49 protein-coding genes and 1 other RNA gene (1 of these 50 running past the window's edge) are annotated in these 55,395 nt (G+C 28.7%); 14 read left to right on the top strand and 36 right to left on the bottom strand.

The annotated features are described in order from the left end of the window. From ACKTTQ_RS18855 to ACKTTQ_RS18900, 10 genes are all read right to left on the bottom strand, one after another. Positions 1-521 carry the 5' portion of a YqgE/AlgH family protein gene (locus ACKTTQ_RS18855; protein ID WP_093871884.1) on the bottom strand. It extends 37 nt beyond the left edge of the window, so the window shows 521 of its 558 coding nt (coding positions 1-521); its start codon is at positions 519-521; its stop codon lies off the left edge, out of view. A gap of 72 nt (positions 522-593) precedes the next feature. After that, entirely contained in the window at positions 594-1,343 is a 750-nt protein-coding gene (locus tag ACKTTQ_RS18860) for a LytR/AlgR family response regulator transcription factor (protein ID WP_113785469.1), read from the bottom strand. A gap of 1 nt (position 1,344) precedes the next feature. Beyond that, positions 1,345-3,342 carry a sensor histidine kinase gene (locus ACKTTQ_RS18865; RefSeq protein ID WP_408050116.1) on the bottom strand — a complete coding sequence of 666 codons (1,998 nt, stop codon included), beginning with the start codon at positions 3,340-3,342 and terminating at the stop codon, positions 1,345-1,347. Positions 3,343-3,417: 75 nt separating this feature from the next. Then, positions 3,418-4,506: a hypothetical protein gene (locus ACKTTQ_RS18870; protein WP_408050117.1), complete on the bottom strand. Its 1,089-nt coding sequence runs from the start codon at positions 4,504-4,506 to the stop codon at positions 3,418-3,420. Between the two features lie 3 nt (positions 4,507-4,509). Next, complete coding sequence (locus ACKTTQ_RS18875; RefSeq protein WP_408050118.1) at positions 4,510-4,725, bottom strand: hypothetical protein; 216 nt, start codon at positions 4,723-4,725, stop codon at positions 4,510-4,512. A 160-nt stretch (positions 4,726-4,885) separates the two neighbouring features. Further along, on the bottom strand, positions 4,886-7,081 hold the full coding sequence (locus ACKTTQ_RS18880) for a PepSY domain-containing protein (RefSeq protein ID WP_408050119.1): 2,196 nt from the start codon (positions 7,079-7,081) through the stop codon (positions 4,886-4,888). A gap of 11 nt (positions 7,082-7,092) precedes the next feature. Next, the gene (locus ACKTTQ_RS18885; RefSeq protein ID WP_299136417.1) at positions 7,093-7,584 is read right to left on the bottom strand and encodes a DUF2271 domain-containing protein; all 492 of its coding nucleotides are present in this window, start codon (positions 7,582-7,584) and stop codon (positions 7,093-7,095) included. Between the two features lie 2 nt (positions 7,585-7,586). Further along, a complete protein-coding gene (locus tag ACKTTQ_RS18890; protein ID WP_408050120.1) occupies positions 7,587-9,080 on the bottom strand; it encodes an ankyrin repeat domain-containing protein in 1,494 nt (497 codons plus the stop codon). Positions 9,081-9,090: 10 nt separating this feature from the next. After that, on the bottom strand, positions 9,091-11,514 hold the full coding sequence (locus ACKTTQ_RS18895) for a TonB-dependent siderophore receptor (protein ID WP_408050121.1): 2,424 nt from the start codon (positions 11,512-11,514) through the stop codon (positions 9,091-9,093). A gap of 36 nt (positions 11,515-11,550) precedes the next feature. After that, the gene (locus ACKTTQ_RS18900) at positions 11,551-12,456 is read right to left on the bottom strand and encodes a DUF6607 family protein (protein WP_113785475.1); all 906 of its coding nucleotides are present in this window, start codon (positions 12,454-12,456) and stop codon (positions 11,551-11,553) included. 97 nt (positions 12,457-12,553) lie between these two features. On the opposite strand from ACKTTQ_RS18900, the gene ACKTTQ_RS18905 reads away from it, so the two are divergent. The 3 genes from ACKTTQ_RS18905 (at position 12,554) to ACKTTQ_RS18915 (ending at position 15,909) form a co-directional block, all read left to right on the top strand. Continuing rightward, positions 12,554-14,638: a TonB-dependent receptor plug domain-containing protein gene (locus tag ACKTTQ_RS18905; RefSeq protein WP_408050122.1), complete on the top strand. Its 2,085-nt coding sequence runs from the start codon at positions 12,554-12,556 to the stop codon at positions 14,636-14,638. A gap of 21 nt (positions 14,639-14,659) precedes the next feature. After that, positions 14,660-15,274: an HmuY family protein gene (locus ACKTTQ_RS18910; protein WP_408050123.1), complete on the top strand. Its 615-nt coding sequence runs from the start codon at positions 14,660-14,662 to the stop codon at positions 15,272-15,274. A gap of 170 nt (positions 15,275-15,444) precedes the next feature. After that, positions 15,445-15,909 carry a hypothetical protein gene (locus ACKTTQ_RS18915; protein ID WP_408050124.1) on the top strand — a complete coding sequence of 155 codons (465 nt, stop codon included), beginning with the start codon at positions 15,445-15,447 and terminating at the stop codon, positions 15,907-15,909. 49 nt (positions 15,910-15,958) lie between these two features. Here the strand turns inward: ACKTTQ_RS18915 and uvrA are convergent, their stop codons facing one another. From uvrA to ACKTTQ_RS18955, 8 genes are all read right to left on the bottom strand, one after another. Beyond that, entirely contained in the window at positions 15,959-18,748 is a 2,790-nt protein-coding gene (gene uvrA, locus ACKTTQ_RS18920) for an excinuclease ABC subunit UvrA (protein ID WP_408050125.1), read from the bottom strand. 146 nt (positions 18,749-18,894) lie between these two features. After that, positions 18,895-19,596, bottom strand: coding sequence for a hypothetical protein (locus ACKTTQ_RS18925; RefSeq protein WP_093871872.1), 702 nt, complete (start codon positions 19,594-19,596; stop codon positions 18,895-18,897). 377 nt (positions 19,597-19,973) lie between these two features. After that, a complete protein-coding gene (locus ACKTTQ_RS18930) occupies positions 19,974-20,837 on the bottom strand; it encodes a glycoside hydrolase family 18 protein (protein ID WP_408050126.1) in 864 nt (287 codons plus the stop codon). Positions 20,838-21,203: 366 nt separating this feature from the next. Next, on the bottom strand, positions 21,204-22,274 hold the full coding sequence (locus ACKTTQ_RS18935; RefSeq protein ID WP_408050127.1) for a linear amide C-N hydrolase: 1,071 nt from the start codon (positions 22,272-22,274) through the stop codon (positions 21,204-21,206). Between the two features lie 76 nt (positions 22,275-22,350). Beyond that, entirely contained in the window at positions 22,351-22,797 is a 447-nt protein-coding gene (locus tag ACKTTQ_RS18940; RefSeq protein WP_408050128.1) for a hypothetical protein, read from the bottom strand. A 257-nt stretch (positions 22,798-23,054) separates the two neighbouring features. After that, positions 23,055-23,801 carry a LytR/AlgR family response regulator transcription factor gene (locus ACKTTQ_RS18945; RefSeq protein ID WP_093871869.1) on the bottom strand — a complete coding sequence of 249 codons (747 nt, stop codon included), beginning with the start codon at positions 23,799-23,801 and terminating at the stop codon, positions 23,055-23,057. A gap of 2 nt (positions 23,802-23,803) precedes the next feature. Then, positions 23,804-25,528, bottom strand: coding sequence for a tetratricopeptide repeat-containing sensor histidine kinase (locus ACKTTQ_RS18950; RefSeq protein ID WP_408050129.1), 1,725 nt, complete (start codon positions 25,526-25,528; stop codon positions 23,804-23,806). A gap of 21 nt (positions 25,529-25,549) precedes the next feature. Further along, a complete protein-coding gene (locus ACKTTQ_RS18955; protein WP_147239349.1) occupies positions 25,550-26,050 on the bottom strand; it encodes a hypothetical protein in 501 nt (166 codons plus the stop codon). Between the two features lie 298 nt (positions 26,051-26,348). Between ACKTTQ_RS18955 and ACKTTQ_RS18960 the strand changes: the two genes are divergently transcribed. After that, on the top strand, positions 26,349-26,933 hold the full coding sequence (locus ACKTTQ_RS18960) for an RNA polymerase sigma factor (protein ID WP_093871867.1): 585 nt from the start codon (positions 26,349-26,351) through the stop codon (positions 26,931-26,933). Positions 26,934-27,291: 358 nt separating this feature from the next. On the opposite strand, the gene ACKTTQ_RS18965 is transcribed toward ACKTTQ_RS18960, so the two are convergent. Then, a complete protein-coding gene (locus ACKTTQ_RS18965) occupies positions 27,292-28,164 on the bottom strand; it encodes a M57 family metalloprotease (protein WP_093871866.1) in 873 nt (290 codons plus the stop codon). 140 nt (positions 28,165-28,304) lie between these two features. Then, positions 28,305-28,940, bottom strand: a complete 636-nt coding sequence (locus ACKTTQ_RS18970) for an endonuclease III domain-containing protein (protein WP_093871865.1) — start codon at positions 28,938-28,940, stop codon at positions 28,305-28,307. 123 nt (positions 28,941-29,063) lie between these two features. Here ACKTTQ_RS18970 and bcp point away from each other — a divergent pair, with 123 nt between their 5' ends. Then, positions 29,064-29,519, top strand: a complete 456-nt coding sequence (gene bcp / locus ACKTTQ_RS18975; RefSeq protein WP_093871864.1) for a thioredoxin-dependent thiol peroxidase — start codon at positions 29,064-29,066, stop codon at positions 29,517-29,519. On the opposite strand, the gene ACKTTQ_RS18980 is transcribed toward bcp, so the two are convergent. Continuing rightward, positions 29,516-30,139, bottom strand: coding sequence for a response regulator transcription factor (locus ACKTTQ_RS18980; protein WP_408050130.1), 624 nt, complete (start codon positions 30,137-30,139; stop codon positions 29,516-29,518). The genes bcp and ACKTTQ_RS18980 overlap by 4 nt on opposite strands. Then, positions 30,126-31,940 carry a sensor histidine kinase gene (locus ACKTTQ_RS18985; RefSeq protein ID WP_408050131.1) on the bottom strand — a complete coding sequence of 605 codons (1,815 nt, stop codon included), beginning with the start codon at positions 31,938-31,940 and terminating at the stop codon, positions 30,126-30,128. The genes ACKTTQ_RS18980 and ACKTTQ_RS18985 overlap by 14 nt, the downstream gene beginning before the upstream one ends. A 165-nt stretch (positions 31,941-32,105) precedes the next feature. Between ACKTTQ_RS18985 and ACKTTQ_RS18990 the strand changes: the two genes are divergently transcribed. Both ACKTTQ_RS18990 and ACKTTQ_RS18995 read left to right on the top strand, forming a co-directional pair. Then, positions 32,106-33,134 carry a lipid A-modifier LpxR family protein gene (locus ACKTTQ_RS18990; protein ID WP_093871861.1) on the top strand — a complete coding sequence of 343 codons (1,029 nt, stop codon included), beginning with the start codon at positions 32,106-32,108 and terminating at the stop codon, positions 33,132-33,134. A gap of 11 nt (positions 33,135-33,145) precedes the next feature. After that, positions 33,146-33,415: a response regulator transcription factor gene (locus tag ACKTTQ_RS18995; RefSeq protein WP_093871860.1), complete on the top strand. Its 270-nt coding sequence runs from the start codon at positions 33,146-33,148 to the stop codon at positions 33,413-33,415. Between the two features lie 3 nt (positions 33,416-33,418). On the opposite strand, the gene ACKTTQ_RS19000 is transcribed toward ACKTTQ_RS18995, so the two are convergent. The 5 genes from ACKTTQ_RS19000 to ACKTTQ_RS19020 all read right to left on the bottom strand — a co-directional run bounded on the left by ACKTTQ_RS19000 (position 33,419) and on the right by ACKTTQ_RS19020 (position 38,571). Continuing rightward, entirely contained in the window at positions 33,419-34,315 is an 897-nt protein-coding gene (locus tag ACKTTQ_RS19000; protein WP_093871859.1) for a sterol desaturase family protein, read from the bottom strand. Between the two features lie 76 nt (positions 34,316-34,391). Further along, positions 34,392-35,030 carry an alpha/beta hydrolase gene (locus ACKTTQ_RS19005; protein WP_408050132.1) on the bottom strand — a complete coding sequence of 213 codons (639 nt, stop codon included), beginning with the start codon at positions 35,028-35,030 and terminating at the stop codon, positions 34,392-34,394. A 3-nt stretch (positions 35,031-35,033) separates the two neighbouring features. Next, positions 35,034-35,363, bottom strand: coding sequence for a hypothetical protein (locus ACKTTQ_RS19010; RefSeq protein WP_113785492.1), 330 nt, complete (start codon positions 35,361-35,363; stop codon positions 35,034-35,036). Positions 35,364-35,365: 2 nt separating this feature from the next. Beyond that, positions 35,366-36,625: a dihydroorotase gene (locus ACKTTQ_RS19015; RefSeq protein ID WP_408050133.1), complete on the bottom strand. Its 1,260-nt coding sequence runs from the start codon at positions 36,623-36,625 to the stop codon at positions 35,366-35,368. Continuing rightward, positions 36,622-38,571, bottom strand: coding sequence for a BatA domain-containing protein (locus ACKTTQ_RS19020; protein WP_408050134.1), 1,950 nt, complete (start codon positions 38,569-38,571; stop codon positions 36,622-36,624). The genes ACKTTQ_RS19015 and ACKTTQ_RS19020 overlap by 4 nt, the downstream gene beginning before the upstream one ends. Before the next feature lie 122 nt (positions 38,572-38,693). Here ACKTTQ_RS19020 and ACKTTQ_RS19025 point away from each other — a divergent pair, with 122 nt between their 5' ends. The 3 genes from ACKTTQ_RS19025 (at position 38,694) to rlmF (ending at position 41,935) form a co-directional block, all read left to right on the top strand. Continuing rightward, a complete protein-coding gene (locus ACKTTQ_RS19025; RefSeq protein WP_255405265.1) occupies positions 38,694-39,359 on the top strand; it encodes a methyltransferase domain-containing protein in 666 nt (221 codons plus the stop codon). Continuing rightward, entirely contained in the window at positions 39,360-40,952 is a 1,593-nt protein-coding gene (bshC, locus tag ACKTTQ_RS19030) for a bacillithiol biosynthesis cysteine-adding enzyme BshC (protein ID WP_299136442.1), read from the top strand. It begins immediately after the preceding gene. 137 nt (positions 40,953-41,089) lie between these two features. Further along, positions 41,090-41,935, top strand: coding sequence for a 23S rRNA (adenine(1618)-N(6))-methyltransferase RlmF (rlmF, locus tag ACKTTQ_RS19035; protein WP_317047317.1), 846 nt, complete (start codon positions 41,090-41,092; stop codon positions 41,933-41,935). A 35-nt stretch (positions 41,936-41,970) separates the two neighbouring features. On the opposite strand, the gene ACKTTQ_RS19040 is transcribed toward rlmF, so the two are convergent. Together ACKTTQ_RS19040 and ACKTTQ_RS19045 are read right to left on the bottom strand one after the other, a co-directional pair. Further along, the gene (locus ACKTTQ_RS19040; RefSeq protein WP_093871852.1) at positions 41,971-44,415 is read right to left on the bottom strand and encodes a TonB-dependent receptor; all 2,445 of its coding nucleotides are present in this window, start codon (positions 44,413-44,415) and stop codon (positions 41,971-41,973) included. 12 nt (positions 44,416-44,427) lie between these two features. Then, a complete protein-coding gene (locus ACKTTQ_RS19045) occupies positions 44,428-46,119 on the bottom strand; it encodes a M23 family metallopeptidase (protein ID WP_408050135.1) in 1,692 nt (563 codons plus the stop codon). Between the two features lie 148 nt (positions 46,120-46,267). On the opposite strand from ACKTTQ_RS19045, the gene ACKTTQ_RS19050 reads away from it, so the two are divergent. The 4 genes from ACKTTQ_RS19050 to rny all read left to right on the top strand — a co-directional run bounded on the left by ACKTTQ_RS19050 (position 46,268) and on the right by rny (position 48,634). Next, positions 46,268-46,558 carry a hypothetical protein gene (locus tag ACKTTQ_RS19050; RefSeq protein WP_093871850.1) on the top strand — a complete coding sequence of 97 codons (291 nt, stop codon included), beginning with the start codon at positions 46,268-46,270 and terminating at the stop codon, positions 46,556-46,558. 11 nt (positions 46,559-46,569) lie between these two features. After that, positions 46,570-46,857, top strand: a complete 288-nt coding sequence (locus ACKTTQ_RS19055; protein WP_093872084.1) for a cell division protein ZapA — start codon at positions 46,570-46,572, stop codon at positions 46,855-46,857. A 54-nt stretch (positions 46,858-46,911) separates the two neighbouring features. Next, a non-coding RNA gene (ssrS, locus tag ACKTTQ_RS19060) (6S RNA) lies at positions 46,912-47,020 on the top strand. Positions 47,021-47,068: 48 nt separating this feature from the next. Continuing rightward, positions 47,069-48,634 carry a ribonuclease Y gene (gene rny / locus ACKTTQ_RS19065; RefSeq protein ID WP_093871849.1) on the top strand — a complete coding sequence of 522 codons (1,566 nt, stop codon included), beginning with the start codon at positions 47,069-47,071 and terminating at the stop codon, positions 48,632-48,634. A 57-nt stretch (positions 48,635-48,691) separates the two neighbouring features. Here rny and ACKTTQ_RS19070 read toward each other — a convergent pair whose 3' ends face one another. The 7 genes from ACKTTQ_RS19070 to ACKTTQ_RS19100 form a co-directional block, all read right to left on the bottom strand. Further along, on the bottom strand, positions 48,692-49,420 hold the full coding sequence (locus tag ACKTTQ_RS19070; RefSeq protein WP_299136445.1) for a hypothetical protein: 729 nt from the start codon (positions 49,418-49,420) through the stop codon (positions 48,692-48,694). 232 nt (positions 49,421-49,652) lie between these two features. Further along, positions 49,653-50,810: a gliding motility-associated C-terminal domain-containing protein gene (locus tag ACKTTQ_RS19075; protein WP_408050136.1), complete on the bottom strand. Its 1,158-nt coding sequence runs from the start codon at positions 50,808-50,810 to the stop codon at positions 49,653-49,655. 234 nt (positions 50,811-51,044) lie between these two features. Next, a complete protein-coding gene (locus tag ACKTTQ_RS19080; protein ID WP_408050137.1) occupies positions 51,045-51,953 on the bottom strand; it encodes a hypothetical protein in 909 nt (302 codons plus the stop codon). Further along, positions 51,950-52,819, bottom strand: coding sequence for a hypothetical protein (locus tag ACKTTQ_RS19085; RefSeq protein WP_408050138.1), 870 nt, complete (start codon positions 52,817-52,819; stop codon positions 51,950-51,952). The genes ACKTTQ_RS19080 and ACKTTQ_RS19085 overlap by 4 nt, the downstream gene beginning before the upstream one ends. Before the next feature lie 2 nt (positions 52,820-52,821). Next, entirely contained in the window at positions 52,822-53,538 is a 717-nt protein-coding gene (locus ACKTTQ_RS19090) for a hypothetical protein (RefSeq protein WP_408050139.1), read from the bottom strand. Continuing rightward, positions 53,535-54,245: a hypothetical protein gene (locus ACKTTQ_RS19095; RefSeq protein WP_299136466.1), complete on the bottom strand. Its 711-nt coding sequence runs from the start codon at positions 54,243-54,245 to the stop codon at positions 53,535-53,537. Before ACKTTQ_RS19095 ends, ACKTTQ_RS19090 begins: the two co-directional genes overlap by 4 nt. A gap of 93 nt (positions 54,246-54,338) precedes the next feature. Further along, positions 54,339-55,395 (bottom strand): hypothetical protein (locus ACKTTQ_RS19100; RefSeq protein WP_408050140.1); only part of this gene is annotated, 1,057 nt, incomplete at its 5' end.

Consider the following 55,395-nt stretch of genomic DNA (forward strand, 5'->3'; position numbering starts at 1 on the left):
ATTTTATATTCACCTCCTTTTTTTAGAAGCTGATCTTTCCAAAAGGTTTTGTTGTTAATTGCTAATATGTTAGGATATTTATTTTTAGAAATAAACCAAGAATTCGTGTTTAATTCATCATCTAATTGAGTAGGTTCCCATCCAGAATATCCTAAGAAAAAACGAATGTCACTAGGCTTTACTTTATGGTTATTAAGGTGTTCTTTTAAGTAATTAAAGTTACCTCCCCAATATATACCATCAGTTACTTCTACGCTATTAGGTAACAATTCAGGAATCTTATGAATAAAATATAAGTTATCCTGTTCAACAGGGCCACCTTGGTATACGGTGAAATCACAATTAATATCTGGAACTAAATCACTAAGAGTATAATGTAAAGGTCTGTTTAAAATAAAACCAACAGAACTCGTCTCTGAATGCTCAGTGAGTAATACAATAGCTCTTTTAAAAGAATTGTCATTTAAAATAGAAGGTTCAGCTATTAATAATCTTCCTTTTTGAGGTTTTAATACATCCATAGACTTGTATTTGGAATACCAATATAAGTAAAAATTAATAAAATTTTAACATAATTAATAAAATAAGTTAACTTATAGCTTTTGAAGTGCTTCAATAACTTCTGTTCGTTTACGAACTGATACAGGTACTGTTTTATTATTTTGTAACACAATGTATCCTCCGTCAGATTTTATAAATTCTTTTACGTACTGTAAATTAATAAGATGGCTTTGGTGAACTCTTATAAAACCATATTCTTTAAGAATGTCTGAAAAATATTTTAATGTTTTTCCTACCAATATTTTTTGATGATCAGCCATATAAAATTCTGTATAATTATTATCTGACTTACAATGCATAATATCATCTAAATTAACCACTATAATTTTATCTGATGAATGTAGAGAGATTTTTTTAGGTCGTTGGTTAGGGTGTGATATTGATTCTTGTAAAACTGTTAATTGTTCTTTATTTGGAATAATTTGAAGTTTTGCTTTTTCAATTGCATTGGTTAAATCATCAGTTGAATAAGGTTTTAAAACATAATCAATAGCAGCAAACTTAAAGGCTTTTATAGCATATTCATCACTAGCAGTAACAAAAATTACTTTTGAGGTTAAATTTGGGTGAATTTCTAGGATATCAAAACCAGTACCATCTCCCAACATAATATCTAAAAATAAAATATCGGGCTGTTTTTTTCTGAGTAATTTAGAAGCTTCAACTACACTTTTTGCTGTTCCTATAATTTCTATTTCTGGATGTTTCAATTCTAAATCATTTTGCAACATCTCTAGAGCAGAAGATATATCATCAATAAGAATAGCAGTGAGTTTATTCATTTTAAAAATCAGTTTTTAAAGGTATTTTAAACCAAACTTTTGTTCCTTTTACAGTATCGTTTTCTATTATTTCATCAATTTTTATAGAAATATTAGAAGTCAAGTTCTTAATACGTTCTTTAGTAACTTTAATGGCTAAAGAAGCATGGTCATTTGTTTTTTTATTCTTTTTTGATTGATGAACGCCTATACCGTTATCAATAATTTCACAATGTAAGTAATTTTTAATATCATAAAACTTAATTGTTATTTTTCCTTCGCTAATATTTTTTATACCATGTTTAATGCTGTTTTCAATAAAAGGTTGAATAAGCATAGGTGGTATTAGAACTTCTTCAGCATCAAATGAAAGTTTCGTTTCTATACCATAAGTAAAGGTACTACTGCTCATTTGTTGTTCTAATGAAATGTAGTTTTTTAAAGTAGCTATTTCTTCTGATAAATTAACTTCTTCTTTTCTTGAGGTATTTAGTATAGAACGTAATAGATTTGAGAATTTACTAATTGTAGTATTTAAATCGTCAAGCTTTCCTGAATTACCCAAAGCTTTTATTCCGTTAAGCACATTAAAAATAAAATGAGGATTCATTTGAAGTTGTAAAGCCTTTTGCTCAAGAGAAAGTAGGTGATTTTCTATTTCTAGTTTCATGATTTTCTCTTTGTTTATCCTTCTTATTTTTTTGATGTATTTATAGGTAATATAAGAACTTAGTAGTAGTAGTAATGAAATAGCTAGCCATTGAAACCAATTTTTTTTATAAAAAGGTTTGTCTATATAAAACTGAAAATGAATAGGTTTACTTTCTTGTTTATTTGCTGTCTTTGATTGAACAGAGAAGGTATAATTACCTGCTTTTAAATTAGCAAGGTTTACAGAGTTATTGTTGGACCAAGGACTAAAATCACCATTTAATTTATAACGATAATAAACTTTTTTAGGATTGTTTATATCAATTGATTTATAAGTAAAAGCTAAATGGTTTTTTCCAGGAGGTATTTGTAAAATTCCTTTATAACTGTTAAAGTTAATACTATCAATAGTTTTATATACTACTTCAATATCTTCGAAAGAAATTAAAGGAATAGGGTTTTCTTCTTGAAGTTTGTTTTCTTGTTTATAAACTCCTTTGTTACTGGTTCCAATCCAAATATTACGTTGGTTGTCTTGAAAAATAGTAGAAATAGCATTGGTTTCAAGAGTGTTGTATTTGTTTATTTTTCTGATAAAAGAGAAGTCTAAATCTAAAACTTCTATACCATTACTATTTGAGTATATCCAAAATTGATTACTAATCTTTTTAACTCCTTTTATGTTTTTTGTAGTTGAATGTATTGTTTTAATAGTGTCGTTTATAATTACTTTTAAACCGCTATTAAATGTACTAGCAATTATTTGTTTATTATGAATAATAAGAGCTGTGTAATTAGCTAAATCTATTCTTTTAAGAAGCTTAGGGTTTAATAAATCGTCAATTTTCCATAAAGCTTTTTGAGTGGCTACCCAATAAAACTCTCCATCGAATTGAATATCATTAATTGGGGTTAAATCTATTTGAAAATTAGTACGTAGAGGAGATAAGAAATCGTCTCGTAAACGATAAATACCCTTTTTAGTACCTAAAAAAACTTGATCTTTAATTTTTGAAATACAGTTAATTTTTTTGCTTTCAAAAATTTGAAATTTAGTATGTTTTTTAATAAAAAAGTTATTTGACGAACCTATTAAAAGGCTATCCTTATTAGGAGCTAGTTTAGTTATGTAATTAGTTTCTAAACCTTCTTTTCTTGAAAAAGTAATGTAGTTATTTCCGTCAAATTGTGTAATCCCTTTATTGGAAGCAAACCAGATGTAGCCAAGATTATCTTGTACTATATCGGTAATAGTATTACTAGGTAAGCCATCTTTAATGGTATAGTTTTTAAAAGTATTGTTTTGAGCAATTAATGATGTAGCTTTTAATAAAAAGAAAAAATAAATAATGTATTTTAAAAACTTCATATAACAAACTTACTTAAATTAACCGTTACTATTAAAAATAATATTCTCTTTCTAATAGTAACGGTTGTTAAACTTCTACTTCATAGCATACAAACGTTTGTTTGTAGTATCTGGTTTTACATGCTCTAAATCACCATAAGGTTTTGTGATAGGTTTTAAAACACATAGTACGGTAGACATTCCTTTTAAAGTAAGTTTACTATTCTTTACTTTCCAAGTCCATCTAAATTTCTCAACAGGAATGTTTAATTCACGTACTTTATTGGCTAAATCTTCATCATTAGCAATCCAATCCATTACCTCTTCTTCCATAGTAAATGATGGGATATCATTATCAGAATTATGATAATCCAATTCAAGTTTTATAGGAACATTGTATTGTAAGGTATATGGTTCTCCTACGTAGCGTTCTTTTTCATTAGTTAATGCGGCAAACCATTCTACTTCTTTTTCATTTGGATATTTTCTAGCAATTTCTTTAGATAAATCTACTTTACCTGGTGAATTAGCTGTAGGGTAAAAAACATAAAAAGGTTCTGCTAAATAATGGTTTGTAAATTCTCCGCCAAAAATATTATAGTAAGGTGAAGCTATTATTTGTGGCGTTTTATCAGTGATAAAAGTACTTTTTAAGTTGTTTATTAATGCAGTATTTTTTGCCAACTGGTTTGCATGAAATATAATTTTAGTGTCATTTGTAATTACATTTTTCAATGTTGGTATATTTCCTTCATTAATGGATTCTTGCAATGATTCAGAAGTGATTTTTTTACCATTTACTACCGTCTCTAAATTCATTCCTAACCACGGATTTGTTTTATTTACAATATGTACTTCTCCGTATGGGTTTGAAGTTGCGTTTGTATTTAACCATTCAATAATTTCTTCTAAAGAATATGCGTCTTCTATAATTTGGAAATTTTTATCTTTAAAAAATGTTCTTGCACCCGTATAAAAATTATCATCTTTTTTATCGTATCCTGTAATAAATACGATAGGACTTCTGTGAACTACTTTTTCTTCTTTTTTTATAATATTTGTAGCAGTCTTTTCTTCTTTTTTGGTTGCGTTCTCTGCTTTTTTTGCATTGTTACAACTTGTAAATTGTCCAATTAACATTAACAATGCTAGTGTCATTCCTATAGTTCTGATTACTTTTTTCATAATTTATTGTTTTAAGATTATTATTAAATTTTTTGATGATGAAATATTACTCGGTAATTGATTTAAAATTTTCCGTAGGTTTCTATCGGATAACCAATTTCCATTCTCTTCTTTTTCTGTTTTTGTAATTTTCCCATCTCTGCCAATATGTATTTTTAATTGATGATATTTTTGTAAATACATATTTAATATTGCTGAATAACTATTTTCTAACCACATAACTTATTTGTTTTATATTTCAAATGTAGTTAGGGAATAGAGGTAAATATTGAGCTAATTAGAATTCGTTGGGATTAAATTAGAATTCGTAGTAAAGAGAAAAACCCTCTTTGTTTTTTCAGATAAAAAAGAGGGTTTTAGAAAGTATAATGAAAACTACTTAATAACAATCAGTTTTTATTTGATTAGATTTTTTAAAGTAATCTATAGGAGTATGAAGTTTACTTACAGTTATTTTTTCAATAACTTTAAATGTTGCATTCATCATAGCAACTGAACCACAAATTAAAATACATCCTTTATTTTTTAGAACTGAAATAATCACCTCTTCATTTACTGCTATAATATCTTGAACATATTGTTTGGTGGTATTTTCTTGAGAATAGGCAATATGTAAGTTATGGAGTTGTTTTTTTTCTATTGAATCTTCAATGAATTTAGAATATATCTTGTAAGATTTTTCAGTTCTACCTCCCCAAAATAAATGTGTTTTTACTTGTTTGTGGTTTTCATGAAGCATTCCTAAAAAAGGAGCAATACCAGTACCGTTTGCTATCAAAACAATTTCTTTAGCTTTTTTAGGAAAGTGAAAAGAAGGATTTTGTTTTATAGACGCAGTAACTAATTCGTTTTTATTTAGAGTATTTAAGTAATTTGAACAAACACCAAATTCATGTTTTTTGATACTTAAAAGTATTTTTTGATTCACTTTTCCGATAGAATACAATCGTTCAATATTATCTTCTTTTGGGCGGATAGATAATAAGTCTCCTGAAGTATATTTTATTTTTTTTGAAGGTTGTAAATGAACTAAAAAAGTGTTGTCACAATTAATATTTGTGTTTTCAGTAACGGCAAGCTTATATTGTTTATTTACTTTAAATACTTGTTGTTTTAGGTGTAAGTCGAGCTCTAATTTTTTACCTAATTCAATAGCCCAGTATTTAAAAGCATCAAAAGATTGGTTGTTTATTTTATAAATAGGAAGAATAGGGGAGTAATTAGCTTGTTGTTGTAATGTTTGATTAACCTCAATTGCATATTCACAAAACTTTGGATAAGCCATAGAGCCAAAGCCTACAACTGCATATTTTATGGTGTGATTTATAGCGTCATTTTTAATTTTAGTTAAAAATGTTTTCGCATTGATTGGAGCTTCTCCTTCGCCATAAGTAGCAGTTAAAATTATCAAATACTTACAGTTTTTGTAAGTAGTATAGTTGTTTAAACTAGTAATAAATACTTTTTGTTTGTTTTCTAAAAGAGCTTTGTATAGTGAGTTTGCAAATGAATATGTGGTTCCGGTTTCTGAACCAACAAGAATTACATATTCAGCAGTATCCTTTTTTATGTTGTTTTTAGGAATTATGCTGTTTTTCTTCCTAGTGAAGGTCATTATAAAACCTGAATAGATGAAAAAAAGAATTCCTAAACAAGAAAGTAATAAAATACTTGCCCATATATAGGAACCTTTTCCGGTATGTAACAGTAAACTCCAATGTAAAAATAAGTCTGTTAAAGTAGTGCTTTTAGTACTTAAAATAGCTCCTGAATATTGATGAATAACTAATTCTTTGTTTTGTAATTTTAAAAGAAAGTAATCTTCTTCATCTTCTGAAAAAGGAAACTCGATACTTTTAACAGTGCTTAGTTTAGTATTTTTAAATAACAGAAAATTTTCAGGAAAAATTATTGTAGATTTTTTTTGACCTTCAAAATCAATTGAATGATTAATTTTTTGTGAAGGTAAAAGAGAAAATTTATCTAGGGATAAATAAATTCCAGTAACTGTAATTATTATTATTGGAATTAAGGTGTACCTACCGATAATAATATGATAATATTGCTCAAAATTCTCTTTTATTACTTTAGAAAATAATTTAAGAAATCCACCTTGTCTTTTTATAATTAAAATAAGTCCTGAAACTGCAATTAAGCAAAGTAGAAGAGATACGAAACCAATAATAAATCTACCTGTTGATTTTAAAAATAAAGAACGATGTAAGTTGGTTGCAAATTTATAAATAGGCTTTTTCTTACTAGGCTTACCTAGCTTATTTCCTGTTATTGGATCAACATAAAAAGTATCATTATTGCCTTCTTTAGTAATTACTGAAGTTTTTATAAAATCGTTCTCATCTATTTCAAGCGAGATAATTTCATCATATTTTTTGTGTAAAGAAATAATTGTTTCTGAAACTGAAATAGTATCTAAATTCTCAATAGAATAAGGTTCTAGTTTTTTAGAAATAGGTTCAAAAGCTAAAACAATTCCTGTTAAGGAAGCAATTAGTATAAAAAAGAAAGAAGATATAGCCAAGGTTAAGTGGCTATATCTCCATATAGAAATGGTCATTTTATTAACTTTTATTGAGGCATTAATCTTATGTATCTAATAAAGCCTTTGCCTTCAATTTTGTTTTTAATATTTTCTGAAGTAAGATCAAATTCAATATCATTTTTATAGTACTCTTGATCTTCTACAGCTGATTCGAAACGTATTCGATATCCACTATTAATTTTAGCAGGATCTATTTTTAATAAACTAATAGTTCTGTTTCCACCACCAATAGTTGCACCAGTTACAGCATCTATATCTGTTCTAACTTTACCTTGAAACTTCCACCATTCAGTAATATCAGAATACCACTCATCATCATCACCTTGAACTCTAAGTGTTTCTATGTATTCTCCATCTTTTAACAGTGAAATAACAATATAAGCCCCTTCACCAGTATAATTTTTCATTTGAATCATACATTTGTAAGTAGTACTAGTAGTTATTTTAGTAAAGCTGTATAAACTAAAAATTAATATTCCAAATATTAAAATATGCTTTTTAAAGTTTTGTGTTTTCATAATTATTTTAAAAAGTTTAAATCTACATTTTTAGAAGTTAATACTTCATTTTCCTTCGCTAAATCATATACCGTTTCTCCAAAATCAGTTGTAATAGATTTATTGGCATGTATACTTAATAAGTAATTTATAATCTTAGTGTTTTTAGCTTGCATTACAGCTTTATGTAATACCGTTAAGCCTTCACTGTTTTTTGAGTTAATATCAATTTTTAATTTATTAATTTCTTTTAGTAAATCAATATTATTTTTACTTAAAGCAATGTGAAATAAAGAACTGTTGTTTTGTTGTTGCTCTTTAAGGTTTACCCCATTGTTTATCAAAATATTCATTTTGTTTTTAAAAACTTTTGGGTCTTTAGAATTGTAGCTCTTTACAAGATAATAGGCTAAAGAGTTTCCTTTGGTGTCTTTTACTAAAACATCAGCTTTATTATTAATTAAATACTCTACAACTTCTAAAGAGTTTCGTTGTATTGCCATTGATAAGGCTGAATTACCTTCCTTGTTTTTATGATTAATATTTTTAGTGTTTTTAGCTAAAAGAGCGACAATTTCTAAAGAATTTCTTCCAGCAGCATTAATTAAAGGGGTATTACCATTTTTATCTTCTTGATTTAGATTTACTCCTTTATTTAAAAAATAAGAAAAAGTTTCAATGTCTTTATTACCGTAAGCTAAATTGTGAAGAGGAGTTTTTCCTTGTTTATTAGTAACATTAGCTTGTATTTCTAGTTTTTCTAAATACTTAAAAAAGGATAATGAATTATAGCCTTTTCTTGAACCTTGGGTAGCTAATAACATTGCATTACCATTGTTTTTGTTACGATTTTTATATGGTAATCCTTTTTTTATTAAAATATCTAGCATTTTTTTGTTTCCATTTTTAGCTACATAATTAAAAGCACCATTACCATCATTATCTGTACTTGAAATGTTTATTCCTTTTGAAATAAAATAATCGAGTAAAGAAAGGTCTTTTAAATGAGGTAGTAATAAAAGTAGTGCATTAGCACCATGTTCATCAACATCCGTTTTTATGTCAATGCCATTTTTAATACAAAGCTCATAAACTTCTTTGTTTTTATTACCAGTAGCAGCAGCAAATGTAAGAACAGAAAAATTATGAGAATCTTTTAAATCCATACGTGCCTTTTGGGCTATTAAATGCTTCATTAATTCAACATTATTTGCATAAGCAGCCCAAAAAACATAGGTTCTTTTATCGTGGGTTAGCTTATTAACATCATTTCCTTTTTTAGATAATAGATGCTTTATAACCTTATTTGATGTTTTTTCTAAAATAGCATAGACAACAGCATCAAATCCATACGGATTTAATGCTGTAGGGTTGTTGCCTTCAGTTATTTTTTGTTCAACAGTTTCAATGGTAGGATTGGTTTTCCAAAATTTTCTGTCAAAAAATTCGTTTTTAGTTTGAGCTTTTAAAACACTAGTAAGTACAATAAAAGCGAATATTAATTTTGTTTTAAACATTTTTCTTTAATTAAAATTTATAACGTAGCGTTGTTCCGAAACTAGCAGGTTGAATTCTATTTAAATATACAGTACGATACGCATTAAAGCCTATGGCGTTAAATATATTGTTCCCAAATACATCTAAACTTAAGCTTCTGTTGAATTTATATGAAGCTTGAAGATTTACTGTTGTGTACGCTTTTAAATCAAAAGGCTTTGCATCTGGAACAACTCCTGTATGAGTATAGTTTCTAGACCAAACATTGTGAGGTCTTTCACCTAAATAATATATACCAGCCCCTAATGACAGTCCATTTAAATAATTTTGAAACTCATAGCGAGCCCAAAAGTTAGCAGTATGTTTAGGAGTATTAATAGGTCTTGAATTATAGTAGTATGAAACATGATCTTTGTATTTTGCATCTAAATAAGAATACCCACCAATAATTTCTAAATTAGGAAGTACACGACCAATTAGTTCAACTTCAATACCATTTCTAGTGTCTTCACCTCCTTTTAAATAATACCCTAAGAAATTACCTGTATCATCTAATGCTTGTAGGTTTAGGTTTTTACTATTGGTAAAGAAAGTAGTTAGGTTAAAACGTAGAGCATTGTTAAACCAAGTAGATTTAATTCCTGTTTCAATTTGATCCCAACGCTCAGTGCCTAGTTCGTTACCATTAATATCTCTGTAGAAAGAAGTCATTGGGTTTGAACTGTTTGCATAAGAACCAAAAATGATAATATTTTCAGTTGGCTTTATATTAAAACCTATTAAAGGATTAAAAGCATTATCACGCTTTGATCCTGTTAAACTCCTACCTAAAAAGTTTCCTTTTGTTCTTTCCAATGAAGTATAACGAAGGCCTAAAAATACATCAGCCCAATGGTTTAATGAAATTTTATCTTGTATTGTAAAACCGTATGATTTTGTTTTTGACCCTGTAGCTCTTGCTGGGTTTTCAGTTAAACTAATACCAGAAGGTAACGTGTTGTTAATTGGTTGATTAACATCTATAATGTCAACATAATTATTGGTTCCAGGATATGTTGTAGTATAGGCTGTATTATCAAATTCAGTATTTCTATAATCTACACCTATTTGAAATGTATGCTTTAAAAACCCTGTTTGAATATCTTTACCAACTAAATCTATTTGGAGAACCCTGTTTTTGTCGCTTCTACCTCCTGCGTAATATTCTCTATACCTTTGCGTAGTAGGTAAAACTGGTAACCCAGATCTTCCACCCCCTTGAAAAGCATAGCTTGTTTCACCATATGTTTGTAAATCAGAAGTAAATAAACCAGCTTTAATACTCATTTTATCACTAATTTTTCTGTCAAAACGTATAGCATACGTTGTATTTAAAGTGTTGTTTCTATCAGATTCAAAACCAATAAACTTATTGTTAGGCAGTTTTAAAATATTATTAACTTCATAAGTACCTAAGTTGATTGTACCTTGATCTGGAGTTCTACTATCATCCATATAATCCATTTCTAAAACAATAGTTGTTTTTTCGTTTGGCTTCCATGTTAAAGACGGATTTATATAAAAACGTTCAGAATTTACAAATGCTCTATAACTATCAGCTCTGTCATAAGAACCAGCAACTCTAAAAGCAACAGTTTTTTTCTTGTCTAATGGACCATAAAAATCAAAAGTTGGGCGAAGTTGTCCAAAACTTCCAGCTCTTAAGCTAACTTCACCACCACTATAAAACTTTGGGGTTTTTGTAACAATATTTATTACACCACCAGCAGATCCTAAATCGCCACCAAGTCCTTGACTTATTGCAGAGATACCTTTTAAAACTTGAATGTTATCAACTCCAGCCATATCTGTTATAACTCCAACTCCTCTAAAATCGGAATTGATTCTAACACCATTCTTAAGTAAAGGAATACCTCTATAACCTCTTAATGACATACTTTCTCTAATGTTTCCATAGGTAGCAAAAGTGTATACCCCAGCAACGTTTTTAGTAACATCACTTAATGTTATAGCATTTTGATCATTAATTAATTTATGTGATAAAACTGAAATACTTTGTAATTGTTCATTTGGAGCTAAAGGGAGTCTAGTTAATGTTTCTAGTTTTTCTGCTCTTTTTCTTCTTGAACCAAAAAGTTCAACTTCATCTAATTGAGTGTCGGACTTAAGAATAAAAGTAATATTTACATTACTATTATTAAGTTCAATTTCTTTTATTGATTTAGTATAACCAACTGCACTTGCAATAATAGTATAGGTTGAATAGGGAATGTTTTTAATAATAAAGCTACCATCTTCTTTACTTTCACTTCCTAATTGTGTTCCTTTTATATAAATGTTAGCATAAGGGATTACCTCATTTTGTTCATTTTTTACAGTACCTTGTAGTGTTGTTTGACTGAATGTTATTTGTACAAATGTACAGGCTAGTAGTAGCGAGAATATAAATCTCATTGTTTGTTTTTTAGTAGGTTTTGTGTATTGTTTGAATTATTTTTTTACAAAAGATTCAATAGCTTCATTTATATCTTTCTCTTGAGTTACTTTATCAGAGAACAAATGTTTGTATAATGGTTTATTTTTTACTTTACTTTCTAATGATAAGTTATTGTTTCTGCCATATACTTCATTCCATTTATTTCTAACTAACTGCCATTTATTAGTGTTTTTCTTCCACCAATCTTGAGCACCTTTACATCTACTGTCTGGTACTTTTACATAGGTGTTATAACCCTTTTCAGAAGCTAATACAATATCTTTTACACCTTGTTTTCTAATTATTTTTTTATTGTCTTGGTCATGAACCCAACCGTAATTTGTTATTTCATGTCTGTTACCTCTTTCAGTTACATTATAATCGCTTCTTTTAGTGTATTCTCTTCTAGGTAATGGAGCATCAGTTGTGCTTTCCCAATAACTTTTACCATCTACATGGACCCAAGTACCAGAGCCTTCGTAACGAGGACTATCATCTACTTGATATACTTTTTGCGTCCACTGTTTCTTAACTTCAGATTTAGATTTGTTTTCGTAAATCCAGTTATTGTCTCCATTAAACATGTAAAAATCTCTGTTTTGATATACCCAATCTTGCCTCCAGTGTTTTACGATGTATGGTTTTTTAGGATTACCAACTTGTAGTAAATGTTGAATAGATATTTCATTCTTTTCATCAACGATTAATTCAGCCCATTCTAAGGCTTTATCCGATTTAGTTTTTGAAGCCTTGTAAAGAGAATCTTTACTGTAGTTAAATGTTTCTGCAAAATTGAAAGTTACTTCAAAGCAACCACACATTTTCTTAATAGCTTCTCTATCTTTTTTCTTTTTGCTTTGTGCATTCCCAGTATTAATGGTTACTAAAGCTATAAAAGATGCTAATATTATGTTTTTCATCCTATTTGTATTTAAGTTTTAAAATTTTAGGCAAAAATATAAAATTTATTTAGATTGATTTAAAATAAGAATATATATTTGCAGAAAATTATTAAGAATGTTTCTAAATAGAAAATTGTTTTTTGGTTTGTTAGTTGTTACTTCTTCTGCTTTTTCTCAAGAAAACGAACAAGTAAAAGATTCTTTAAAGGTTAACAAATTAGATGAGGTTATTATAACGGCTACAAGAACGGTTAGGCAATTGTCTTCTATACCAATGCCAGTAACTTTAGTTTCGAAAAAACAAATTGAGAAATCTGGATCAGTTCGATTAAAAGATATTTTGTTGGAACAAACAGGAATAACTTTAGTGAAAGATGTAGGAAGCTCAGAAGGAGTACAACTTCAGGGTATTGCTGCAGATTATACTTTGATATTAATTGATGGTGTACCTGTAGTAGGAAGAACAGCTGGTAATATTGATTTAAACAGAATTACTGTAAATAACATTAAACAAATTGAAATTGTAAAAGGTCCTTCTTCATCTTTATATGGTTCAGAAGCAATGGGTGGAGTTATAAATATTATAACTGAAAAGCCAAATAGAGATCAGCTAAAAGGTAAATACCATCTATATACAAGGGGAGGTGCTAAAAATGAGCTTGATATTAACGGAGACATAGTTTATAGAGAAGGTAAGTTTGGAATTATCGCAGGTGTAAACTTGAATTCGAGTAAAGGATTTGATTTAACTCCTTTAACGGCATCAAAAACTGTATATCCACATCAAAATTATACTCTAAATGCACAAGTTTTATACGATGTGTCAGAAAAATTAAAGTTAGATTTTTCACAAAGATATTATAATCAAAATCAATATATAAACTCAGTAACTAATAATCAAACTGATTGGAATGCAAATGTTAAATTGAATCATTTCTTAACTGATAAATGGGATATTGATTATACTTTTTATGCTACAAGGTTTAAAACGGAAAGTACATTAAATAATGTTACAACACTTTTTAATAGAAGTTTATTTAGACCAGAAATTAGGTCAAAATACATAGTAGGAAACTCAGGTACAATAATAGCTGGTGTAGGAGGTAATTTTGATGAATTAGATAGGTCGTCTATAAATGGAGCGAAACAATATAAAGCTTGGTATGGTTTTGCACAGTATGATTTTAACCCTATTAATGATGTTAATGTTATTGTTGGAGCTCGTTATGAAGGTAGTAATAGTTACCAATCAGCTTTTAGCCCAAAGTTATCAGCTAGTTATCAGTTAAATGATATGATAACGTTAAAAGGATCTGCAGGTTTTGGATTTAAAGTACCAGATTTTAGGCAATTATTTTTTGATTTTAGAAATGTATCAAATGGTTATATAGTATTAGGTACCCATACAATTCATAACCTTTTTCAAGGAGTAGCAGGAGTTAACTCAATAGAAAAGCAATTAAAACCAGAAACATCAATAGGGTATAATATAGGTTTTCAGTTTAACCTAAATAATGATTTAAAGATTAATGTAAATGGATTTAGAAATGATATAAAGGATTTAATTGACACGTTTGATACAGAAATTTCAGCATTAACAGTAGGACTTCCAAGAGGAACAAGAACATTTTCTTACAGAAACATTAATAATGTATTTACCCAAGGAATAGAGGTAGATGTAAATTATAAAATCAATAAAAACTTTCAATTTTTTACTGGATATCAATTTTTAGATACTGGTAATAAAGAGGAGTTAAATAGAATAAAAGAAGGCGTTTTTTATAGAGATGAAAATGGTGTATCTCAACAGTTAAATGCTTCGTCATATTTCGGGTTGGTCAATAGATCAAAGCATATGTTAAATGCAAAACTTTTTTATGAAAATTTTGAACACAATTTCTCTATGAATATTAGAGGTGTTTATAGAAGTAAATATGCGCCTTTTGATACAAATGGAAATTTATTAATAGACGATTTTGACAATTTTGTTGTAGCAAACACACAAATTAATACAGCAGTTACAAAGGAATTCCTTGGTTTTATGAATTTACAAGTGGGAGTAGATAATTTGTTTAATTCTACAGGAATTGAAAATAAAGAACTGTTTAATTATACAGATAGTAATGGAAATGTAATACCTAATGAAAGTTATTTACAGTTAGGTAGAACATATTATGGAAGAATACAATTTAACTTTTAATATTAAAAATAGGATTATAGAATGAAACATTTAAGAACAATTTTGGGAGGATTAATTATCGCTTTTTTAATTACATCTTGTAGTAATAATGAAACTAATGAACCATTAGTGAAGTCGGTTGAAAGTAAAAGTATTGAAAATTTACATGCGCCTGGAAAGGGGAGAGGTAACTATACAGGACCTTTTACAAAATTTAGTTTTTCTGAAGGAAAACAAGTAACTGGTGATAATTGGGATATTGCTTTTAGAGCCACAGAAATTATTATAAACGGAGGAGAGAAAGGAGCGCTTTTAGAAGATATAGATAGAGTTCACAGTGCAGCTTTAGTTTTAAAAACTGGTACGTTTACATCAATAAAAGAGGCTCCAACCGATAGTGAGTTTAAGCAAGATAAAAAAGATGCATTAGCTTTATTAAAGGGAAGTGGTAATGGTTGGTATACGTATGATTCATCGAATCACACCATAAGTCCAGCTCCAGGAAAAGTATTAGTTATTAAAACTCATAACGGACACTATGTAAAAGTAGAGATTTCAAGTTACTATAAAGATAAAAAACCTTCACATACATCATCACAATATTTCACATTTAAATATGTGTATAACCCTAATAAGGGAGATAAAAGTTTTCAATAAGTATCTTATTGAATTTTGTTAGTTTTTGTTACGTAAACCTGTTTAGCCTTCAAAAGTTAAACAGGTTTTTAAGTTTTCAGAGAAATTGAATTCTTTTTAATTTTTAAGAATGGGTAATTTTTTTGCCTTTTACATACTTATAAAATAGTAACCTTTAATAACTATTAATTATGTTTAAAAATTTTAAAAATAAAAAGAGTAAGTTTCTAAGTTATATTCTTTATGCTTTTTTAGTGTCAGTATTTTTTGTTTCCTGTTCTCAAGATGATGATACAATTTTGCCAAACTCTGTAGAAAGTAAAGAAAAACCTTCTGGTGAAAGAAGTGCGACTAAGAAGAAGTATAAATTTCCTACAATAGGAGTACATTCTGTTACTCCATGTGGTTATGGTTTTAAAGTTAAGTTTTATTATTTAGGCACAGGAGCAATGGCAACAGGAGTTACAAAACCTTATCAAATTTTTAATTCATCAGGTACTTTAGTCGATTCTAGTACAGTTACTCACAATGGTAATACAAATTGGGTTTTAAATCCGTGTGAAGTATACACAGTACAAATTGATGCAGGACCATTTACCGGAATTGTTACTTTTACAGTTACCAGTGATGGTTGTGGAGGTACTTTTGTTTGTTAGTTATAATAAAAAGAAAAAAGTGGAGCTAATTAAACTCCACTTTTTAATATTAAATTATTTTCTCTTTAAGGTATTTTGAAGTATATGATTTTTTGTTTTTAACTAGTTCTTCAGGGGTGCCAGAAAAAATTAAATTACCGCCATTTTTTCCACCTTCTAAACCAAGGTCAATTATGTAATCTGCGCATTTTATTAATTCAATATTATGTTCAATTACAATAATAGAATGACCTCTTTCAATCAAGGCATTAAATGAGTTTAAGAGTTTTTTAATATCATGAAAATGTAAACCAGTCGTAGGTTCATCAAAAATAAATAATGCTTTATCTTTTGTGGTTCCTTTTACTAAAAATGAAGCCAGTTTTATACGCTGTGCTTCACCACCAGAAAGTGTTGAAGATGATTGACCTAATTGTACATATCCTAAACCAACATCTTGTAAAGGTTTTAACTTTCTTGCTATTTTAGGTTGGTTAAATTCTGTAAAAAAAGATACAGCATCATCAATTGTTAGGTTTAAAATATCATCAATATTTTTTTCTTCAAAAGTAACTTCTAAAACCTCTTTTTTAAATCGTTTACCATTACATGCTTCACACTGTAAGTGAACATCAGCCATAAATTGCATTTCAATGGTAACTTCACCTTCACCTTTACAAACTTCACAACGACCACCTTCTACATTAAAAGAGAAGTGTTTAGGTTGATAGTTTCTAATTTTTGAAAGTTTTTGTGAAGATAATAGTTTACGAATATCGTCATATGCTTTTATATAAGTAACAGGATTTGAGCGAGATGATCGACCAATAGGGTTCTGATCAATAAATTCAATATGTTTTAGTGTTTCAAAACTTCCTTTAACCTCAGTATGTTGCCCTAGTTTATTACCATATCCTATTAATTTTTTTTGCATAGCAGGATATAGTATTTTTTTTACTAAAGTACTTTTACCACTACCTGATACTCCTGTAATTACAGTAAGATTATTTAAAGGGAAAGAAACATCAATATTTTTTAAGTTATTTTCTCTAGCTCCAATAATATCTATAGTATTTTTTGATACTCTTCGCTTTTTAGGTATTTCAATAGTTAACTTTTCAGATAAATATTGAGCAGTTAATGAGTTCGAGTTTAAAAGCTCTTTGTAAGTACCTTCTGCAACTACATTACCTCCAAAGGTACCAGCTTCCGGACCAATATCAATAATATAATCGGCCTCCTTCATGATATCTTCATCATGCTCAACAACAATAACAGTATTTCCTAAGTCACGTAGATTTTTTAGTACTTTAATAAGTCGTTCGGTGTCTTTGGGATGTAATCCAATACTAGGTTCATCTAAAATATACATGGAACCAACTAAACTACTTCCTAAAGAGGTAGCCAGGTTAATTCGTTGGCTTTCTCCTCCTGAAAGAGTATTTGATGTTCTATTTAAAGTTAGATAGTTTAATCCAACATCTTGTAAAAATTGAAGTCTGTTATTGATTTCAGTAAGTAAACGCTTCCCAATTTTTTCTTCGTACTTATTAAGTTTTATAGTGCTAAAAAAAATTGCAAGTTCATCTAATGGTAAAGAAACTAATTCTGAAATGGTCTTATTATATACTTTTACATAGTTTGTTTCTTTACGTAATCGTTTTCCGTTACATTCGGTACAAGTTGTTTTACCTCTGTAACGAGATAACATAACTCTATTTTGAATTTTATAACTTTTTTCTTCTAAGGTTTTGAATAAGTGGTGTATACCGTTAAATTTTGAGGTTCCATTCCACACTAACTCCTTTTGTTCATCAGTAAGTTCAAACCAAGGTTTATGAATAGGTATATTAAAATCAGCTGCATTTAATATTAAAGCTTCTTTATATTTTTTATAACTATCGGTTTTAAAAGCAAAAATGGCATCTTCGTATATAGATAAACCAGTATTAGGAATAACTAGTTCTTCATCAATTCCTATAACGTTTCCATAACCTTCACAGGTTGGACATGCTCCATACGGATTATTAAAGCTAAAAAAATGAGTATTAGGCTCTAAAAAGGTGATTCCATCTAATTCAAATTTATTACTAAAAGACGTTGTTTCATTGGTAGACATGTCGTCAACAAAACAGATTCCTTTTCCTTCAAAAAAAGCAGTTTGAATTGCATCAGCTAACCGATTGTAAAAATCTTCTTCGTGCTTTACAACAACTCTATCAATAACTAAAAAAAATTCATTTCCTTTAAAGGTTTTAATCGGAAAATCATCAATTCGATACACTTCGTTATTATATTTTAAACGAGCATATCCTTGTTGCATTAGTACTTGTAAAACAGTTTCTATTTTACGGTCTTTACTTATGGTTATAGGAGCTAGTAAAAGTAATTTACTACGTTCTTCAAACTTTTTTATAAAATTTAAAACATCAGTAACTGTATGTTTTTTTACTTCTTTGCCAGAAACAGGAGAAAATGTTTTACCAATACGAGCATATAGTAGTTTAATATAATCGTAAATCTCTGTTGAGGTTCCTACTGTTGATCTTGGATTGGTAGAGTTTACTTTTTGCTCAATAGCAATAGCAGGAGAAATCCCTTTAATATAATCTACTTTAGGTTTATGTAGTTTACCTAAAAACTGGCGTGCATAAGATGATAAGCTTTCTACATATCGCCTTTGGCCTTCAGCATATAAAGTATCAAAAGCTAAAGATGATTTACCAGATCCAGAAAGTCCAGTAATTACCACTAGTTTGTTACGAGGAATTACAACATCTATATCTTTTAAATTATGGAGTTTAGCTCCTTTTATTATGATATTTTCCTTTGGATTTATAGTAGAAAGATCTCTTTTCATTTTAGGCTAAAAAATAAGCGATAAAAATACGGCTTTCTTAAATAAGAAAAGAAGTAATGGATAAAAGAGTTTATCTTTTTGAAGATAAAAACTTCCTTTACAAATAAAGGTAAAGGAAGTTTAAAGTTTTAATATTGAATATAGAACTACTTAGTTATCGTAAAAGTATATCCAGCAACTGGTCTAACTGTTGAGTAGATAGTTGTAGAAACATTATATGTTTGTCCACGTTTTAAAAACTCAATAGTTGATACAACTTTTATTCCTTGAGCTGGATCGTTACGGTCAAGTTGAGCAATACCAACTTGTCTTCCTTCTCCAAAAGTTGATCCTTCACGAATAATCATCCATGAATTATAATATCCAAAACCAAGAGGATTGGAGTCAAATTTATAAAAAGAAGTTACAGATTTTATTTCGTGAGAAATGTGAGTACAAGCTGACAATCTTAAATCTATTGGTGATCCAAAGAAAATTTTAGCAGATGTTACAACAATTTTTACATTATCACTATAATGAGGAGCATAAGCTAAAACATAATTGTTTTTTGTAAAATCTATTGCATCGCTAGCAATTTCAGCATTAAAGTCTCCTTTACCACTATGAAATTGTCTTATAATTGGTTCTACATTAGGAGTGATTTCGTTTAAATATAACATTAAATAACCTCCAGTAGAAGATCCTGAATCTGGTCGTTCAACATGACATTTTAAGCTTTTAACCCCAGTCAATTTAATATTTGAAATAGCTGTTTTCCATATTTGATCAACTTTTACATATTGTTCAGCAAGTAAAGATTGATTATTGATACTTTCAACTTTAGGTAATTCTTGGATTTCTGTACTCATGATGTTTAAGTTTAATAATTTATTCCCATTGGTAAGGTTTCGGGGATAGTACCTCGTTTGTTATAGTAGTTTCTGAACTCTACTTTTAGGTTAGTTTTGAAAATGATTTATAGCGCTATTGATCATTTTCTAAGAGAGTAGCTTTACAATCTATGTAACCAAAGTTAAAGTGTAATACACGGGTTTACAATACTTGCTTCCCCTGAAAGTTATACAAGGGAATTGGTTATTTTGCATAGGGGTTTTTCCTTAAAGAGAACTAACCATAAGTTAACTAGTATTTTATAATGGAATATGTGCCATGAAAAAACCTGTTCTATATTTTAAGTTATAGAACAGGTTAAGATTGGTGTCGAGTAATTTAAAAAAGTTTAAAATTAAGCGATGGGTGTTTTAATTTTAAGGGCTTGACCTATTTTTTCGGCCCAAACTCCATCTTTATCACTTGAGAATTGCCAATTCATCATCCCACCCAGAATACCATTTTGTTGAATCGGTTCTATAACTTCTGTAATAATTTCATCTATAAGCATATATCCAGAACCTGCATCTCTAGGTGTTACAGGTAAACCAATCATGATTTTTTCGGGGCTTAAACCTGCAAGTTTTGAAAATTGCCAATATGAAGTTACAATTTGGTTTGGGTTAGAGCTCCATGGAGGATTATTGTAAAATTGAACATTTAACCAATCAATAGAGTTTCCTACTTGTTGCATTATTTTTACGTAACCGTCCATACCACTTCCAATTTCTAAATAAGGAGGTTGTGGTGCGTGAGTAATTAAATATTGGGAACTTGGTAATTCTGATCGTAATGCTTGAGTTAAGTTAACTAAAAAGGCAACACCGTCATAATTAGCATTTCCCATAAAAGAAGCAGTATCTTCAAAATCTATATCAATTCCATCAAGATTATTATTTTTTATAAAATCAGCAATTGATATTGCTAATTCTTTTTCATGCCCAGCTATCTTACTATAAGCAACAGAAGACATTTCTCCACCTCCAAAGGAAATAAGAACTTTTTGTCCATTTGCTTTTAGCTTTGCAATTGCATTTTTTGTTGTTTGTGTTAATTCAGGTGGGGAAGTAGAAGCAGCAATACCACCTGCTAATTGCAAGGATAGCGGATTGCTTTCAGAAGTATACAAGAAAGATAAAATAATATCAGTGTAAGGAAGGTTAACTGCATGTTCTAAAGGGATTGATCCATTATTGTAATAGCTGATTAGTTTTGACATAGTTTTAGTTTTATAATTTAAATTTTATCTATTTCTTAAATAATAGATGAGCATAAATAATCGTTATTATTTATTGGTGTTTTGTTTAAGTGTGCTTATTTAAAAGTAATTACTATTATGTTAAGAATTTAATAAGGTTCTTTAAGTGATATGTTTTTGTGTTTAAATGATAGGATGAAAAGTATGAGAGATGGTTAGAGAAGAATTTAGTAATGATATAAAAACCTGTTCTATAAAGTATTAATATAGAACAGGCAACTACCTATATTATGTAACAGTTGTTACGAATTTATTATTTTCCATTTATTAAACTGTTTTTAATGAATAAAAAATAGATTAAATTTTCTTAGTAATATATATAATGTATTAGGCTAGAATTAATTCTGAAGCAAAAGGATCAAGAGCTTCTATAAAATTTTCATTTTGATATCCAAATAATTCATGGTTTATAAATTGGTGATCATCCTCAGAAATAACAACAAGTTTTGAAACGGTACTTGGAAATTTTTCAAGTTGATTTAAGTCTATATAAATTTCTCCCATTGTTCTAGTATTATAGAAATAATATTTGAGGTTGTTATGACAAGCAACTGTAGACCATAATGTTTGCGCAATATTTGGAAATTGAGGATTATTAGATTTGAAATTAACAGGAACTGATGCATTCATAACAACAGATTTAGATTGTGTTAAAGAGTCTGGAATATTCTTTGTTTCGTATAAATGATTTAAATAATATGATGCTCTTGCAAATCTATCTGAAGGAAATGGTCCACCAGGAAGTGTGTTACTAGGAAAGAAGTTTTTATCACTCCATTGCCAACGCCAAAATTGATTTAATTCAATTTGTTTAGCATACGAAGGTTCGTTGGTCATTACTCTAAATTCAGGGTTGTTATATATAAAATATTTGCCCTTATGAACTTCTATAATTGCTGAGTCACCGAATTTATCTGAAACAGCAAGGTGTAAAGCTGCAAGTTTATCAGAACCAGGAACTATTCCTCCAATTAGTTGAATTTGTGTTTGAGCACTTTCACTAAATGCAGCTACTACTTCTTTTACAGAACAACAAGTATCTAAAACAAATTGTACCCAACGTAACACGTCTAGGTTTTTACATGAGCTTCCGTCTTTTCGAGAATATTTAGCACTACTATCGTATAAAAGATTGGCTACTAACCCAGCTGAGTTTATACCGTCAGAAGCACCAAAAGGAGCTTTAGTGCCAACCATAGTAACAATACTATTATATTTAGCAGTCCATATTAGTGAATTTTCATTTTGAGGAGATGTTCCACTTTTAATTATTTCTTCTTCATTATTTACTTTGAATGCAAAAATTGTAGTAGGCATTTGAGTAGCCCAATCCATATTTCTAGCAGTTGTTAAATAATTGTTTTCTTTATTGAAATTGTTAAATATTCTTGTACACATAATTTTAGTTTTTTAATTTTTATTTAGTTTAGTCACAAGTTTTTTAGGTGTTAGCTAAATAACCTAGTTTTTTATTTTACACATAAATAGCACTTACTTTTAATGCTGAACTTTGACTTTCTACAGCAACTAGGTTAGGTTGTTCATTAATTTTACCTAAATAAAAGCCTCCAACTCTTGTTTGCAAGTAGTTGTTTAATGTCCAAGCAGCAATAGTTGAAGCTGATACTGAAAAATTAGGTTTGTCAGCAAATAATAATTGCCTTGTAAGATCTCTTGGGCTTAAGTGCATGTCCAAATAGTATTTAGAATGATCTTTTAATTTATAATAACAAGGATCTTCTATGGTTTTAGTATGTTTATCGTAGGTCATTACTTCAAAAACAGAAGCTTCTTTTTCGTTTGTTACAATTTGCATAGTAGATTTACTACCAGTACCATTATTTTTAACGTAACCTAATTCGTCTCCATTTTTATTAGATAATTTTAATTTTACAGTTTTAATTTTTACTACATGACTCATAATTTTAGGTTTTAAATTTTCATACTCATAAGGCTTTTCAGATTTCGCCTCGTTTTTTATAGTAGTTTCTGAACTCTACATTTGAATAAATAGAAAATTAGAAATAGCGCTAGTTTTAATTTCTGATCTAAAATTAGATTTTAAGAAAGAGTGATTTTGAAAAGATGTTGTGAATAGATTTTTCAGTGTTGTGAAACATAAAAAAAGAGGCATGTGAAAATGCCTCTTATAATTAAAAAAGAAAAAGTGTAAGAAAACTATTTCAAAATAGAAAAGTTGTTAATTAAGTCTTTATACTTAGCACTAAACGTAATCTTATGATTGTTTTTAAGAAGTAGTAAGTTGTCAGCAGTAACTATTTGTTCTATAGAGTTTATGTTTACTACATATTTACGATGTATTTGTTGAAACACTGCTGTGTTTATATACTTTAGTATTTTAGCTAGCGAAATTTGAATCACAAATTTTTCAAGTTCTGTAATAATAGAGCAATACCTATTGTCTACTTCAATATATATTATAGAAGATAAAAGTACTTTTTTTAAAGCACTTCTTTTTTTTATAAATAAATAGTCTTTAGTAACTACTGTATCTTGGTTTGTACTTGCAAAAACATTTGTTTGTTCGTAAAACTTTTCAATAGCCATTTCAATAGCATATAAAACCTCTAATTCGTTAAAGGGCTTTAATAAAAAACGAAAAGGTTTGGTTAATTTGGCACGTTCAAATATTTGGCGATCTTTGGAAGACGTTAAAAAAATAAAAGGTTTTAAGGCATTTGGAACGGTAGAAATAGTTTCTGCAAAGGTTATTCCTTCAGGATTTTCTCCTAAAAATATATCAATTATAACTAAATCTACAGGGAGTTTGTAAAATAGCGTAAGTGCTTTTTGGTAATTTTCGGCAATACCAGAAACTGTATACCCGTTCTTTTCCAGAGTACTTTTAAGTTCAGAAGAAACTTCTACATCATCTTCAATAATTAAAATATTTATATTCTCCATGTTTAAACAGATTTTGGGAACGAGATAATCATTTTAGTGCCTTTATTTAAAGTACTTTCTATTTTAAAAAGCCCATTATTTTTTAGTATAAGTGTTTTACATAATTGTAACCCTAAACCAGTACCAATCTCTTCTTTGTTTTTCTTTTTACTGAGTAACGAAGTGTCTTTTAATAATTCAGTTATAATTTCTTTACTTATACCCTCACCTGTATCTTCAATTACTAAGTTTTCGAAATCTTGATTTTCTGAATACGAGTAAATAGAGATTTTGGCATTTAATTCACTAAACTTAATAGCATTGTCTAATAAATTTCGAATGATAATTTTTAAAGAATCTAAATCAGCTAAAATAAAAGACCCAGGAGGTGTTTTATTATTAAATGTAATGTTTTTATTATCAAATAAAGGTTGGTAATTGAAAGCAACTTGTTGTGTAACAGAAAATAAATCGATTGATTCTATATTGAAATACAATTGTTTTGTTTGTATAGTAGCCCAATTTAACAAGTTTTCTAATAAATTATAAGAGCTATTAGCGATAGCTGCATTTTTAGTAACGATAGTATCTAAAACACTGTAGTTTCTATTTTGTATTTCATGCAAAAGTTTTGAGTTACTTTTTTGTAAAAGATTAACTGATGATCGTAAATCATGACTAACAATAGAAAAAAGTTTGTCTTTAGTATTATTTAAAGCGTTTAGTTCTTCTTTTTGAGAAGCGATTATTTTATGAGATTTTTTTTGTTGTATATAAAAGTAAATTCCTCCGAATAAAATGAGTAATAATAAAATTGAAGTAAATATAAAACCGTTTCTTTGAAGGGCTTTAATTTTATTTTCTGAGGTTAAGAAATTTATTTCTTTTTGTTTCTGATTTACAGCTAATTTTTTTTCAAATTGAGCAGTTTTCCATATTCTATCTTGGTTATTTAATGAATCTTTCCATTTATCATATTCTTTTCTGTAAACTAAAGCTTTAATAATATTTTTTCGGTTCTCTTCTACAACTGCCATATTTTTTGCAGTTTTTCGTTTTATTTCATAGTTAGTTGTTGTTTTTGAAAGCAAATAGGCTTTCTCAAAATAAGGAATTGCCAAATCGTCTTTATATTGAGCATAATATAAATTAGCAGTATTTGTATATGCTTCAATAATTTCTTGAGGGTTGTTTTTTTTACGTACGTCATTTAAAAATTTAGATACATATACTTCGGCATTTTTATAATCTTTGAGGTGTATATAGCAAACTCCAATATCATTTATAATGGAGGGACGATATAGTTCATTAATTATAGAAAACTCTTTACTTTCAATCTTTTTTAAATAAGAAAGTGCTTTTTGAAAGTTTTTTTGTTCTAGATAAATACCGCTTAAGGCATACAATACCTTGTCATAAAAAAAGAACTGAGGTGTTACTTTTTTAAGTTCTTTTTGAGCTTCTTTAAAAAGATTTTTTTTCATAAAACTATGTCCTCTCATGTATCTAAAGTAATTAGAGTTTTGTAAGGAAGTAGAATTAATAAATGCTTTTGAAGAGCTTACAATAACAGAATCCCATTGTTTGTGTTTAAAAAAAATACTAGTACCCTTTAATAGAGAAGATGTTGAATTTAAGCTATCAATTTTTTTGAAAAAATAAGAATGATTTTTTATTGATGATTCTTGTGAAACTATCGTATAGTAACAAAGAAACGAAAGTAGTACTAACGTTTTTTTTAGATACATTTTTGGGGATATTAAAAAGTATTAGGTGTTACTAGTTTTTACTACTGTTTCTGTTCCTCTAGATGTTTCAGGATCAATATTCCAAACAAAAGTTTGCACTACTTTAATGTTTTCTAAAGAAATTCCTTTAGGGAAGTTCTTAGTTTCTTCAGTACTAAAGTCTATTTTATAAGCTTTATATCTACCCTTATTACTTTCTTTATCATCATTTAATTTTTTTATTACTTCTTCAGAACAGTAAATAAAGAATTGTAATTTACAATTACCAAAGTTGCTGATAGAAAAAAGTTGTTTAATTTTTACAACTTCAAGAGGAATTTGTGATTCTACAAAAATAAGAGCCTTAACAGTTATTGCATTTCCATTAAACTCAGCTTCAACTAATGAAGGTAAAGGTTGATTAAATTTATTATCAAAAGTTATTTCACCAGAAGAAAGTGGAGTTTTGATACTTGTATCTGGTATACAAGTGCCTGGAGGGTAAATGAGATTATCAATTTCATTAATGCCTGAGTTGATCATACTGTTTTGTTTTTTATAATATGTTACAAAGTAAACTATAAATTTAAGTAACATTTTAGTTAAATACAATGATTAAGAAAAAGAAAAATAAAGAGATAAATATGAGTAGTTTATTCAAATAATTACAAGAAATTAAATAAAATATCAAATAATATTTGTATTTCTACATAAAAAATTTAATATTTGTAACTCATTATTAATCAATATTTAAAGCCTATACAGCAGAATTACTTTTAAAAATAGTTAACACCCCTTAACCAAAAAGAAATATTCATATTTCTTTTATAAAAGTAATCGTATGGACAAATATGTAGTTGTAGATAGCACTTTAGTTAAAGAATATATTAATGGAAATGAGCATGCTATTGAAATATTGATTAAACGTCACCAACAAAGATTATATAGTTTTATATATAGTAAAATTCAAAACAGAGACTCGACAGAAGATATTTTTCAGGATACTTTTATTAAAGTTATAAAAACTTTAAAAAAAGGTAATTATAATGAAGAAGGTAAGTTTTTGCCATGGGTTATGCGTATAGCGCATAACTTAGTTATTGACTTTTTTAGAAAAAGCAATAGGATGCCAAAATTTAATAATTCTGATGAGTTTGATATTTTTTCTATTATTAGTGATGGTTCTTTAAATATTGAAAATAAAATAATAAAAGAACAGATTTTAGATGATGTAAAAGTATTAATAGAAGAATTACCAGAAGAGCAAAAAGAGGTTTTGGTAATGCGTATATATAACGATATGAGTTTTAATGAAATATCAGAAAATACAGGAGTAAGTATTAACACTGCACTAGGAAGAATGAGATATGCATTAATTAACTTAAGGAAGATAGTTGAAAAAAATAATATTATTTTAATAAATTAAACAATAAAGTAAAAAAGAAGACGTTAAGTATTTGAAAACAAACGATAAAAGTATAATAATACATGACGCAAATTTACTCAAATAAGTCTTCGGACTCTAAAATGAAACCTAAAAAAGAAACAATTCAATTTTTGATTGACTTTTCCAAATCGTTAAAAGTAGTTAAGACTAAATCAAACCATCTCATTGAATTGAATTTGAATTAAGAGTGGAAAAAGCTCAATCTTAAATGATTGAGCTTTTTTTATATGCTAAGTTATTCAGTTAATAAATTAAGCATAGAAGTAACCCAATTTATATAAAGATTATATGTCTGTTGTTTTGTCTTTATTAAATTAGATTTGTTAAAAGACTCTTTTTAATAAATATACTCTAAAGCGATTTTGTCATAATTACTTAATTCCCCTTGAACATGAGAAGGAAAACAAGCATTCATAATAGAGTTACTATCATTACTTGCTCCTGCTGTACCTGGAATATATACAGCACCAGCTGAGCCTGCAGATTCCCCAGATTGGCGACATGATTGTCTTGTATTCCAATCTGTATGTCTTAAACCTATGGCATGACCAATTTCATGTGTCATTAAACCTTCTATTATTTGTGTGTCATTTGAGTTATTAGCTCCTTGATTAATTCTTACCCAATGTCCTGGCAATCCGTTGTTTTGTGGGAAATTTGCTCTACCTCTAATTCCATCTGCAGGAACATCATTTGTATCTGTTGTACGATAAACTACAATATCGCTACTTGAAAATTGAGTACTAAATACTAATTGCATGTTAATGCTTGAATTTAAGTTGTTGAAATTGTTTACAGCATACTGTAGTCCAGTTCTTGCAGTAGAACTTAAAGCATTAACTCCACCAGTGTAACCAACAACTTTAATTGTTGAAGGAGAACTTACTAAGTTGTATGTTCGATACTGCCTTTTTGAGCTTGTACTAGATTTTGATTGTTGTGTTCCAATTTTCATTAATTCTTCATGAGAAATTGTTACATCTCCTTCAACTTCATATAGTTTTTCTGTTTTTCCGTCAAGTGATTTGAATGTGACGGTTTTAATATAGTCAACATTTAAATTGACTTCTTTTAATTTGTTAATTACTTCTATAGAAATTTCGTCATCCTCTGTTAAATTAGGATCGTTTACATTTCCATCATTGTTACATGAGTTTAGTGTTGCAAGCGCTAGAAGTACACCTGCTGTTTTTAAATAAATACGTTTCATTTGTGTTAAAATTTAATTAAATGTTTCGTAAATATTGTAAAAATTAACAACAAAGAGATGTTATATTAACTGTTTGTTAATGAGTTGTTTAAAATGAGACAAATTTAGTTTAAATGTTAATTTTTTGTTAATAAAAATTTTTATTTTAAAACAGATTTTCTTCCTATAGTTTTTGTAATAATGTCATTTTCTACTTTCCACCCTCTTGCAGGTGAATATTCTCTACCATAATAAATAATTTGTAGGTGTAATTTATTCCATAACTCTTTTGGGAATAATCTTTTTGCATCTTTTTCGGTTTGCGCTACATTTTTTCCATTAGTTAAATTCCATCTGTACATTAGACGATGAATATGAGTATCAACAGGAAAAGCAGGAATATTAAATGCTTGAGCCATTACAACACTTGCAGTTTTATGGCCAACAGCAGGCAACTCTTCAAGGTCTTCAAAACTTATAGGAACCTTACCGTTGTGTTTGTTAATTAAAATTTCAGATAAACCATGTATTCCTTTTGATTTCATAGGAGACAATCCTACAGGTTTTATGATGTCTCTAATTTGATCAATAGTTAGTTTTACCATATCATATGGATTATCTGCTTTTTCAAAAAGCAAGGGAGTAATAGTATTCACTCTAGCATCAGTACTTTGAGCAGACATTAATACGGCTATTAATAAAGTATAAGGATCTTTATGATCTAATGGAATTGGCGTTTCAGGATATAACTCTTCTAAAGTGTCAATAACAAACTGTACTTTTTCTGCTTTATTCATTTTATAGTAACTATTAAATTAAAGTAACCAAAGGTACAAAGTGTTTAAATAATATACTTGCTTCATTTTAGGGTTTTATTTTTAGACTTTGTAACTTGCATACTTTAAAAATGAAATAATAATATGACTACAATAAAGAAAGGAGACGCTGCTCCAAATTTTGAATCAAAAGATGAAAAAGGGAATGTAATAAAGTTAGCAGATTATGCAGGTAAAAAACTAGTATTGTTTTTTTATCCAAAGGCAAGTACGCCAGGTTGTACAGCAGAAGCATGTAATTTACGTGATAATTATGAAACTTTTATTGCTAAGGGATATGCTATTTTAGGAGTAAGTGCAGATAGTGCTAAGCGTCAACAAAATTGGATTAATAAGCATGAACTACCATTTCCGTTGTTAGTTGATGAAGAAAAAGAAGTAATTAATGCTTTTGGTGTTTGGGGACCAAAAAAGTTTATGGGGAAAGAATATGATGGAATTCATAGAACTACTTTTATTATTGATGAAAAAGGAATTATCGAAGATGTTATTTTAAAAGTAAAAACAAAAGATCATACGAATCAAATTTTACAAGATTAGGGTAAAATTAATCCATTTTTGATTCCATAACGTATAAGTTCAGGAGTATTATTTGTATTTGTAATTTCAAATAGTTCTCGTTTATGAGATTTTAAAGAACTTTCAGAAATATATAAAATTTTTGAAAGCTCTTTTTCATTCTTATTCGAATGATCATATAAAGCCCTCAATACCTCAATTTTTCGTTTGGTAAAAGAAGTATTACCAATAATAATTTTTGAAGTATTCTCTTTTAATATATTAAAGCTATTGTTTGTTAGTGTTTGTAAAATTATAGGTTTAAAATTTCTTAAATCTGAATCTTTGCCAACAAATTGGTCAATCCCTTTTTCAGTTGCTTCTTGTTTGGTTAAATTGTTGTTTAGTGTAGTTAATAAGATAATTTTAAAATCATCTCTGTTTAACCTTATCTTATCAATATAGTTTAAAGAGCTAGATCCATTAAAGTTTACATCTAAAATTAAAACATCTAAAACACTTGTATTTGTGTAATTTATAAGATTTTCAATGGAATAAAATGTCGCTTTTACATTAAATTCATTATCTAGTTCTATACTGTCTTTTAAAGCTTCACAAAAAAAACGATTATCATCAGCAATAACAATATTAATTTTCTTCATTTTTGGGTATTTTAATAACAAAAGAACTTCCGTGATTTTTAGTAGAATTAATTTCTAAAGTACCTTTCATTTCTTCTATTCTAGCTTTTATATTTTTTAAACCATAAGAGTTTAATTTTTCATTATTAATATTAAAACCGATACCGTTATCTACTACTTCTAATATAATATTGTTTTTTTGATACAGGCTAACATGTATTTCAGTTGCTTTTGAATACTTAATAGCATTTGTAATTAATTCTGATAATATTCTATATAAATGTACACATTTGTGTTGTGAAATTTCTGTGTTTTTAAATGAGAAATGGGGTTTTATAACATTATTAGATACTTTATTTATTTTATCACAAAACTCAATTAAATTGTCTATAAAATTTTCTGAATTAATTTTAGGAGAGTATAAGCTATTCAAGAGATAGCGATATTCATTATAAAAGGAATCTAAAATTTCTTGAACTTTTTCAGGAGTATTCTCAGATTTTTGAAGTAAACGTAGTTTTAAAGCTTCTAAATACCCACCAAAACTATCATGTACATTACTTAATAATTTATTACGTTCATTTTGTTGAATTTCAATAGTTTTATTTTGAAAGTTATATTTTAACTCATCACTAATTTTTTTTAATTGTGTGTATTTTTTTTGAGATTTAATAACTGAACTAAAAATATATCTAGTAAAACACAAAATTTCAATTACCAAGGCTATATAAAAAATGTTGGCAGTTCCATAAATCCACCAATTGCTATCAGTATTTTTTGGGTTAATACCTTGTGATAGTATAAGACTAATAATAGGTAAAGCAAAGGCAAAGATTAAATAACTTGGAATTCTTTTTTTTCTAACGAGATATATGTGATTAATAAACCATATAAGTATTATTATTTTTAAAATAACCCAAACATATATGTATAGGTTCATCATACCTCCTGCAAAATATTTGTATATGTAAAGTATGATAAGTGGAATTGTAAGATAGGTTCCCCATTTAAAAATGTTTTTAGAAAGAACTTCTCTTTTTGAAAAAGTATAAAACTTCATGTAGAAATATCCCATGCAAAATACAGCAATGGTTTGGCTTAAACTTCTTATGTTTTTAGTTACAAAAGAATAGTCTGACCATATAAATTGAATACCTAAACCTTTGCCAGCAAGAAACTCTATGATCATACATAAAATGTAAACAGCGTAAAAAAGTACACTATATTCCTTTTTAAGTATTGAAAAGTAAAGTAAAATTATAATCATTGAGGTTAAGAAAGCCAGAAATAAACCAAATTGAATGTATTCTAATTGAGTTCTTTTTAAAAATTGATTCTTAGTTTCTAAATGGAATTCAAGTCGAGTTCTACTGCCTCCATTTTTAATGTTTAATACTGCCTCAGTATTCTTAAAAGAATTTGCAGGAATTACCCATGTTGGGTGTCTATAAAAAAAGAATTTATAAGGAAACTCTTTAAAATAAGAAATTTGATGTAAAGCTGTAATTGAGTCTGAATTATTTAAGTAAAGCTTTCCATAAGAAATATAAGAAGAAGAAAGAGTTAGGTAATAATCTTCATTTGATTTTTTTACAGGAATATTAAACCACCAATTTTTATTTCCTAGTTTTTTATATATGTGGTTTATTTTTTCTTTACGGAAATTATTATTCTTGAAATTAGAGACTACTTCATGTATAGTTAATTCTTTTTTTGAAGAAACAACTTCTATTTTGTTATAAATAGAAATACTATCTTTTTGTTGAGAAAAAGTAAACAAAAAGAAAAAAAGTAGAGTAGTAGTTAGTAGCTTAGTGATCATAATTTTATTAAAAACACCATACTAAAGTATGATATTTTTATTTGAAACATCAATTAGTTTTGTATTAATATTTACAATGTTGTTGAATAAGCTTTAAACATACTTATTTTTTTAAGTATTAAAATAAATAAGTAATTTAATGTATTTAAAAATATTAGGTAGGTTATGTGTAAAAAAATATATTTATGTTTCGCATTTTTGATAGTTGTTTCTTTCACATTAAAGTCACAAAACAAAGAGAAATCAATTAATTCATCAGGGTTTAGTTTTGCTATAGATGAAGACTTTTTTGTAAAACCATTAGGATTAAATAAAGATAGAAATTATACTTTAGGATTCCATTTCTCTAATTTTAATTCAAAATGGAATTCTATTTTTTCTAAGACTTTAAAAATTCCCAAAGCTGAAAATAATCTTCTTCCTTCTGAGTTTTCTCTTGATGTAGTAGCATTTACCCCAAACATAATAAGTAAAGAAGAAATTCAATACAATGATAGACCTTATTCAAACGTGCTTTTTTTATCTCTTAAAAGACATGGGTTGAATAAAGAAAATACGGAATATTATTCAAAAACTTTATATGTAGGTCTTTTAGGTTCAGGAATCGCTAATTATTTTCAAACTGCAATTCATAGAGCAATGGGATCAGTAGAACCAGAAGGTTGGCATAATCAAATATCTGATGGTGGAGAACCTACAATATTATATACAAGGAAAAGAATGAATTTGCTTCCTTTTAATACCCGATTATTTCAAATGTATCATGGATACACCTATAACTTATTTTATATAACTGGTATTACTTATAATTTAGGATTTAGATTTGGCTGTTTCAATAAAGAGAGTTGGTCAGATGATATGTCAAATTTTGTTGGTAGCGCATCAACTAAAAAGAACAGAGTAACTTTAAAGAAAAGAAAGAAAGAAGTTTACTTATACGCGAATTTAAATACGAATTTGAATGTATATAATGCCTCCTTGCATGGTCAATTTCGAGAAACAAATTATAGGTTGCCATATTCTAAAACTGGTTTTTTAACTATAGATACAAGTTTAGGGCTTGCTTTCTCTTTAGGAAAAGCAACTTTATCTGTATATCATAAGTTACGTTCTCCAGAGATTTGGGATGTAAATTATAAGTATTGGCACAATTGGGGAGGAATATCTCTAGTGTATGAATGTAGTAGTAATTAAAAAGTAAAAAGATGAACGATAGCATAGAAGCACCAATAAAGGAAGAAGAAATAGTGTTTAGAAAAGAAAATGAAGAGCGATATAAATCATTAACTTGTAAAGAGAAAGAAGTTTTTGAATTGGTTATAAAAGGGAATTCAACAAAACAAATCTCTGAAATGCTTTTTATAGCCTCAAATACAGTTTCAACCCATAGAAAAAGAATAAAAGAAAAGTTAGAGTTATTTAGCTCTTCTGATTGGTTTAAATATGCGATAGCGTTTGAAATCCCTGTATTCTAAAAACTAAAGATCTTTTTGTAGTTCTTTACTTGTTTTGGTACTACCATCATGACTCCATCCAGGAGGCATAAAAACATATTTTAAACGAGTTGATAAAGGTAGTTTTTTCTTACGAACAAAAAAGTCTTTGAAGATCTCTTTCCATTCGTGTAAAACTATATTAATAGGACCTTTATCTTCTATTTCTGATGTTAATCCATATTTTATTTTTTCATATTCAGTTTCTTTTTCCTCAGCTTTAAAAGTACCAAACATTCTGTCCCAAATAATTAATACCATTCCCATATTCTTATCTAGGTATTTTGTATTAGAAGCATGATGAACTCTATGATGAGAAGGTGTTACAAAAATATAACCCCATAAGCCTAATTTACTTTTGATAAAATTAGTGTGACACAGAGTTCCATAATTTTGATTCATTGCATAGGCAAACATAATATGTAAAGGCTCAATACCTACAAAAGCTAGAGGTAAAAAGAACATATAACGAAATAAAGGTTGAAAAACTGGAGATCTAAACCCTGTTGAAATATTATAAAACTCTGAATTATGATGAGTTACGTGTACAGCCCAAAAAAAACGAGAATGATGATCTACATAATGATGAATGTAGTATAAAAAGTCTTGCCCAATAAAAGCAAGAAGCCAATAAACTGTTGGGTTTTCCCAGGTTATAAAACGATACTTAAAGCATAATCCCATTACTAAAAACGAAAAGGTTTTCATTAAAAGATCTAAGCTAAAATTAGCCAATGCAAAATATACATTAGTTGCAGTATCTTTAAATTCATAATTTTTTGCTTTAGCTTTATAGCTAAAGTACATTTCTATTAAAATTATTAGAATAAAAAAAGGTGCACTCCAAAAGTACAGTGTATCTTGGTTTAATATATCAAACATCGTTTTGAGAAAATTTATGCAAAAATATTGTATTTTTCTGGGTAAAAACTGACATTAGTCATGTTTTAACACTTGGTTATAATCTTTTTAAGATCCATTCTTTAAAACTATAAAAGTTTTGAGGAGCAACTCCATGTCCAACTGGATATTCAGAATACTCATTCTTTAAATTATTTTTTGTTAAAAATAAAGGTGCTTTTCTAGCCCAATCAACAGGTAAAACTTGATCTACAGTTCCATGTGATATATAGTAGTCTGTTTGTATGTTGTTGCTAAGTTCATTAGGTAATAACTCATCATTTATATAACCACTTAAAGCAATTACATGTTGAACTTTGTTTGGTGAATTTAAACTTACTGCATAACTTAAAATAGCACCTTGACTAAATCCTAATAAAAACGTTTTATCTGGATTTGTAGTATACTTAGCTTTTATTTCATCAATAAAATCAGTAATTTTAGTTACTGATTCTTTAGCTTCAGGTATATCAGAGAATTTACCACCACTTGCATCAAGGTTTATGGCATACCATGCATACCCACCAAACCCCATATCATGAGGAGCTCTAGCGCTAACTATAAGTAATTCATCAGGTAATTCTTCAGCAAATGAAAATAAATCTTGTTCATTACTACCATATCCATGTAGTAATAGCAACAAAGGAGGGTTGTCAACTTTGTTTTTAGGCTCTCTAACTATATAGTGTAAACTCATTAATTATATTGATTTAAATTGGTTTTGGAAAAACTCTCCAACAATAGGAACTATTTTTTTTTCTCCTTTTAAAACACCTATAAAACTAATGATCCAAAGAACAATTATTACAATGTTAATGCACCAGCCTGTAAAACCTCCAAGAAATTTATACACAAACCATCCGTTTATGATAGAAGCTAAATGAATTCCCATCATTTGTCGAATATAAAAGCTGGCAAATGGATTTTTCTTATTATTATTTAAAACTAAAGCTATTAATGTACCAATAATCCAAAAATGGCTTATGATTGCATTCGTTTTTCCTTCTTCCATAATACTTAGATTACTCATTTTTATGAATTTAATATTAATTGCTTATTATTAAAAATACCGTAAATTTTACCTCTTAATTTTTTATTCAAAAAAACACTATTCTTAGAAGTAGAAAGTATGTTATTTTTTGTAAAAGTATATTCTCCATTTGGAGTAAATAAAGATAAATTGGCTTTTTCGTTTTCTTTAATGGTATTCAATTTAATTTGAAAACGTTCTTTAGGGTTTTTAGATAAGCAATTGGTAATTGTTTCTAAATCTAAAATTGTGTTTAGAGCTCCAAAAGCACTCTCTAAACCTATAGTACCATCCTTTGCAATAGAGAATTCTACTTTTTTATGCTCTATATCTATAGGGTTGTGATCAGTGGTAATTATATCAATAACTCCATCTCTTACTCCTTTTACTAAAGCTTTCACATCTTTTTTGGTTCTAAGAGGCGGATTCACTTTTTTATTTCCATCAAAACCATGTAGTTCATCATCAGTTAAAAGTAAATTATGAACAGCAACACTACAACTTACATCTAATCCTTTCTTTTTAGCCTCTTTGATTAGCTTTACAGATTTCTCTGTTGTAATTGTTGGGATGTGTAATTTACCTCCAGTGTACTCTAATAAAAATAAATCACGAGCTACTTGCATTTCTTCTGCAAGGTTAGGGATACCTTTTAAACCTAAGGTGGTGCTATTTACACCTTCATTGGCAACACCATCTCCAGCAATAGCTTTGTTTTTTGGGAAACTTAAAACTAAACCATTAAAATTTTGAGCATACAATAATGCTATTTTTAATAAGTTATCATTATTAATAGGCTTATTATAGTCTCCAAATGCAACAGCTCCCGATTGTTGCATGTCATATAGTTCAGCCATTTCAATACCCTTGCTTTGTTGTGTTAAAGTTCCAATAGGGTATAGGTTTGTGGCAAAATTAGTAGCCTTATTTATTAAAAATTCAACTGAAGCTTTATTTTCAGTAACAGGGTTGGTATTTGGGTTTACGGCTATTTCAGTAAAACCACTTTTTGCAGCTACTTCTAAACCATGTTTAATGGTTTCTCTCTCTTCATATCCTGGTTCTCCCAAGGAAACACTTGTATCAAACCACCCAGTAGAAACATGCAAGTTATCTAGTTTAACGGTTTTGTATTCTTTTTGATTAGGTATGTTGTTATCAATTTTAGTAATTGTTCCGTTAGTAATTAAAATATCTTTTACTTGATTGTTAAACGGACTTGAAGTGTCTATAATTGTAGCCGATTTTAGCAGCGTTGTCATGGTTTGAAGAATTTTAATATCAAAATTTCAAGAAGCAAAGATACAATGGAAAGTATTAAAAACCATTTCCAAAGCCATTGAACTTCATTTTTTTTATGAATACTACGTAGGGTATCTTTAACAGATGTTGATATACTACTATTATTATTTTGTAAATCAACTATACTTTTTAGCGTTAAATAATTTAGTAAACTTTCTTTTTTATTGTAATTGAAAGCTATACTTTTTAGGGTGTCCTTTTGTTGGGAAATATAGTTGAAACCAGCTTTTAAAGGTTGATTATTAGTTGTAATTCGAATTTTGTTTTGATATACTTGTTGTAAAGGAATAAATGAATTATTTTCATTATTAATGGCTAACACAACCTCTTTTCCTAATTGTTTATTAATATCAATGTTATTTTTCGTATTAACTATATAATACAGTTTAGATAGCTGTAAACTTTGTTTTCCCATATTATAAAAAAGTGGGACAATTAAAGGTGAGTTTGTAAAATTACTATTGCTTCTTAGTAAAGATGCAGCTACCCAAAAAACACTAGCTTTTGGTAAATTTACTTGAGATACAAAAGGAGTATTATTTTCAAAAAATAATATGTTACTAGAGTTTTTTAGTAAAGAAGAATATGAACTAACAGTATTAGGGTATTGAAAATTACTAACTTTTTTTTCAAAAACATTTTTAAAAATAGGATGTTTAAAATTTACACTTGTTATTTTTAAGCTATCGGTATTTTTCTTTAGAATACGACCAATACCTAACTTTTTAAATAATTTATTATAAGATGTAATAGAAATGTTTTTACTTGGAATTATAGTTAAATCACCTCCTTTGTTTAAATAATCAAGTAAGCTAGTAATTAGAGTTTCAGGTAAATTTTCAATTTCATTTAAAATGATGAGTTGTTGTTTTGGAATTGCATTATAGTTTATATTCTTAATAGATGATTGTAGAAAGTTAAATTCATCTTTTGTATAAATTTTATTTAGAAAAGATGTTTGTTCTCCAATAGATAGAACGTTAATTTTTTCGTTGGTAACTAATGAAAAATAATAAGAATTATCAAAAGAAAAAGCATCTTTAAAATTTAATAGGACCTTACCTAAAAACTCAGGTGTTTTTTGAATAGAAAAAACTACTTTTTGGATACTATCTTCTTTAATATTAAAAGTTTGCTTATTAATAAGTTTTTTATTGTTGTATATAGCAATAGGAATATTGTTTTTAGCGATTCCTTGGTTACGTATTAAAATATTGATTTCAAAATTAGAAGAGTTAGTATCGTTTACAGATATACTATCAATAGAAAGATTTTCCTTTAATTGAGGAGTTAATTGTACATAAGAAGTGCTTTCATTAAAATTCTTAAAAACATCTTCTGATGAGTTTTGAAAATCTGAAATTATAATACTTTTGTTAATCGAATTATGTGTTATTTTTTCAGTAGAAATTTTCAAAAAAACATCTTTTAAAGTTTTCTCTTCAGATGTGTTTTCAATTTTTAATAAAATGTCTTTTAGTTCAGAAGCAGTTTTATTTTGATGAAAGTTATTGTTAGTTTGTAATGAGTATGTTGCTTTCTCAGATAAATTTTCTATTAACTCTTGTATTGCAACTTTTAATAAATCTCCCTTATTTCCTTCAGTGTTTGTGCTAAGTGAGTTATCTAAATATAAAAAGAAATGTTCTTGCTTATCAGCTTTTTTATTACTAAAATATGGTTGAGAAAACGCTAAAATTATACAACATAATAATAAAAGCCGTGTAGCTAAAATTAGCCATTTCTTAATTCGTGAACTTTTACGTGTTTGTAAAACTAGTTTTTGTAAAAAGGCTACATTAGTAAAAGGAACCTTTACAAATTTTTGTAATTGAAATAGATGCACTAAAATTGGAATAATTAAAAGTGCTAAAAAGTATAGAATCTCAGGATGTTTAAATTGCATATTTTTCTAAAAACCAATTGTAAAAATAACTAAAATCCTTCTTACAAAAACAAACAAGTTAAAAATATGTTAGAAGAGCTAATCATTTTCGACCAAAGATTAAATTTTACTATTTTTGAAGTATGACTACAAAAGAAAGTGATTGTAAGATTTCAGAACCTATAAACTTAAAAAAACATTGGAACTCTGCATACATAAATAAAGGAACTGATGAACTTGGTTGGTATGAAAGGAGTGCTCAAAAAACTATCGATTTAATTAACAAAACTGGGGTTTCCAAAGGAGCATCTATATTAAATGTTGGAGTAGGCACTTCTGTTATTATTGATGAATTATTAGAAGAAGGATTCACAAATTTAATAGCTAATGATTTTTCTGATGAGGCACTAACTAAAGTTAAAAGCAGATTAAATGGTAAAGCGGAGGAAGTTATGTTTATTGCAGATGATTTGTTGAATGCAACTACATTAAATAAGCTAACAGATATTGAAGTTTGGAATGATAGAGCTGTTTTACACTTTTTTTTAAAGGAAGATGAACAAACAACTTATTTTAATTTGTTAAAGCAAGTTGTAAAACAAAATGGTTTTGTAATTATAGCCGTTTTTTCATTGGATGGAGCTAAAAAATGTTGTGGATTGCCTTTGCAATTATACGATGAGAAAATGTTGCAAGAAAAATTAGGAAAAGATTTCAAGTTAATAGAAAGTTTTAAACATACTTTTATAAACCCTAATGGTGGTGAAAGACCTTATGTTTATACATTGTTTCAAAGAATAAATAAGTAAATGAAAACGACACAAATACCATTTAAAAATACAGGTTTTTTCTCTAAAACAATGATTGATTACTTAGAGGAAGATAAACAAACAAAACCATTTTATGGTAACTTTCCTTCTGTTAAAGGATTGGAAAAACAATTAAATGTTAAAAAAGATTCAATTAAAGAAAAAACAAGAAAAGCTTTAGTGAATGTTTTAAAAAAACAATATCAAAAAGTTAAAACAACTGAATTAACCCTAAACAATATAGATAAATTACAATTTGGAAATACCTTTACTATCACTACAGGTCATCAATTAAATTTATTTACTGGACCGTTGTATTTTTTGTATAAAATAATATCTACGATTAACTTATGTGAAGAATTAACGTCGAAGTTTCATGGAAATAATTTTGTGCCTGTTTATTGGATGGCAACTGAAGACCATGATTTCGAAGAGATTAACTATTTTAACTTTAAAGGAAAAAAAGTGCGATGGAATAGTGATCAAACTGGTGGGGTAGGTCGTTTTTCAACTGAAGGACTTGATGAAGTATTGAATGTGTTTTCTAATCATTTAGGGAACTCTAAAAAAGCTCAGTATTTAAAGGAGCTTTTTGAAGAAGCATACGTTAATCATTCAAATTTAGCAGATGCTACTCGATATATAGCGAATGAGTTGTTTGGGGAGTACGGGTTGGTAATTTTAGATGCCGATGAACGAGAGTTAAAGCAAGAGTTTATACCTTATATAACTAAGGAGCTAAAAGAACAAGTATCTTTTAGGAAAGTTAATGAAACCATAAAAGAATTAGGTAAGAATTACAAGGTACAGGTAAACCCTAGAGAGATTAATTTATTTTATTTGACAGAAGGTGTTCGAGAGCGAATTATATTTAAAAATGGAGTATACACTGTAAATAATACCGATATATCATGGGATTTAGATAGTTTAGAATTACATTTAAAAGAATGTCCAGAATGTTTTTCTCCTAACGTAATTATGCGTCCACTATACCAAGAGGTAATTTTACCTAATCTTTGTTATATTGGTGGTGGGGGAGAGTTAGCATATTGGTTTCAACTTAAACAATATTTTGAAGAAGTTGAAGTGCCTTTTCCAATATTATTATTGCGTAATTCAGTGCAAGTTTTATCAGAAAAACAAGCTAACAAATTAGACAAATTAAATGTCACTATTGAGGAATTATTTGTTAAACAAAATGAGTTATTAAAGAAAAAGGTAACTGAAAAATCTGATGTGTCATTTGATTTTGATAAACAGAAAGAGTTCTTAGAAAAACAATTTAATGATTTAAGAGACATTGCAAAAAGCACGGATGTTTCTTTTGTTGGAGCTGTAAATGCTCAAGAAAAAAAACAGCTAAAAGGGCTCGTTAACTTAGAAAAACGTTTGTTACGTGCTGAAAAACGAAAACAATATGATTTAGTACAAAGAATAACTGAATTACAAAGTGAAATATTGCCAAATTTAAGTTTAGAAGAACGCCAACGTAATTTCTCAGAATATTATTTAGAGTATGGAAATAGCTTTATTAAATATTTAAAAGAAAACTTACATCCTCTAGATTTACAGTTTACTGTGATGACTATTTAATGTGAAGTTTCTTATTTGAGTTTGTAAAGAGAATGTGATGACCAATAGTAGATTTGATTATTAAAATTTATTATAGTGATATTTAAGTAGCTGATAAGTCTTAATCCTTACTTTTGCAGAACTTTTGTTAAATAGATATGAAATCACTACATCCTAATAATTTACATAATAGCGATTATAATTTTACTGTTCTAAAAGAGAAATATCCTAAAATAGGAAAGTTTGTTGTAGAGAAATTTGGTAAAGAAACTATTGAGTTTTCCGATCCAGTAGCAGTTAAAGAGTTTAATAAAGCTTTATTATTGGCGTATTATAATATTAAGTATTGGGAGTTTCCTGATACTAATCTATGTCCGCCAGTTCCTGGTAGGGTAGATTATATTCATTATCTCGCTGATTTATTAGGAAATGAAAAGAATGTTAAAGTATTGGATATAGGAACTGGGGCCAGTTGTATTTACCCTTTATTAGGAAATGCAGTTTATAACTGGAATTTTATAGGTACCGATATAGATGCTGATTCACTAAAGATAGCCCAAAAAAACATTGACAATAATAATTTGGGAAATAGTATTGAATTGCGTTTTCAAAAAGATGAGACAAATATTTTAAAAGGTTTATTACAACCCAATGATTCGTTTACAGCAATGATGTGTAATCCTCCATTTTATAAATCAGAAGAGGAGGCTAGGGGTGCAAATAGGAGAAAATCTAGGAACTTAGGAAATAATGCAGTGCGTAATTTTGCAGGGAATTCTAACGAATTATGGTATGTTGGTGGAGAAAAAGCTTTTTTACATACTTACCTATATGAAAGTTCATTATACCCTAAAGCTAGTAAATGGTTTACAAGTTTAGTATCTAAAAAAGAAAATATTAAAAGTTTAGAAAATTCCTCTAAAAAATTGGGGGTAACAGAATTTAAAGTTATTTCGATGAATCAAGGAAATAAAGTTACCCGAATAGCTTGTTGGAGGTTTTAACAATATAATGTGTTTACAAAGCTTATTAAGTAGTATTAAAATTTCATTTTAACATTAAAATTCATAACTCTTCCAGTCATAAAGTTAGGTATAGCGTATTGACGTTTACTATAAGCATCACGTACCCAAGTATTGGTAATTGCATTACGAATATCAAAAACATTAAATAACTCTAACCCAATAGTTAATTCTTTAAAATGACGTAAAAATCCATTAGAGTGTTGTTTGTTAATATCTGCTACAACATAAGAAACACCTAAATCAGCACGCTTGTAGTCGTTTAGTCTATTTTGGTATTGATAAACATCAGCATAAGCTGGAGCACCACCAGGAACTCCAGTATTATATACGATATTTAAGTAAGCTTTTAAATCAGGTAAATTAGGTACATAATCTTGAAAAAGCATTCCAAACTTTAAACGCTGATCAGTTGGCCTAGCAATATATCCTTGATTATTAATGTTTTCTTCTGTTTTTAAATACCCAAAACTAATCCAACTATCATTACCAGGAACAAATTCACCATTTATTCTAAGGTCTAATCCATAAGCATACGCTTCAGTAATATTATCTGCTCTGTATCGAATACGAACATTGTCAACAGAATAAGAGTTTACATCAGTTAAATTTTTATAATACAATTCAGTAGTTAATTTAAAAGGACGTTCCCAAAGTGTAAAGCTATAATCGTTACCAGCTACTAAATGAATTGATTTCTGTGCTTTTACTTCTGGGTGTGCTATTCCATCATAATCACGTAATTCTTTATAAAAAGGAGGTTGTGAGTACCATCCTCCAGAAATTCTGAATAGCATGTCTTTTTCCCAGTCTGGTTTAATAGCAAATTGAACTCTAGGACTAAATGTAATTTGGCTTTTAGAAGGTTGGTTGTTTGTGTTTACTGTCCAAGCATGTGATCTTACTCCTAAATTTATCCAAACTTTATGATTGTTCCATTCTGTTTTTCTACTAAATTGAATAAACCCAGAAGCTCTATTAATATCAACATTATTTTTAGCTTTTACTCTTTTAAAAGGTTCAATTGGTCCAGTATATGGTAAATAAGGTTGATTGTTTGTAGAGTGATGCGGTGGTCGCACAGAGAAACCTAGAGAATCAATTACTTCCCATTCATTAATTCTGTCTTTAATGTTTTCAGTTTGATATTTGATACCAGCTTTCCATTCATTTTTTCCATCTTTTAATGTAGCTCTTATTTGGGCAGAGTTTATTAATGCATCTAAATCATTACGAGCATGATTTATTTGAGAACCAATCCCTTGAGAAAATTTAACTTCACCAAAATTTTCTGAACCAACATTACTATCAACTTCTCCCAAGTTATAAGAAGCAGCTATATCAAAATACTCTTCTTCTTGGGTGTTAAATGAAGAAATTGTACCTGTTAGTTTAAGATTTTCATTTACTTGATAGTCTGCTGAAAAAGCACCAAAAAGAGTTTTAAAACGATCTTTTTCTTGACCTCTATAAAAAACAATTAATTCAAGAGGATTGGCAATTGTACCAAACCTAGTTTTACGGGTTAAAGGCTTATAATTATAATTGTTTAAAGAAAAATTACCAAGAAAATTAAGTGTTAATTCGTTAGAAGCTGTATAAGAGAAAGCTGATTGGATATCAGTAAATTCTGGTCTGAAATTAACTTCTGTTTGTTTACTATTTACAAATAAACTATTGTCACGGTATCGTACCCCAACCATAGCACTAAGTTTATCTTTTAAAAAAAGATCTTCTACTGTAAAACTCCCTCCTAACAAACTAAGGTCTAATTGAACTCCAAACTCTTTAGGTTTCCTATAGGTGATATCTAAAACAGAAGAAAGTTTATCTCCATATTTAGCTTGAAATCCACCAGCAGAAAAATTAATGTTCTGTATCATATGTGGATTAATAAAACTAAGACCTTCTTGCTGTCCAGAACGGATTAAGAAAGGACGGTATATTTCAATCCCATTTACGTACACTAAGTTCTCATCAAAATTACCACCTCGTACATTATACTGTGTACTTAATTCATTATTATTACTAACACCTGGCAAGGTCATTAATATATTTTCTACACCAGCATTTGCGCCAACAATGTTTTTTACTTTGTTAATATTTATTTTTGTAATTCCTTGTGCTTCTTTCTTATTGTTTTTAACAACAACTTCTTCTAACTTTTCATTTATATATTCTAAAGTTGGAGAAAAATTAAAAGTTCTTTTACCTCTTGCTGTAAACTTTTTAGTTATTATTTTGAAAGAAACATGGCTAAAAGTAACTTTTACTGTTTTTCTTATAGGAATAGTAAATTGATAGTTACCGTTTTGATCAGTTGTAGTTCCTTTTTGTAAGTATGATATAGCAACACCTTCAATTGGCGAGTTATACTTGTTGGTAATTCTTCCTTTAACTAATGCTGTTTTTTGAGCAAAAATAAGTGTTGGGAATAAAAGTAATATGATTAGTTTCTTCAAAATAATGTGTGTTTACTTTCTAAAAAACGTAGCTTTTAATGTTTTGGTATTACCAACGTTATCAGAAAGTACAAGTTTAAAAAGATGTTTGCTACCAACCAACTTTTTATCACTAAAATCATAAGTTAATATTCCTTTTTTATGATTAAATTCCATTAAAACCCATTGATTATCAATGGTAGCATGATAATTTCGTATGCCAGATTCTTTATCGATAATTTTAACTTTGAGTTTTTTATGCTTTGTAACCCATTGTTTATTGTAAAAGTTTAATAATTTAATGTATGGTTTTTTTGTGTCAAATAGTAATTTGTAACTACCTAATGATTTAGTAGAAGTATATACTTTGTTAAATTTTTTCTTAGTAGAAACATATCTTGGATATTTTGGGTAATCTACATTAGCAATATATACTTGTTGTTTTTGTAAGTCTGTTAAATGAGTTGTGTTAAACGTCAATGTATAGCGTTTATCTAAAGGTATTGTAGGCGTATGAACTTTAGTTACACCATTTTCAACTTTAAAATCTATAAAACAATCTTTATAAAAGGTGTTTTTAGGAAAAGCAATTATGCTATTTTTTTGTTGAAACTTATTAAAGTTTTTAGCAGTAATTTTAAAGTTAGTTGTATCTTTTTGCTGAAAAATTAAATTACTTTTTACACCCTTAACTGGTATTTTAACACTAGTTGTATTATTTTTTAAATCTTTAATTAGTATTTCAACAGTGTAATTTAATCCGTTTTCAATAACAATTTTTCCGTTATTCACTAAGTTTTTATACAAACTCAATCTGTTTTCAAGTACTTTATGTGTTTTTTGAACTCTTTTCTTATATTTTTTGTAGTGTTTATAATCGATTAATAAATTAATGAATTTACTTTCTGAAAAAGAAAATGTTTCTACATCATGATAATATACAGTTGTCCCGTTTACTTTCATTTCTAAACTATAAATTCCATTTTTATTTGTAGCACCATTTAGTCTATCAAAAGTACTAACACCAAAGCCAATTATTCCATATGCATTAATTCTGTCAGTAATATATTTCCCTTCTTCAACTTGTTTAAATTGTAAAACAGCTTTATTTGTTGAATTATCAATACGAGCATCATCGCTTAATGGGTAAGCAATTAATTTTTGAATTGTTGGTCTCTTATTATCTTTTGGGTTTATACCAAAAAGCAAAGGGTTAATTATTTTTTCTGTTTTAGTGTTTCTTATTTCATAATGTAAATGTGGACCACCAGACCCTCCAGTATCACCAGTATAACCAATTATATCTCCTTTTTTTATTGGAAACTTTTCAGGCTTAGGGAAAATATTCCCAATTGCATATTTTTCTTTTTTATACTGTATGAATTTAACATATTGTTGTATAGGATTTTTAAATTTTTGTAAATGAGCATACACTGTAGTATATCCGTTAGGATGCTCAATATATATGGCTTTTCCAAAACCATATTGCCCAATTTTTATTCTAGAAACATGTCCATCAGCTGGTGCATAGATAGGTATACCTTCCTTTCCTTGTGTTTTTATATCTATTCCAGAGTGAAAATGATTACTACGCAATTCACCAAATGTACCCGATAAAACTATTGGAATTTTTAAAGGAGAAGAAAAATAGTTTTTAGGATATTGATGCTGAGTAAATCCAAATTGACTAAGAAATACTAAAAAAAGAAAAGAGTAAAATTTCAAAATTGCAATAGTTTTGCAACAAAATTAGCAAAATTATAATAAAAAGTAAATGGTTAAAATAGAGTTATTTACTAAAAAGCTGTAAAAATTTTGTTAAATTAATCTATAATGGTAACTTTGTAGAAATAGTTTTATTCTCAAAAAATAAATGAGTAACACTCAAAAAGCAATTCATTTACTGGAAGATAGATTAAAAACACTGTTATCCAATTATGAATTTTTAAAGGAAGAAAATAAGATTTTATTTCAAAACAATGCTAAGTTACATAATTTATTAAAGGAGAAAGAGCAAGAATTAGCAATAAACCAAAAAGAATTTAAATTGTTGAAAATTGCAAAAACTATTGAGGGCAGTAACGAAAATACAAGAGAAACAAAACATAAAATAAATACTTTAGTAAGAGAGATTGATAAATGCATCAAACTCTTAAATATTTAAAAGTTCTTTACATGACAAAGTTAAAAGTTAATGTTGTAATAGCAGGTAGAACTTATCCTTTAAGTGTTAATAATACAAGTGAGGAAGAAGGGATGCGTAAAGCAGCTAAAAACATTAATGATTTAATTGCTAAATATGAGCAAAATTATGCAGTGTCTGATAAACAAGATGTTTTAGCAATGTGTGCATTACAATTTGCATCTAAATTAGAAATAGCATCAATTAGTAAAGAAGAGGAAGATAAAGAAGTATTACATAAAATAAAGGCGTTAACTAATTTATTAGACGCGCAATTATAAGTTCTTTAAAATACATTATTAACATACTGCCTACATTAATACCTAGTTTAATAAACTCAACACTATTAAATTAAAAAGGATAAGTCTTGATTAGTAAAGCACGCCGACTTTGTTTCGGATTCTTGATCAATCAGTTAGTCCTAAACCTGTTCACCCGGAGTTTATAAGACCTTATTAATGTAGGCTTTTTTTATACAATCAAATTAAAATTATGGAGGGAGTATTATTTCCTGCGTTAGCAGGAATTATAGGTTTAGTAATAGGTTTTATTATTGCTAAAATGTTAGAAAAAACAAAAGCTAATAAATTAATACAAGAAACAAAAAAAGAAGCAAGAAATATTGTAAAAGAGGCAAAAGTAGAAGCTGATTCAATTAAAAAAGAAAAAATATTACAGGCTAAAGAAAAATTTATTGAGCTTAAATCTGAACATGAAAAGGTTATATTATCAAGAGAAAAGAAGGTTTCAGATGTAGAAAAAAGAATAAGAGATAAAGAAAGTCAAGTTTCTTCAGAATTAGATAAAAATAAAAAGTTAAATAGAGGTCTAGAGAAAAAAGAGGCTGATTATGACTATAAATTAGAGTTTTTAGATAAAAAAGAAGCTGAAGTTGAAAAAATACACAAGCGTCATGTAGACATGCTTGAACAAATTTCAGGATTATCTGCAGATGAAGCAAAAACAGAATTAGTAGCTTCATTAAAAGAAGAAGCAAAAGCTGATGCTATGGCTTTTATCCAAGATACAGTTGAAGAATCTAAAATGACTGCGCAGCAAGAGGCTCGTAAAGTTGTATTAAACACAATACAAAGAGTAGGAGTAGAACAAGCTGTTGAAAATTGTGTTTCAGTTTTTAATTTAGAATCTGATGATGTTAAAGGTAGAATTATTGGTAGAGAAGGTCGTAATATTAGAGCTTTAGAAGCAGCTACTGGTGTTGAAATTATAGTTGATGATACTCCAGAAGCAATTATTTTATCATGTTTCGATCCTGTACGAAGAGAAATTGCGAGATTATCAATGCATAAATTGGTTACTGACGGTAGAATACACCCTGCAAGAATTGAAGAGATTGTTAAAAAGACTGAAAAACAAATAAACCAAGAAATAATTGAAGTAGGTAAGCGTACAGTTATTGATTTAGGAGTTCATGGTTTGCATCCTGAATTAATTAAAACCGTAGGTAGAATGAAATATCGTTCATCTTATGGACAAAATTTACTTCAGCATTCGCGTGAAGTTGCTAACCTTTGTGGTATTATGGCTGCAGAAATGGGCTTAAATGCTAAAGCTGCTAAACGAGCTGGTTTATTGCATGATATAGGTAAAGTTCCTGAAACTGAAAGTGAACTTCCACATGCTTTATTAGGTATGCAATGGGCGGAAAAATATGGAGAAAAACCAGATGTTTGTAATGCGATTGGAGCTCACCATGATGAAATAGAGATGAAGAGTTTATTATCACCTATTGTACAAGTTTGTGATGCTATTTCTGGAGCACGTCCAGGAGCTCGTCGTCAAGTTTTAGATAGCTATATTCAACGATTAAAAGATTTAGAAGATATAGCTTTCGGTTTTACAGGTGTACAAAAAGCTTATGCAATACAAGCTGGACGTGAATTACGTGTAATGGTTGAAAGTGCAAAAGTTAATGATACTAAAGCAGCTGAATTATCATTTAATATTTCACAAAAAATACAAAATGATATGACGTATCCAGGTCAGGTTAAAGTAACAGTAATTCGTGAAACGAGAGCGGTTAATGTGGCGAAATAAGAATAAAAGAATACACTTTATATTAAAAAACCCGAGTTTTGACTCGGGTTTTTTAGTTTATTTATTTCTCCTTGATTTTATTTTTTGTTTTGTTGTAGGTTTTTTAAAGTAATAATTATCACTATTTCTTTTACTCTTTCTTCTTTTTAAAACTTTACTACGTTTACCTATTCTAGCATTAGGCTTTGCTCTGTAATAAAAGAAATTGTTATCTTCTTTAAATTGACGATAGTTATTTCTGAAATCTCTTCTATAAAAATATGCATTGTCATAGTCAAAAACATCTCCAATATTAATATCTATACTGAAGCCATCATCACAACTTTCATATTCATTATAGTATCTTTGACTTTTTACATCTCCCTTATAAAATGGATTTCCCCACCTATCATATCTAACACGTAAATTTCCTACTTTAGTTAATTGACCTCTTCTGTATCTAATAAATACACTACCAATACGTGTTACGTTACCTCTGTAGTCGTAATTAACAAATACATTACCAATTCGTCTAATTCTACCTTTAAAATCCCTGTCAATACGAACACCTCTATTGGTTTTAGTACGTCTACCGTAATAATCTACATATTTGGTATCTCTATAATGTGTGTTAAAATCAAATTCACCATTTAAAAAAACATGAAATTGAACATTTCTTTCTACAAAGGTTACTGCGTCATCGTAACGATATGTAACCCCAATTTTGCTAGTTGATTTATTAATATTGTTTGCACTTAAAGGTGTTAAAAACATTATTGTTAATAAAAAAAGTATCCCTGTTCTCATAATTACTAGTTTTAGGGTTATGCCTACTCTATATGCTTTTCAGCTACCGCATTTATTTATAGTTTTCAAATTGCGTGCCAAAAAAATAAAGAATAAGAATATTTAGTTCCATAAAGGGTAGGAGTTATAGTTCTTTTTAATGTAAAAACCTCTCATTTTCATGAGAGGTTTTTTTGGTGAAATCTTTTACTTTACTTATGTAACTATTATTATTATTTAATATTTTTTATAATTATCTATGAATATAAATCCAACCTTTCTGGCTTTTACTTTCATCACTTCCTAATTTCAGTAAATAAAAATAGGTACCGTCTGGTAAATCTTGATCTTTATTAACAGTAACTCTACCATTTGATTTTCCTTTCCAATCATTTTTATAGTTTTCAGTTTCGTAAACTACATTACCCCATCTATTAAAAATTGATAAATTATTATTTTTATATTGCTCTAAACCTTCAAAAGTCAATGTTTCATTTTCAGAATCACCATTAGGAGTAAATATTAAGTTTATATCAGCTAATTCACCTGCAGCGAATTCAGAACCTATAGTTATTACAGTATATTCATCAGGAATAAAAGAATTTGACATTATTCTACCAGAATTAAGATCTCCAGATGAAGATGTTCTACCCAAGTCAATCCATTTTGATTCAGTTTTACTCCACCCAACAACTCTTAAAAGATTAATATTATTACTAATAGCATTTATATCACTTTTTGGGTCCCAAGTAAGTGTGATTTTTGTTTCTGAAGCTCCATCTAAATCCCAAAATTCTAAATTACTGATGTTACTAATAAAAATTTGTTTTTGAGAAGTAGAAAAAGACTCTGTAAAATTAGTAGGAGGAGTGTTTGGGTTATAAAAATAATAAGCCCCACTATATTCATTATTATTAGTTTGTGATGGTAAAATCATTGGTCTTAATCTATTGTCATCACCAATAGGAAAAACAAATTCATTAGTTCCAAAAACAGAAGAATAACCATCAACATGTCTTGAATCATCTTCTCCAATATAAAATTGATGATTTATATAATCTAATGATACATTAGGTTTATTTCGTGGAGTAAAAATTTTACCATTGAAAAAGCTCATTTCTCCAGTTGTTCCTAATGAGCTATATAATTCAATATCATTTATAGCATCAAATTCTAGGTTTTCAAAAACAGCTCTGTTGTTACCAGATACTGTTCTTATTTCATTGTCACTGTAAAAACCAGCTAATCCTTTATTGTTGTCATCCAAAACTCCATCGTTAATAAAGTCAGTATGGAATCCTATACTTGCATTTTCATGCATTTTAATATTTCCGTAATTGTGAAACGCTGATGTTTGTGCGTTGATAAATAATGACATAAATAATGCCATAATAGATAATAAAAACTTCATAAATACCCCCGTATTTTTTAATTCTTTAATTATTTATTTTTAAACTTGAAAAAGTTTATACTGTATGTTCCTGTTTATGTTATATACATCATTTCATATGTCGTGTTTTTTAATTCTTAATTACACATCAAAGATATTTTATTTACTATTAAAGTTATTTATATTTCGGTAAGAAGTAATTTTATAACGATAGAAGGTTATAATTTTACATTTACTTATGTTTAATAACTCTTTTTACAATCCCCAAAAGGTGATTGAGTTTTCTTCTATTTCTTGGTATTCAGTAGCATTAATATCTACTTTATACATAATAAATTCATTAAAACTAGTAGTTGCATGCTGAGCAGATTGATTACCAGTGGCCCAGCCAATAGCAAAATCTTCTGTTCTAGTACATCTACCTCGTATATATGCTCCATTAAAGCGTTGTACTCCACCTGAACGAGCTATGCTATTTGTGTTTGTTTTAATAAAAGAATATATTTCCCATACATTATTATTTCCACTATTATTAAAATTACGAGTTGGGTTACAGCATACACCAGGGTCAAAGTATAAGTTTTGATTATTCCAGTTTACATGGGCAGACCAACGATTAGAGCTTACTAGTACACCGAAAGAGTGTTGTGATTTTCTTGTAGCTCTCATTACACCAATAACTGTTCCTCTATCACCATTTGTAGTAACATCTTGTATTCCATTAGGAGTGTCTATAGTTAGATGATCATTACTACCATCTCCTTGAAAGTAAGGGAATGTTTCAGGATAAAAGCGAGGCTGTCTGTTTAGTGTTGTTTGAATAGCATGTCTATTTAAACCACTTTGGTCATACCATGTATGTACAAACACATTATTAGCACCTCTCCAAGCGTTAATTGCTACTATATCGACTATATCATTATCACCCCATCCAAAATCTTGTTCAGCATTATCACCAGCTCTTCTCAACCTAATTAAAGGACCTACATAATCACTTTCTAGAACTCTCATAGAAAAGGCAAAGCTAATATCTGTAAGCTTTTCATCTAGAATGTGTGATGGTTTTAATGTAGGATATTGATTATAGGTAGCAATCTGAGAGTAACCCCATAAGGATATGAAGTAAAAAATGAAAGCTATTTTTTTATGCTTATATACTATCATCTTTTTAAATCTCCTGTTAAATGAAAATTATTTGTACTAGTACATAATAGCCCAGCTCCAGCATCTTTACCTGCTGTTTTAAAGCGTGAAAGTCTATTTAAAACTGTAACCCCTCCAGCTCCAGCTATTTCTATTTTACCTGTATTTATTTGATAAATACTAATATTAAAACCAACAGGTAAGCCAGCAGGAACGTTTAGTGTAACATCGGTAGCACTATTGAAAGTAAAAACTTTTCCATTATCTACAGATGTTAATGTGTAACTAGCTGTTTTATTAATAACTTCTGCTAAATTTGGATCGACCCATTGAGTTCCTGTTCCGGTTGATGATAATACTTGTCCATTTGTTCCAGCATTAGAACTACTATCTGAAAAAGAACCTACAACTCTTAAGTTGTTATTAAGTATTGTATTCCCATTTAAAGTAATGCCATTAGAAGTAGCAGTTAATGTTAAACCTAAAGCACCAGATATTTGTGTAGAATTACCTGTAGAGCCTAATTGTAAAGCTCCAGTAGCAAATAATTGAGTAGCGCCATTACTAAAAAATTGTAATACATTTAAGTTATTAAAAACTAGTGAATTTCCGCCACCATTTAAAGTTCTAGGGCCAAGTAATGTACCATTGGAAGAATAGATGTTAGTAAATGAATTAGTAGGAGCAGTCCAAGCAGTACCATTAAAAAAATAAATGTTTTTTTCAGCAATATTATATAGGAAAGAACCTTCAGTTGCTCCAGTAATATTGTTCATTTCTGTATTGTTTTGAGCAGTCGGTAACCCCATCACTGAACCAGCATCAATTTGGGAGACTACTAAATTACATGTAAAAATAAAGGCTATAAAGAATAGTATTTTTTTCATAACTATAATCCTAAATATATAAATGTGTTAACTACTAAGTATGGTTGATATCTTTCAAAAGATTGACTAGACCCCCCCGTATTTACTGAAAATGTATGGCTGTGATTTCCAGATGTACTAGTGTTTGTAGTACCTCCCTGATTATAAAAAGTTCTATTTGCATCTGCACCATTTCTAATTTGATCAGCTCCTAAAGCTCTATTAAAATTATGGCTATGATTACCATCATCTGATGTTGTGCCTGCAAAATTTATATTAGGTAAATTAGATTGTGATAAAGTAGTATTTGATAAACCTCCAGTGTCATTTATATTTTCAGTAGAGGAGGGGTGTTTTAATGTTCTATTTTCAGAATTAGGAATATTAGTCGTAAAACCTAAAGTTGTAGCATTAGTTTCAGCCAAAGTAGGTAAAGAGCTAGTAGCTCTACCATTTAATATATACCAACCAGAATGATCAGTTGTTAAAACACTGTATTTAATTTGCCCTAAAGAAATATTTACTTCGTTAATAGGGCTCCAATTAGTACCGTCAAAAAAATAAATATTTTTTTGAGTCATATTGTAAAGGATTGAACCTTCTGTAGCTCCTGAAATATTATTCATTTCTGTATCATTATTTGCTACTGGTATTCCCATAACAGAATCGCTATTTATTTGAGAGTGAATAGAGTTAGCTATAACTATAAAAGTTAGGAAGATGAATGTTTGTTTTATCATAGTCCTAAATAAATAAAAGTATTAAAGACTATATAAGGCTGATACCTATCAAAAGATTGATTACTACCCCCACTATTAACTGTAACTGTATGGCTATGGTTTCCTGTAGTATTAGTATTTGTACTTCCGTTTTGATTGAAAAAAGTTCTGTTAGCATCACTTGGGTGTCTAACTTGATCAGTTCCTATAGCTCTACTAACAGTATGGTTGTGATTACCATTTGTTGAAGTAGTTCCATTAAAAGTAACATTAGGTAAATTAGCTTGTGTTAAAACAGTGTTAGATTGACCTCCTAGGTCACCAATATTTTGAGTTGCAGAAGGGTGTTTTAAAACTCTATCTTCAGCATTAGGTAAGTTGGTTGTGAAACCTAGGTTTGTTGCATTAGTTTGAGCATTTGTTGGTAATGTAGTTATAGCTCTTCCATTTAATAGATACCAACCAGAATGATCAGCTGTTAAAGAGCTATATACAATATCACCAATTGTATTTTTATCTTTATTAACAGGAACCCAATTCGTTCCGTCGAATATATATATGTTTTTTTGAGAAATATTATAAACCATTGACCCCTCGTTAGCTCCTGTTATACCATTCATTTCAGTATCATTTACAGTTACAGGAACACCCATTACAGAATTTGCATCAATTTGAGAAAATAAAGTTGATGTAAATAAAAGAACGACAAGGGGAAATATACGTCTCACGATTATTTTTATTTATCAGTTAGGAATAAAAAATAGTAATTATTGTTAGTTGATTATATTTTAATTTATTTATAAAAGATTTAAGTGTTATTATTAAAAATCAATAACGCTAAACATAAATTCTAAATCGATATCATCTTTTTGATTACCTCCATTATCACTATCTCCAATGTTAACTCTAAAACCACTAGCGGTTTGATTATAATATGTAATTCCAGGATCATCATAATTAGTATTGCTATTTCCAGGACAATTACCGCCACAATCTTTAATAGCTAATTGAATTATATAATTAGCATCACTCATTGCTGTTGTAAAAGTAACTTGATAATCACCTTCATTTATTCTAGTAATGGTTGCTATGTTATAATTTTTAGCAATTGAATGAGAAGAATAAGTACTCGTTGCATCAGCATTGTATGTCATGGTAACTTTAGCAGCTGCCTTGATAGTAGGTCCAGCTAAATAAGCACCACCATTAGCACCAACTTTAATATTATTATCAGTTTCTGCTCCAACGACATTAGCCGTTTGAGAGGTAGGTACTTCGTTTACATAAGTTATAGTACCTGTAGTAAGGTTTTGAGTTAGATTAGTTACTGGTCCACTTGCACCTGTTGCTCCAGTAGCACCTGTTGCTCCAGTAGCACCTGTTGCTCCAACTGCACCAGCGGCACCTGTTGCTCCAGTAGCACCTGTTGCTCCAACTGCACCAGCGGCACCTGTTGCTCCAGTAGCACCTGTTGCTCCAACTGCACCAGCGGCACCTGTTGCTCCAACTGCACCCGTTGCTCCAGTAGCACCTGTTGCTCCAGTAGCACCTGTTGCTCCAACTGCACCAGCGGCACCTGTTGCTCCAACTGCACCCGTTGCTCCAGTAGCACCTGTTGCTCCAACTGCACCCGTTGCTCCAGTAGCACCTGTTGCTCCAACTGCACCAGCGGCACCCGTTGCTCCAGTAGCACCTGTTGCTCCAACTGCACCAGCGGCACCTGTTGCTCCAGTAGCACCTGTTGCTCCAACTGCACCAGCGGCACCTGTTGCTCCAGTAGCACCAGTAGCACCTGTTGCTCCAACTGCACCAGCGGCACCTGTTGCTCCAGTAGCACCTGTTGCTCCAACTGCACCAGCGGCACCTGTTGCTCCAGTA

Origin of the sequence: Tenacibaculum halocynthiae, from assembly GCF_964512825.1 — a bacterium.
GTDB lineage: Bacteria > Bacteroidota > Bacteroidia > Flavobacteriales > Flavobacteriaceae > Polaribacter > Polaribacter halocynthiae.

Excerpts from the sequence above, each read along its gene's own strand:
- ACKTTQ_RS18860 (WP_113785469.1), bottom strand. The coding sequence starts at position 1,343 with ATGAATAAACTCACTGCTATTCTTATTGATGATATATCTTCTGCTCTA.
- ACKTTQ_RS18865 (WP_408050116.1), bottom strand. The coding sequence starts at position 3,342 with ATGAAGTTTTTAAAATACATTATTTATTTTTTCTTTTTATTAAAAGCT.
- ACKTTQ_RS18870 (WP_408050117.1), bottom strand. The coding sequence starts at position 4,506 with ATGAAAAAAGTAATCAGAACTATAGGAATGACACTAGCATTGTTAATG.
- ACKTTQ_RS18875 (WP_408050118.1), bottom strand. The coding sequence starts at position 4,725 with ATGTGGTTAGAAAATAGTTATTCAGCAATATTAAATATGTATTTACAA.
- ACKTTQ_RS18880 (WP_408050119.1), bottom strand. The coding sequence starts at position 7,081 with ATGACCATTTCTATATGGAGATATAGCCACTTAACCTTGGCTATATCT.
- ACKTTQ_RS18885 (WP_299136417.1), bottom strand. The coding sequence starts at position 7,584 with ATGAAAACACAAAACTTTAAAAAGCATATTTTAATATTTGGAATATTA.
- ACKTTQ_RS18890 (WP_408050120.1), bottom strand. The coding sequence starts at position 9,080 with ATGTTTAAAACAAAATTAATATTCGCTTTTATTGTACTTACTAGTGTT.
- ACKTTQ_RS18895 (WP_408050121.1), bottom strand. The coding sequence starts at position 11,514 with ATGAGATTTATATTCTCGCTACTACTAGCCTGTACATTTGTACAAATA.
- ACKTTQ_RS18900 (WP_113785475.1), bottom strand. The coding sequence starts at position 12,456 with ATGAAAAACATAATATTAGCATCTTTTATAGCTTTAGTAACCATTAAT.
- ACKTTQ_RS18905 (WP_408050122.1), top strand. The coding sequence starts at position 12,554 with ATGTTTCTAAATAGAAAATTGTTTTTTGGTTTGTTAGTTGTTACTTCT.
- ACKTTQ_RS18910 (WP_408050123.1), top strand. The coding sequence starts at position 14,660 with ATGAAACATTTAAGAACAATTTTGGGAGGATTAATTATCGCTTTTTTA.
- ACKTTQ_RS18915 (WP_408050124.1), top strand. The coding sequence starts at position 15,445 with ATGTTTAAAAATTTTAAAAATAAAAAGAGTAAGTTTCTAAGTTATATT.
- uvrA (WP_408050125.1), bottom strand. The coding sequence starts at position 18,748 with ATGAAAAGAGATCTTTCTACTATAAATCCAAAGGAAAATATCATAATA.
- ACKTTQ_RS18925 (WP_093871872.1), bottom strand. The coding sequence starts at position 19,596 with ATGAGTACAGAAATCCAAGAATTACCTAAAGTTGAAAGTATCAATAAT.
- ACKTTQ_RS18930 (WP_408050126.1), bottom strand. The coding sequence starts at position 20,837 with ATGTCAAAACTAATCAGCTATTACAATAATGGATCAATCCCTTTAGAA.
- ACKTTQ_RS18935 (WP_408050127.1), bottom strand. The coding sequence starts at position 22,274 with ATGTGTACAAGAATATTTAACAATTTCAATAAAGAAAACAATTATTTA.
- ACKTTQ_RS18940 (WP_408050128.1), bottom strand. The coding sequence starts at position 22,797 with ATGAGTCATGTAGTAAAAATTAAAACTGTAAAATTAAAATTATCTAAT.
- ACKTTQ_RS18945 (WP_093871869.1), bottom strand. The coding sequence starts at position 23,801 with ATGGAGAATATAAATATTTTAATTATTGAAGATGATGTAGAAGTTTCT.
- ACKTTQ_RS18950 (WP_408050129.1), bottom strand. The coding sequence starts at position 25,528 with ATGTATCTAAAAAAAACGTTAGTACTACTTTCGTTTCTTTGTTACTAT.
- ACKTTQ_RS18955 (WP_147239349.1), bottom strand. The coding sequence starts at position 26,050 with ATGATCAACTCAGGCATTAATGAAATTGATAATCTCATTTACCCTCCA.
- ACKTTQ_RS18960 (WP_093871867.1), top strand. The coding sequence starts at position 26,349 with ATGGACAAATATGTAGTTGTAGATAGCACTTTAGTTAAAGAATATATT.
- ACKTTQ_RS18965 (WP_093871866.1), bottom strand. The coding sequence starts at position 28,164 with ATGAAACGTATTTATTTAAAAACAGCAGGTGTACTTCTAGCGCTTGCA.
- ACKTTQ_RS18970 (WP_093871865.1), bottom strand. The coding sequence starts at position 28,940 with ATGAATAAAGCAGAAAAAGTACAGTTTGTTATTGACACTTTAGAAGAG.
- bcp (WP_093871864.1), top strand. The coding sequence starts at position 29,064 with ATGACTACAATAAAGAAAGGAGACGCTGCTCCAAATTTTGAATCAAAA.
- ACKTTQ_RS18980 (WP_408050130.1), bottom strand. The coding sequence starts at position 30,139 with ATGAAGAAAATTAATATTGTTATTGCTGATGATAATCGTTTTTTTTGT.
- ACKTTQ_RS18985 (WP_408050131.1), bottom strand. The coding sequence starts at position 31,940 with ATGATCACTAAGCTACTAACTACTACTCTACTTTTTTTCTTTTTGTTT.
- ACKTTQ_RS18990 (WP_093871861.1), top strand. The coding sequence starts at position 32,106 with ATGTGTAAAAAAATATATTTATGTTTCGCATTTTTGATAGTTGTTTCT.
- ACKTTQ_RS18995 (WP_093871860.1), top strand. The coding sequence starts at position 33,146 with ATGAACGATAGCATAGAAGCACCAATAAAGGAAGAAGAAATAGTGTTT.
- ACKTTQ_RS19000 (WP_093871859.1), bottom strand. The coding sequence starts at position 34,315 with ATGTTTGATATATTAAACCAAGATACACTGTACTTTTGGAGTGCACCT.
- ACKTTQ_RS19005 (WP_408050132.1), bottom strand. The coding sequence starts at position 35,030 with ATGAGTTTACACTATATAGTTAGAGAGCCTAAAAACAAAGTTGACAAC.
- ACKTTQ_RS19010 (WP_113785492.1), bottom strand. The coding sequence starts at position 35,363 with ATGAGTAATCTAAGTATTATGGAAGAAGGAAAAACGAATGCAATCATA.
- ACKTTQ_RS19015 (WP_408050133.1), bottom strand. The coding sequence starts at position 36,625 with ATGACAACGCTGCTAAAATCGGCTACAATTATAGACACTTCAAGTCCG.
- ACKTTQ_RS19020 (WP_408050134.1), bottom strand. The coding sequence starts at position 38,571 with ATGCAATTTAAACATCCTGAGATTCTATACTTTTTAGCACTTTTAATT.
- ACKTTQ_RS19025 (WP_255405265.1), top strand. The coding sequence starts at position 38,694 with ATGACTACAAAAGAAAGTGATTGTAAGATTTCAGAACCTATAAACTTA.
- bshC (WP_299136442.1), top strand. The coding sequence starts at position 39,360 with ATGAAAACGACACAAATACCATTTAAAAATACAGGTTTTTTCTCTAAA.
- rlmF (WP_317047317.1), top strand. The coding sequence starts at position 41,090 with ATGAAATCACTACATCCTAATAATTTACATAATAGCGATTATAATTTT.
- ACKTTQ_RS19050 (WP_093871850.1), top strand. The coding sequence starts at position 46,268 with ATGAGTAACACTCAAAAAGCAATTCATTTACTGGAAGATAGATTAAAA.
- ACKTTQ_RS19055 (WP_093872084.1), top strand. The coding sequence starts at position 46,570 with ATGACAAAGTTAAAAGTTAATGTTGTAATAGCAGGTAGAACTTATCCT.
- rny (WP_093871849.1), top strand. The coding sequence starts at position 47,069 with ATGGAGGGAGTATTATTTCCTGCGTTAGCAGGAATTATAGGTTTAGTA.
- ACKTTQ_RS19070 (WP_299136445.1), bottom strand. The coding sequence starts at position 49,420 with ATGAGAACAGGGATACTTTTTTTATTAACAATAATGTTTTTAACACCT.
- ACKTTQ_RS19075 (WP_408050136.1), bottom strand. The coding sequence starts at position 50,810 with ATGAAGTTTTTATTATCTATTATGGCATTATTTATGTCATTATTTATC.
- ACKTTQ_RS19080 (WP_408050137.1), bottom strand. The coding sequence starts at position 51,953 with ATGATAGTATATAAGCATAAAAAAATAGCTTTCATTTTTTACTTCATA.
- ACKTTQ_RS19085 (WP_408050138.1), bottom strand. The coding sequence starts at position 52,819 with ATGAAAAAAATACTATTCTTTATAGCCTTTATTTTTACATGTAATTTA.
- ACKTTQ_RS19090 (WP_408050139.1), bottom strand. The coding sequence starts at position 53,538 with ATGATAAAACAAACATTCATCTTCCTAACTTTTATAGTTATAGCTAAC.